61 protein-coding genes (2 of these 61 only partly in view) are annotated in these 55,242 nt (G+C 61.8%); 18 read left to right on the top strand and 43 right to left on the bottom strand.

Features of this window, described 5'->3' with window-relative positions; genetic code table 11:
* The 11 genes from flgL to flgB form a co-directional block, all read right to left on the bottom strand.
* Window positions 1–109, bottom strand: the 5' end (the start) of a protein-coding gene (gene flgL, locus HWE17_RS10595; protein WP_035817988.1) for a flagellar hook-associated protein FlgL. Its footprint begins 803 nt before the window's first position; the window shows 109 of its 912 coding nt (coding positions 1–109); its start codon is at window positions 107–109; its stop codon lies beyond the left edge, outside the window.
* A 10-nt stretch (window positions 110–119) separates the two neighbouring features.
* Complete coding sequence (flgK, locus tag HWE17_RS10600) at window positions 120–1,481, bottom strand: flagellar hook-associated protein FlgK (protein ID WP_176388752.1); 1,362 nt, start codon at window positions 1,479–1,481, stop codon at window positions 120–122.
* 81 nt (window positions 1,482–1,562) lie between these two features.
* On the bottom strand, window positions 1,563–1,952 hold the full coding sequence (locus HWE17_RS10605) for a flagellar biosynthesis protein FlgJ (RefSeq protein WP_369681719.1): 390 nt from the start codon (window positions 1,950–1,952) through the stop codon (window positions 1,563–1,565).
* Between the two features lie 2 nt (window positions 1,953–1,954).
* Window positions 1,955–3,067, bottom strand: coding sequence for a flagellar basal body P-ring protein FlgI (locus HWE17_RS10610; RefSeq protein WP_035817993.1), 1,113 nt, complete (start codon window positions 3,065–3,067; stop codon window positions 1,955–1,957).
* Window positions 3,068–3,076: 9 nt separating this feature from the next.
* Window positions 3,077–3,751 carry a flagellar basal body L-ring protein FlgH gene (flgH, locus tag HWE17_RS10615; protein ID WP_176388754.1) on the bottom strand — a complete coding sequence of 225 codons (675 nt, stop codon included), beginning with the start codon at window positions 3,749–3,751 and terminating at the stop codon, window positions 3,077–3,079.
* Window positions 3,751–4,539, bottom strand: coding sequence for a flagellar basal-body rod protein FlgG (gene flgG / locus HWE17_RS10620; protein ID WP_167468652.1), 789 nt, complete (start codon window positions 4,537–4,539; stop codon window positions 3,751–3,753). The genes flgH and flgG overlap by 1 nt, the downstream gene beginning before the upstream one ends.
* 32 nt (window positions 4,540–4,571) lie before the next feature.
* Window positions 4,572–5,300, bottom strand: a complete 729-nt coding sequence (locus tag HWE17_RS10625; protein WP_035817998.1) for a flagellar basal body rod protein FlgF — start codon at window positions 5,298–5,300, stop codon at window positions 4,572–4,574.
* A 26-nt stretch (window positions 5,301–5,326) separates the two neighbouring features.
* Window positions 5,327–6,505, bottom strand: a complete 1,179-nt coding sequence (locus HWE17_RS10630) for a flagellar hook protein FlgE (protein WP_176388755.1) — start codon at window positions 6,503–6,505, stop codon at window positions 5,327–5,329.
* 58 nt (window positions 6,506–6,563) lie between these two features.
* The gene (locus HWE17_RS10635) at window positions 6,564–7,220 is read right to left on the bottom strand and encodes a flagellar hook capping FlgD N-terminal domain-containing protein (protein ID WP_176388756.1); all 657 of its coding nucleotides are present in this window, start codon (window positions 7,218–7,220) and stop codon (window positions 6,564–6,566) included.
* 3 nt (window positions 7,221–7,223) lie between these two features.
* Window positions 7,224–7,640 (bottom strand): flagellar basal body rod protein FlgC, encoded by a 417-nt coding sequence (flgC, locus tag HWE17_RS10640; RefSeq protein WP_034757795.1) that lies wholly within the window; start codon window positions 7,638–7,640, stop codon window positions 7,224–7,226.
* Between the two features lie 8 nt (window positions 7,641–7,648).
* Window positions 7,649–8,011, bottom strand: coding sequence for a flagellar basal body rod protein FlgB (gene flgB / locus HWE17_RS10645; RefSeq protein WP_034758109.1), 363 nt, complete (start codon window positions 8,009–8,011; stop codon window positions 7,649–7,651).
* A gap of 353 nt (window positions 8,012–8,364) precedes the next feature.
* Between flgB and flgA the strand changes: the two genes are divergently transcribed.
* Entirely contained in the window at window positions 8,365–8,913 is a 549-nt protein-coding gene (gene flgA, locus HWE17_RS10650) for a flagellar basal body P-ring formation chaperone FlgA (RefSeq protein ID WP_235211642.1), read from the top strand.
* Window positions 8,914–8,919: 6 nt separating this feature from the next.
* Here flgA and HWE17_RS10655 read toward each other — a convergent pair whose 3' ends face one another.
* The 17 genes from HWE17_RS10655 to HWE17_RS10735 form a co-directional block, all read right to left on the bottom strand.
* On the bottom strand, window positions 8,920–9,672 hold the full coding sequence (locus tag HWE17_RS10655) for a glycoside hydrolase family 73 protein (protein WP_035818004.1): 753 nt from the start codon (window positions 9,670–9,672) through the stop codon (window positions 8,920–8,922).
* On the bottom strand, window positions 9,659–10,099 hold the full coding sequence (gene flgN, locus HWE17_RS10660; RefSeq protein ID WP_176388758.1) for a flagellar export chaperone FlgN: 441 nt from the start codon (window positions 10,097–10,099) through the stop codon (window positions 9,659–9,661). The genes HWE17_RS10655 and flgN overlap by 14 nt, the downstream gene beginning before the upstream one ends.
* Window positions 10,096–10,386 carry a flagellar biosynthesis anti-sigma factor FlgM gene (gene flgM / locus HWE17_RS10665; RefSeq protein WP_034757812.1) on the bottom strand — a complete coding sequence of 97 codons (291 nt, stop codon included), beginning with the start codon at window positions 10,384–10,386 and terminating at the stop codon, window positions 10,096–10,098. The genes flgN and flgM overlap by 4 nt, the downstream gene beginning before the upstream one ends.
* Window positions 10,387–10,402: 16 nt before the next feature.
* A complete protein-coding gene (locus HWE17_RS10670) occupies window positions 10,403–11,464 on the bottom strand; it encodes a flagellar motor protein MotB (RefSeq protein ID WP_051958386.1) in 1,062 nt (353 codons plus the stop codon).
* Window positions 11,391–12,305: a flagellar motor stator protein MotA gene (gene motA / locus HWE17_RS10675; RefSeq protein ID WP_034757817.1), complete on the bottom strand. Its 915-nt coding sequence runs from the start codon at window positions 12,303–12,305 to the stop codon at window positions 11,391–11,393. Before motA ends, HWE17_RS10670 begins: the two co-directional genes overlap by 74 nt.
* Window positions 12,306–12,373: 68 nt before the next feature.
* The gene (locus HWE17_RS10680) at window positions 12,374–13,117 is read right to left on the bottom strand and encodes a FliA/WhiG family RNA polymerase sigma factor (protein WP_176388759.1); all 744 of its coding nucleotides are present in this window, start codon (window positions 13,115–13,117) and stop codon (window positions 12,374–12,376) included.
* A 33-nt stretch (window positions 13,118–13,150) separates the two neighbouring features.
* Window positions 13,151–13,612 carry a flagellar basal body-associated FliL family protein gene (locus HWE17_RS10685; RefSeq protein WP_307789141.1) on the bottom strand — a complete coding sequence of 154 codons (462 nt, stop codon included), beginning with the start codon at window positions 13,610–13,612 and terminating at the stop codon, window positions 13,151–13,153.
* Window positions 13,613–13,623: 11 nt separating this feature from the next.
* The gene (locus HWE17_RS10690) at window positions 13,624–14,763 is read right to left on the bottom strand and encodes a flagellar hook-length control protein FliK (RefSeq protein ID WP_176388760.1); all 1,140 of its coding nucleotides are present in this window, start codon (window positions 14,761–14,763) and stop codon (window positions 13,624–13,626) included.
* Window positions 14,760–15,038, bottom strand: coding sequence for a hypothetical protein (locus HWE17_RS10695; RefSeq protein WP_255206192.1), 279 nt, complete (start codon window positions 15,036–15,038; stop codon window positions 14,760–14,762). The genes HWE17_RS10690 and HWE17_RS10695 overlap by 4 nt, the downstream gene beginning before the upstream one ends.
* A gap of 31 nt (window positions 15,039–15,069) precedes the next feature.
* A complete protein-coding gene (gene fliS / locus HWE17_RS10700; RefSeq protein ID WP_035818009.1) occupies window positions 15,070–15,459 on the bottom strand; it encodes a flagellar export chaperone FliS in 390 nt (129 codons plus the stop codon).
* Between the two features lie 50 nt (window positions 15,460–15,509).
* Window positions 15,510–16,919 (bottom strand): flagellar filament capping protein FliD, encoded by a 1,410-nt coding sequence (gene fliD / locus HWE17_RS10705; protein WP_035818011.1) that lies wholly within the window; start codon window positions 16,917–16,919, stop codon window positions 15,510–15,512.
* Window positions 16,920–17,008: 89 nt separating this feature from the next.
* Window positions 17,009–17,446, bottom strand: a complete 438-nt coding sequence (locus tag HWE17_RS10710) for a flagellar export protein FliJ (RefSeq protein ID WP_046684908.1) — start codon at window positions 17,444–17,446, stop codon at window positions 17,009–17,011.
* Between the two features lie 8 nt (window positions 17,447–17,454).
* Entirely contained in the window at window positions 17,455–18,765 is a 1,311-nt protein-coding gene (fliI, locus tag HWE17_RS10715; protein WP_176388761.1) for a flagellar protein export ATPase FliI, read from the bottom strand.
* Window positions 18,762–19,451 (bottom strand): flagellar assembly protein FliH, encoded by a 690-nt coding sequence (fliH, locus tag HWE17_RS10720; RefSeq protein WP_034787861.1) that lies wholly within the window; start codon window positions 19,449–19,451, stop codon window positions 18,762–18,764. The genes fliI and fliH overlap by 4 nt, the downstream gene beginning before the upstream one ends.
* A complete protein-coding gene (locus HWE17_RS10725; protein ID WP_176388762.1) occupies window positions 19,448–20,488 on the bottom strand; it encodes a flagellar motor switch protein FliG in 1,041 nt (346 codons plus the stop codon). The genes fliH and HWE17_RS10725 overlap by 4 nt, the downstream gene beginning before the upstream one ends.
* A complete protein-coding gene (fliF, locus tag HWE17_RS10730) occupies window positions 20,466–22,196 on the bottom strand; it encodes a flagellar basal-body MS-ring/collar protein FliF (RefSeq protein WP_035818016.1) in 1,731 nt (576 codons plus the stop codon). Before fliF ends, HWE17_RS10725 begins: the two co-directional genes overlap by 23 nt.
* 60 nt (window positions 22,197–22,256) lie before the next feature.
* Window positions 22,257–22,595, bottom strand: coding sequence for a flagellar hook-basal body complex protein FliE (locus tag HWE17_RS10735; protein WP_034787870.1), 339 nt, complete (start codon window positions 22,593–22,595; stop codon window positions 22,257–22,259).
* Between the two features lie 629 nt (window positions 22,596–23,224).
* On the opposite strand from HWE17_RS10735, the gene HWE17_RS10740 reads away from it, so the two are divergent.
* The 9 genes from HWE17_RS10740 to HWE17_RS10780 all read left to right on the top strand — a co-directional run bounded on the left by HWE17_RS10740 (window position 23,225) and on the right by HWE17_RS10780 (window position 30,319).
* Window positions 23,225–24,025: a FliM/FliN family flagellar motor switch protein gene (locus HWE17_RS10740; protein ID WP_099402303.1), complete on the top strand. Its 801-nt coding sequence runs from the start codon at window positions 23,225–23,227 to the stop codon at window positions 24,023–24,025.
* Between the two features lies 1 nt (window position 24,026).
* Window positions 24,027–24,392 carry a FliM/FliN family flagellar motor switch protein gene (locus HWE17_RS10745; RefSeq protein ID WP_035818022.1) on the top strand — a complete coding sequence of 122 codons (366 nt, stop codon included), beginning with the start codon at window positions 24,027–24,029 and terminating at the stop codon, window positions 24,390–24,392.
* Window positions 24,389–25,159 (top strand): flagellar type III secretion system pore protein FliP, encoded by a 771-nt coding sequence (gene fliP, locus HWE17_RS10750; RefSeq protein ID WP_035818023.1) that lies wholly within the window; start codon window positions 24,389–24,391, stop codon window positions 25,157–25,159. The genes HWE17_RS10745 and fliP overlap by 4 nt, the downstream gene beginning before the upstream one ends.
* A 3-nt stretch (window positions 25,160–25,162) precedes the next feature.
* Window positions 25,163–25,435: a flagellar biosynthetic protein FliQ gene (locus HWE17_RS10755; protein ID WP_034757874.1), complete on the top strand. Its 273-nt coding sequence runs from the start codon at window positions 25,163–25,165 to the stop codon at window positions 25,433–25,435.
* 11 nt (window positions 25,436–25,446) lie between these two features.
* Window positions 25,447–26,244: a flagellar biosynthetic protein FliR gene (locus HWE17_RS10760; protein ID WP_099402301.1), complete on the top strand. Its 798-nt coding sequence runs from the start codon at window positions 25,447–25,449 to the stop codon at window positions 26,242–26,244.
* A gap of 137 nt (window positions 26,245–26,381) precedes the next feature.
* Window positions 26,382–27,521: a flagellar biosynthesis protein FlhB gene (locus tag HWE17_RS10765; protein ID WP_035818028.1), complete on the top strand. Its 1,140-nt coding sequence runs from the start codon at window positions 26,382–26,384 to the stop codon at window positions 27,519–27,521.
* The gene (locus HWE17_RS10770; RefSeq protein WP_035818030.1) at window positions 27,518–29,605 is read left to right on the top strand and encodes a flagellar biosynthesis protein FlhA; all 2,088 of its coding nucleotides are present in this window, start codon (window positions 27,518–27,520) and stop codon (window positions 29,603–29,605) included. The genes HWE17_RS10765 and HWE17_RS10770 overlap by 4 nt, the downstream gene beginning before the upstream one ends.
* A 197-nt stretch (window positions 29,606–29,802) precedes the next feature.
* Window positions 29,803–30,048, top strand: coding sequence for a CopG family ribbon-helix-helix protein (locus HWE17_RS10775; protein WP_176388763.1), 246 nt, complete (start codon window positions 29,803–29,805; stop codon window positions 30,046–30,048).
* The gene (locus HWE17_RS10780; protein WP_176388764.1) at window positions 30,038–30,319 is read left to right on the top strand and encodes a type II toxin-antitoxin system RelE/ParE family toxin; all 282 of its coding nucleotides are present in this window, start codon (window positions 30,038–30,040) and stop codon (window positions 30,317–30,319) included. The genes HWE17_RS10775 and HWE17_RS10780 overlap by 11 nt, the downstream gene beginning before the upstream one ends.
* Window positions 30,320–30,338: 19 nt before the next feature.
* On the opposite strand, the gene HWE17_RS10785 is transcribed toward HWE17_RS10780, so the two are convergent.
* The 11 genes from HWE17_RS10785 to HWE17_RS10835 form a co-directional block, all read right to left on the bottom strand.
* A complete protein-coding gene (locus tag HWE17_RS10785; protein WP_176388765.1) occupies window positions 30,339–31,427 on the bottom strand; it encodes a hypothetical protein in 1,089 nt (362 codons plus the stop codon).
* 56 nt (window positions 31,428–31,483) lie between these two features.
* Window positions 31,484–32,362: a flagellin gene (locus tag HWE17_RS10790; RefSeq protein ID WP_176388766.1), complete on the bottom strand. Its 879-nt coding sequence runs from the start codon at window positions 32,360–32,362 to the stop codon at window positions 31,484–31,486.
* A gap of 173 nt (window positions 32,363–32,535) precedes the next feature.
* A complete protein-coding gene (locus HWE17_RS10795) occupies window positions 32,536–33,417 on the bottom strand; it encodes a flagellin (protein ID WP_035818037.1) in 882 nt (293 codons plus the stop codon).
* Between the two features lie 192 nt (window positions 33,418–33,609).
* A complete protein-coding gene (locus tag HWE17_RS10800; RefSeq protein ID WP_035818039.1) occupies window positions 33,610–34,482 on the bottom strand; it encodes a flagellin in 873 nt (290 codons plus the stop codon).
* Window positions 34,483–34,658: 176 nt separating this feature from the next.
* Entirely contained in the window at window positions 34,659–35,528 is an 870-nt protein-coding gene (locus tag HWE17_RS10805) for a flagellin (RefSeq protein WP_035818042.1), read from the bottom strand.
* A gap of 180 nt (window positions 35,529–35,708) precedes the next feature.
* Window positions 35,709–36,596 carry a flagellin gene (locus tag HWE17_RS10810; protein WP_035818044.1) on the bottom strand — a complete coding sequence of 296 codons (888 nt, stop codon included), beginning with the start codon at window positions 36,594–36,596 and terminating at the stop codon, window positions 35,709–35,711.
* A 125-nt stretch (window positions 36,597–36,721) separates the two neighbouring features.
* Complete coding sequence (locus HWE17_RS10815) at window positions 36,722–39,934, bottom strand: tetratricopeptide repeat protein (RefSeq protein WP_176388767.1); 3,213 nt, start codon at window positions 39,932–39,934, stop codon at window positions 36,722–36,724.
* Window positions 39,935–40,069: 135 nt separating this feature from the next.
* Window positions 40,070–40,525, bottom strand: coding sequence for an N-acetyltransferase (locus tag HWE17_RS10820; protein ID WP_176388768.1), 456 nt, complete (start codon window positions 40,523–40,525; stop codon window positions 40,070–40,072).
* A complete protein-coding gene (locus HWE17_RS10825) occupies window positions 40,522–41,493 on the bottom strand; it encodes a hypothetical protein (RefSeq protein ID WP_035818046.1) in 972 nt (323 codons plus the stop codon). Before HWE17_RS10825 ends, HWE17_RS10820 begins: the two co-directional genes overlap by 4 nt.
* A 129-nt stretch (window positions 41,494–41,622) precedes the next feature.
* Entirely contained in the window at window positions 41,623–42,333 is a 711-nt protein-coding gene (locus tag HWE17_RS10830; RefSeq protein WP_099402294.1) for a WbqC family protein, read from the bottom strand.
* Window positions 42,330–43,481 (bottom strand): DegT/DnrJ/EryC1/StrS aminotransferase family protein, encoded by a 1,152-nt coding sequence (locus HWE17_RS10835; protein ID WP_303624615.1) that lies wholly within the window; start codon window positions 43,479–43,481, stop codon window positions 42,330–42,332. Before HWE17_RS10835 ends, HWE17_RS10830 begins: the two co-directional genes overlap by 4 nt.
* Window positions 43,482–43,991: 510 nt before the next feature.
* On the opposite strand from HWE17_RS10835, the gene HWE17_RS10840 reads away from it, so the two are divergent.
* The 3 genes from HWE17_RS10840 to HWE17_RS10850 are packed head-to-tail and all read left to right on the top strand — an operon-like array spanning window position 43,992 to window position 46,843.
* Window positions 43,992–44,948 carry a glycosylase gene (locus tag HWE17_RS10840; RefSeq protein WP_176388769.1) on the top strand — a complete coding sequence of 319 codons (957 nt, stop codon included), beginning with the start codon at window positions 43,992–43,994 and terminating at the stop codon, window positions 44,946–44,948.
* On the top strand, window positions 44,945–45,724 hold the full coding sequence (locus tag HWE17_RS10845; protein ID WP_255206193.1) for a class I SAM-dependent methyltransferase: 780 nt from the start codon (window positions 44,945–44,947) through the stop codon (window positions 45,722–45,724). Before HWE17_RS10840 ends, HWE17_RS10845 begins: the two co-directional genes overlap by 4 nt.
* Before the next feature lie 60 nt (window positions 45,725–45,784).
* On the top strand, window positions 45,785–46,843 hold the full coding sequence (locus HWE17_RS10850) for a class I SAM-dependent methyltransferase (protein ID WP_158300154.1): 1,059 nt from the start codon (window positions 45,785–45,787) through the stop codon (window positions 46,841–46,843).
* 139 nt (window positions 46,844–46,982) lie between these two features.
* On the opposite strand, the gene HWE17_RS10855 is transcribed toward HWE17_RS10850, so the two are convergent.
* On the bottom strand, window positions 46,983–48,659 hold the full coding sequence (locus tag HWE17_RS10855; RefSeq protein ID WP_174718100.1) for an electron transfer flavoprotein-ubiquinone oxidoreductase: 1,677 nt from the start codon (window positions 48,657–48,659) through the stop codon (window positions 46,983–46,985).
* Window positions 48,660–48,922: 263 nt separating this feature from the next.
* Here HWE17_RS10855 and HWE17_RS10860 point away from each other — a divergent pair, with 263 nt between their 5' ends.
* On the top strand, window positions 48,923–49,699 hold the full coding sequence (locus HWE17_RS10860) for an SDR family oxidoreductase (RefSeq protein WP_034752351.1): 777 nt from the start codon (window positions 48,923–48,925) through the stop codon (window positions 49,697–49,699).
* Here the strand turns inward: HWE17_RS10860 and HWE17_RS10865 are convergent.
* Complete coding sequence (locus HWE17_RS10865; RefSeq protein WP_035818062.1) at window positions 49,696–50,262, bottom strand: LuxR C-terminal-related transcriptional regulator; 567 nt, start codon at window positions 50,260–50,262, stop codon at window positions 49,696–49,698. The genes HWE17_RS10860 and HWE17_RS10865 overlap by 4 nt on opposite strands.
* 147 nt (window positions 50,263–50,409) lie before the next feature.
* On the opposite strand from HWE17_RS10865, the gene HWE17_RS10870 reads away from it, so the two are divergent.
* Together HWE17_RS10870 and HWE17_RS10875 are read left to right on the top strand one after the other, a co-directional pair.
* A complete protein-coding gene (locus HWE17_RS10870; protein ID WP_034784215.1) occupies window positions 50,410–51,111 on the top strand; it encodes a CoA transferase subunit A in 702 nt (233 codons plus the stop codon).
* A 20-nt stretch (window positions 51,112–51,131) separates the two neighbouring features.
* Entirely contained in the window at window positions 51,132–51,782 is a 651-nt protein-coding gene (locus tag HWE17_RS10875) for a CoA transferase subunit B (RefSeq protein WP_035818065.1), read from the top strand.
* A 50-nt stretch (window positions 51,783–51,832) separates the two neighbouring features.
* On the opposite strand, the gene HWE17_RS10880 is transcribed toward HWE17_RS10875, so the two are convergent.
* A complete protein-coding gene (locus tag HWE17_RS10880; protein WP_176388770.1) occupies window positions 51,833–52,243 on the bottom strand; it encodes a DoxX family protein in 411 nt (136 codons plus the stop codon).
* Between the two features lie 235 nt (window positions 52,244–52,478).
* Window positions 52,479–53,816: a dicarboxylate/amino acid:cation symporter gene (locus HWE17_RS10885; protein WP_217916743.1), complete on the bottom strand. Its 1,338-nt coding sequence runs from the start codon at window positions 53,814–53,816 to the stop codon at window positions 52,479–52,481.
* A gap of 226 nt (window positions 53,817–54,042) precedes the next feature.
* Between HWE17_RS10885 and HWE17_RS10890 the strand changes: the two genes are divergently transcribed.
* Both HWE17_RS10890 and HWE17_RS10895 read left to right on the top strand, forming a co-directional pair.
* Window positions 54,043–54,924, top strand: coding sequence for an alpha/beta fold hydrolase (locus tag HWE17_RS10890; protein WP_035818069.1), 882 nt, complete (start codon window positions 54,043–54,045; stop codon window positions 54,922–54,924).
* 56 nt (window positions 54,925–54,980) lie between these two features.
* Window positions 54,981–55,242, top strand: partial view of a RidA family protein gene (locus HWE17_RS10895; protein ID WP_034784210.1) — the 5' portion only. The gene runs 89 nt beyond the window's last position; 262 of the gene's 351 nt are visible here — the first part of the coding sequence; it begins with the start codon at window positions 54,981–54,983; its stop codon lies off the right edge, out of view.

A 55,242-nucleotide genomic window follows, 5' to 3' on the forward strand; every position in this document is an offset into this window, starting at 1 on the left:
GGATGCGCAAGCCCGAGGACATTTGCTGGGTCAGGTAATTGATGCGTTCCTGATTTTGCTGAAGAGAAATATTAATCAGCGATTGGTACTGGCTGCTGGCGACACGCATGCTCTTCTCCTTAACCCATCATTTGCAAAGTGGCATCAAACAAGGTATTCGCCACGGAAATGACTTTCATGTTTGCCTGGTACATATTCTGGAATTCGACCAGGTTCATCGCTTCCTCGTCCTTGTTCACGCCGCTGGTGGACTTCCAGTCGTCGATGGCTTGCGCGCGCACCGTGTTGGACGTCTTCAGCAGGGCCTGGTTCTGCTGGCTGTAGATAGCCAGCTTGCCGACCAGCTGCGTATCCGCATCGCTCATCAGGACGGAACCCACCCAGCTCACATTGATCGATTGATTCTTGATATCGATCAATTTCTGCAAGTTGCCGCTGTCGCCGGCCGCGCCCGTCAGCGACAGGGCCAGGTCCTTGGCGTTGAAGCCTGGAGTAATGCTCAGCTTGCCATTCGCGTAGGCCAGCAGGGGACCGCCGGGGTTGCCGGTCATGGTCTTGCCCAGTGCCAGCTGTGCGTTGACCTTGCTGGTCAACTGGGTGGCCATGTCTTGCAGCGACTGTTGCAGCGGTTTCAGGGTATTTCTCTCGAATTCGCCCAGGCCGCCCATCTGGCCGCCGATGGCGACCAGATCGAGGGTGTACGAGGACTTGGCGAAATCAAGGCTCAGGGTTTGCTCGCCCGTGTTCGTCATGTTGCTGGTCAAGGTGCCGGCCAGGCTGCCGATGACCAGCGGCTGGCCCGATTTCAGCGAGATATTGCGCGAGCCGTCCGGCTGGTCGAGGACGTCGATGCCCATTTGCGCGGCCAGGCCATCGATCAGCTGGTCGCGCGCATCCATCAGCGATGACACGTTCGTGCCCGAGGCCGCGGAGGTGCTGATGCGCTGGTTCAGTGCGGCGATATTGGCCAGGGTGGTATTGGCTTGCGGCACGATCGCTGCGCGTTGTTGCTGCAGCGACAGCAATTGGTTGCCCATCACGGTGCTGATGCTGTTGAAGCGCTGCGACATGGCGTCGGCCGAGGTGATGATCTGCTGGCGCAGCGGTGTCGAGGTCGGGTCGACGGCCGAGGCATTGAGCGCGGCGAAAAAGCCGTCGATGCCGTTGCTGATGCTGGAGGCATCGTCGCCCATCACGCGCTCGAGCTGCGTCAGGTAAGGCTGGGTCTGCGAACGGGCGCCCTGGTCGGACGCGGCACGCCACATTTGCTGGCTTTTATAAGCATCGGCAAAGCGCAGCAGGGCGGACACTTCCACGCCATTGCCGGCCGAGCGTACGCCGGCGGTGGCGCCAAGCGAAGACAACAGCACGCCTTGACGGGTGTAGCCCGCCGTTTGCAGGTTGGCGATGTTCTGGCTGGCCGCATTCAGTGCGGCCTGGGCGGCGATGCTGCCTGACAATGCATTGCTGATGATGCTCATTGGGCAAGTTTCTTTCGTGAAGAGTGTGGCGCGTGCGGGTGGGCAGGCCTTGAATCGTTGTTACCTTGTACAGGCGACGCTTCAGACGGTTTTATTAAGCGGCGCTGCAATATTGTCGGTCTTGACAGTGCTTTTGGCTGCCACGGGCGCGCTGGCCGCCGGAAGCAGCTGGCGCAGAATGGCGTCGGCGATGCCGAAGGCGCGCTGGCCGGCCATCTTGTCGGCTACCAGGTTGTCGGCCATTTCCAGCATGTCGCTGTTGACGGGGTCCTTGAAGACGCTGTCTTCGCCGGCCATCTCGCGCGTGCCCGAGCGCATCTGGCGCAGCATGTGCGAGATGAAGAAGGCTTCGAACTTGACGGCCGCCTCGGTGGCCTTGGCCGCATAGCGGGGATCGGCCGGCGTGGCCGCCGCAGGAGACTTGTCCTCGAGCGCCGAGGGCAGGGCGCTGCTGCTGTCATTGAAATTAATCATCAAATTACCACCAGTTCGCCTTCGATGGCCCCGGCTTGATCCAGGGCTTGCAAAATTGCCATGATGTCATCGGGCGAGGCGCCCAGGCTGTTGACCACGTCGATGATCGATTGCAGCTTGGCGCCGGCCGGCCATTTGAACATATTGCCGTTGCCCTGGTCGACCGACACTTTCGATTGCGGCGTGACGGTGGTCTGGCCGCGGCCGAACGGCGCCGGCTGGCTCACTGCCGAGCTTTCGGAAATGACGACCTTGAGCGAGCCGTGCGTGACGGCGGCCGCCTTCACGCGCAAGCCTTCGGCGATGACCACGGTGCCGGTGCGGGAATTGAAGACCACTTTCGGCGTATCGACGCCGACATCGACGGTCAGCGCTTCGAGTTTGGCCATGAAGGCCACGCGCTGAGTCGGGTTTTCCGGCGCCAGCACTTCCACGCTGGTGGCGTCGCTGGTGGTGGCGACGGCGCCAAAGCGGCGGTTGACGGCTTCGACGATATTGATCGCCGTTTCGAAATGCGGATGGCGCAGATTCAGGGTGACGGTCGGCTTGGTCGAGAAATCGCTGAGGATTTCGCGCTCGATGTTGGCGCCGTTGGGGATGCGGCCCGAGGTGGGCGTGTTGACGGTAACGGACGAGCCGCTCTTGCCGGTGGCGTTCAGGCCGCCGACGACGACGTTGCCTTGCGCCAGCGCATACGTTTCATTGTCGGCCGCGCGCAATTGCGTCAGCAGCAAGGTGCCGCCGCGCAAGCTTTTCGCATCGCCCAGGGACGACACGGTGACGTCGATGGCCTGGCCACGGCGGTATCCTGGTGGAAACACGGCGCTGACCATGACGGTGGCGACGTTCTTGCTTTTCGATTCGGCGCCGTCCGGCATTTTGACGCCGAACTGCTTGAGCATGTTGACCACGGACTGGCTGGAAAACTTCACCTGGGTGGTGTCGCCGCTGCCGTTCAGGCCCACGACGAGGCCATAGCCGACCAGCGGGTTGTCGCGCACGCCCTCGATGCTGACCAGGTTGCGCAGCACTTGCGCGGCGCTGGCGGGCAGGGCAAAGCCGGACAGCGCAGCGAGCATGGCTGCCAGGGGCAGGGCGGAACGAAATTTCATGAGCTCACCTTAAAACGGCATCCATGGGCCGACGAAGAAGCGCGTCAGCCAGCCTGGTTTGTTGGCTTCGGCCAGGGTGCCCTGGCCGGAATAGGCGATCTGCGCATTGGCGATGCGCAACGATGACACCTGGTTGTTGGAATCGATATCGGCCGCGCGCAGGTAGCCGCGCAGGCGCACGAATTCCTCGCCCTGGTTCAGGGTCAGGGTTTTTTCGCCCTGCACGCGCAGCAAGCCGTTCGGCAGCACTTCCTGCACGATCACGGTGATGGCGCCGGACAGTGCGTTTTGCTGCGTGCTGGTCGAGTCGCCGGCGAAGTTGCGGTCGGCCGACAGGTCGATGCCCGTCTTGGGGAAAGTCTTGCCGAGGATGTTGGCCGCCTGCACGCCGACGGACGAGCCCTTGTTGAACGAGGTGCCTGCCTTCTTGCTCGCTTGCGTGGTTTCTTGCAGCGCCACCGTGACGACGTCGCCGACGCGGAAGGCGCGGCTGTCGGAAGTCAGGGCCAGGCCCGCGTCAGGATTGAAGACGCCGCCCGCGATGCCGCCGCGCGCAGCGCTGCGCGGCGCCACGGGCAGCGGCGTATCGGAAAAGCTGGGCGCCAGAGGGGCCACCGGCTGGCTGGCGCAACCGGCCGCCAGGACCAGCAGCAGCGCCGCTCCGGCTTTCAGTGCGGCCTTCATCAACGTGCCGCTTGCGCCAGGTATTGCAGCATATTGTCGGCGGCCGACAGCACCTTGGTGTTCATTTCATAGGTGCGCTGGGCTGCGATCATGTCGACCATCTCTTCGACCACTTGTACGTTCGAGCCTTCCAGCGCGAACTGCTTCAATTTGCCCAGAGCGCCTTCGCCGGGACGGCCTTCCGTCGGCGTGCCGCTCGATGCCGTTTCCTGGAACAGGTTTTCACCGAGTGCCAGCAGACCGGTCGGGTTGACGAAGCTGGAGAGGTTCAACTGGCCCAGTTCGGTACCGGCGACATTGCCCGGTACGGTGGCCGTGACCATGCCGTTTTCACCGATGGTGATGGCTGTGGCGTTGTTCGGCACGGTGATCTGCGGCACCAGGGGCAAGCCCTGGGCGTTGACCATCACGCCGTTTTCATTGATGCCCAGCTGGCCGGCGCGCGTGTATGCTGCCTCGCCGTTGGGGCGCAGCACTTGCAGGAAACCGTTGCCGGTGATGGCGACGTCGAATTCGCGGCTCGTCGTTTGCAGGCTACCGGTGGTAAACACCTTTTGCGTGCCGACCATGTGCGTACCGTTACCCAGCTGTACGCCCGAGGGCGAGAGGGTATTGTCGGCGCGCTGTGTGCCCGGTTGCTGCTCGACCTGGTAAAAAAGGTCTTCGAAGACGACGCGGTCGCGCTTGAAGCCGACGGTGTTGACGTTGGCCAGGTTATTCGCGATGGCTTGCAGTTTGGCATCTTGTGCCTGCACGCCGGTCTTGCTGATCCACATTGCTGGATTCATGGTTTACTCCTGATAATTGGTTGGCGTTGGGCTTAAGCGCCCAGCAGGCGGTTACCGGACTCCGTCATGGAATCGCTGGCCTTGAAAATTTTCATCTGCATCTCGAAACTGCGGTTCAGGCTCATGGTGGCGACCATTTCCTCGACGGCAGAGACGTTGCTGCCTTCCAGGTGGCGGTCGCGGATGCGTACCGCCGGATCGGCTTGCAAGTCTTCGCCTCCGCGCGCCACGATCAGGCCCGCTTCGTTCTTGGTCAGCTCGCCCGCTTCCGCGTTGACCAGCTTGAGCTTGTCGACCGTCTGCATCTGCGCGGTGCCCGGCACCTGGATGGAAATCGTGCCATCGCCGCCGATCGACAGGCTGGTGTGTTCGGGTATCGTGATCGGGCCGCCTTCGCCCAGCACGGGCCGGCCATTGATGGTCAGCGCGCCCGTTTCATCGAGATCCATGGCGCCGGCGCGCGTGTAGGCTTCGCCGTTTTGCCACTGCACCGCGAGAAAGCCGGGGCCCGTGACGGCCACGTCGAGTTCGCGTCCCGTTTCCTTGATGGCGCCCGTGCGCGTGCCGATGGCGCTCGACTGCGTCTGCGTCATGTGGCGGTCGTCGTAGCCATAGCCGTTTTGCAACGGCTGGGCAGTGGACACCTCGAGGTTGGCGCGAAAGCCACCCGTCTCGATGTTGGCCAGGTTGTTGGCGTGTACCTGCTGTGCCCGCAGGGCACGGTCGGCCCCGCTCATGGCGGTATAAATCAGCGCATCCATTGCTCTTTACCTTTGCGTGGTGGCGATTACAACGCTTGCATCAGCGATTGCAGCATGGCGTTCTCGGTCGAGATGACCTTCGAGTTCGCCTGGTAGTTACGCTGCGACGTCATCAGGCCCACCAGTTCGGAGGTGATGTCGACGTTCGACTGTTCCAGCGAGCTCGTCACCAGTTTGCCGGCCATGCCGACGCCCGGGCGGTCATAGATGGCGGTGCCGGAGGTGGTCGAGGCGACCCAGCTGGTATCGTTGACGGCCGTCAGCGCGCCTTCGTCGGGGAAGGTGGCCAGGGCGATCACGCCGATGCTTTGCTTCTGGCCGTTCGTGTATTTCGCCACGACGGAGCCGTCATCGGCCAGTTCCACGCCCGTGTAGGTGCCCGAGGCATAGCCGTCGGCGCGGTCGGTCGAGGTAGTCGATTCGCCCGCGAACTGGGTCGTGCCCGTGTAGTCGATGGCGATCGACAGCTGCGCGGCGCCGGTCGGCGTGCCCAGCGCCAGCGTGACCGGCGCGGTCATCGTCAGCTTGCCGGAGGTGTTGAAGGCCATGTTCGTCACCGGCCCTACACCGACGTTGTCCAGGGTGTAGTGCACGTCGACGCCCGCTGCCGTCTTGACGAAGTACTGGCCCAGCGAGTGCTTGGCGCCCAGCGAATCGTAGATGATCGAGGACTTGGCGCTGTTGTAGCTCAGTTCGTTGGTCTTGTCGAAGGGGACGGCCTTGATGGGCCATTCGGACGACATGTTGGCGGCATACGCCAGCTTGGTCGACGCCTCGGCGGGAATCTGGCCCGTCGGAATGAGCATGTCGCCCATGGTGCCCAGCGTGGTGCTGCCCTTGACGGCGGCATAGCCTTGCACCAGGCGGCCGTTCGAGTCGATCAGCTTGCCGTCATTGCTGGCTGAAAAGATGCCGACCCGGCTGTAGCTCATGGTGTTTTGCGCATCGCGCGCGACGAAATAGCCGCGGCCATCGATGGCCGCGTCGAGCGCGCGGCCCGTGTTCAGCACGCCGCCATTGAGCGACATGCTTTGCGTGATCGAGCCGATTTCCGTGCCCGTGGCGCGCGAACCGGCGTACATGGCCGAAAAGTTGGCGCGGCTGCTCTTGAAACCGTAGGTGCCGGCGTTGGCGATATTGTTACTGGTGCTGTTCAACTGCTGGTTGATGGACTGGATACCGGACAGGGCGATGTCGAAACTCATGTTGACTTCCTTTAGTGAAGGACGAGATTAGTGTGCAGGGAGCGAAGGGGCGGGCGGATCAGGCCGTCTTGCCGTTAAAGCCGGTGATCGCGCCAGGGTTGACTTCGCCCAGGTTCGACACGCTCAGTATCATGCTGCCGCCGGACGACAGGCGCACGCTGTTGAGTTTGCCTGCGATGTCGACCGATGGCTTTTCGGTGCCGCTGGTGCTGACCTTCATGCTGTAGGTGCCAGCAGGCAAGCCCAAGGCCACGGGATCGATGGTGAACGGCACCGTGCTCGGCGCTTTGGCGCCCAGTTCGATCTTGTATTCCTTGTCGTCCAGCCCTTTCAGGGTGACGGTGGTCTTGGTGGTGCTGGCGGCCAGCGCGATGGTGCCGCTGACCTTGCTCTTGTCGAGCTGCACCGTCTCGCTGTTGACCATGACTTCCGAGCCCACTTGCGCGCCCAGGGCCAGCACTTGCATCGATTGCAGCACGCTGGCATTGGCGCTGGTCAGCGCCGACAGGTTTTGCATCGCTTCCGTTTGCGCCTGCTGCGTCAATTGATTGACGAACTGGCTCGGATCGGTCGGTGCCAGGGGATCCTGGTTCTTGATCTGCGCGACCAGCAATTTGGTGAACATATCCTGGGTGGCATTGCTTTGCGACTTGACGGCATTGCTGCCGCTGTTGCTGCCGCTGGTGTTGTTGTTTGTAAAGAGATTGGTTTCCATGGATTATGCTTCACCTAATTTGAGGAGCGATTGCTGCATCGACTTGATGCGGCCCAGAACTTCGACATTGGTTTCAAAGGCGCGCGACGCCGACATCATGTCGGTCATCTCGGCCACCTGATTGACGTTGGGGTAGAACACCATGCCGTCGGCATTGGCCATCGGGTGGCCTGGCTCATACACTTTGCGCAGCGGCTCGTCGCTTTGCACCACGTCGAGGACCTGTACCCGTCCACCGGCGCCGCTGGCGCCTGGGCCGTCCATCACGGCCGCAAACACGGGTTTGCGCGCGCGGTAGGTTTCGCCTTCGGAACCGGCAACGGAATCGGCATTGGCCAGGTTGCTGGCGATGGTATTGAGGCGCACGGTTTGCGCCGCCATCGCCGAACCGGCGATCTTGGAAATATCCTGGAAGCTCATGCTGATCCTTATTGTCCGGAAATGGCCTTGGACAGACCCTTCAGTTTCATGTTGACGAAAGTCAGGCTGGTCTGGAAGTCGGTGGCATTCTGCGAGAACGCCGCCTGCTCGACGCCGATTTCGACGGTGTTGCCGTCGCGGCTAGGGTGGTAGGGGACACGGTACAGGGCGCTGGCATCGTCATCGGTCGACAGCAGGCCGGCCTCGTTGTCCTGCAACTGCTGCAGGGCGCTGCCGAAATCCATGTCCATGGCCTGGAAGCCGGGCGTGTTTTCATTGGCGATGTTGGCGGCCAGTACGCGTGTACGGTCGGCACGCAGCGCGAGTGCATCGGCGTGCACGCCCAGCGCATCCTTGAAATTAATCCCCATGGTCATCCTTTGTGTTGAATTCGTTCGTGCTTTTTGCGGTTCGGGCTAGAAAACAGGTAGTGCAGAGGTAAAATCCCAGCCAGGTCATGTTGACGCATGGTAAGGTCATGCCGCTTCAGTATCTTTGATTAAGGTTAGCAATGATTTACTTTGAGAACTATTCCGTGATGTGGAACAAGGCGCAATGTCGTCACCTACTGTTGCCAAGCCTATTTTTACTGACCAGCCTATATAGTAGTGCAGGACGCGCAGAATTGCCAGCCGACAATATATTTTCGCGTGTGGAACAATTGGCGCGGGAGCAATTAACACGGCAAGCAGCCTTGGCGGGGCTGCTGGAACCGCAGTTCCAAGTGACCGTGGTAAAAAGCACGCGCCCCGTGCCGGCGTGCGCGGCGCCCGTCGCGCTGGAAACGGCGGACAGCCGTTCGGCGCAGCGCATGCGCTTTGTGGCGGTGTGTCCTGGAAGCAACGGTTGGCGCTATGAAATGCTGGCGCGCGGCAGCATCACGGCCCAGGTGGCCGTCACCACCGTCCCCGTCACGGCGAATACGCCGTTGCAAGCGGGCGACGTGACCCTGGCGCGGCGCGACGTGACGATGGTGCCCGACAGTATTGCTTCCTTGCCCGGCGCCGTCGGTCTGTCGAGCCGGCGCAGCTTGCGTGCCGGCGAAGTGTTGCGAGAGGGACAACTGGCATCACCCGTGTTGATCAAGCGGGGCAGTGCGGTGAATATCGTGGCGCGCAAGGAGCAGGTGGAAGTGAGCATGGCCGGCGAGGCGATGGATCCGGGCGCGCTGGGCGAGGTGATTCGCGTGCGCAACGCCACCAGCGGCACGGTGATACGTGCCAGGGTGGTCGATGCGGGCGTCGTGGAACCGGCCGATATTCCCGGCCGTTAAGGAGTATCAGTCTGCGGCGGCCGTGCGCTGCAGACGTGTCGCCAGCTGCGTCAGCTTGGCGGCGTAGTTGGGATCGGTGGCGTAGCCGCCGCGCGCCAGGCCTTGCGCGAACGCGCCCGCGTCGGCACCCGTGTTCAGGGCGGCGCGGTAGCGCGGGTTGTCGAGCAATACCTGCGCATAGTCGCGGAAGGCGCTGGCCTGGTCCGGGTAGCTGCGGAAACGCTCGGTTTTCTTCAGGGCCGTGCCGCTGCCGGCCTCGTATTCCGTGGTGACATTGCTGGCCACGTCGCCCTGCCATTTGCCGCCGGCCTTGATGCCGAACAGATTATTCGTGTCCGCACCCGTGCCCTGGCGCAGCGGACGCTGGCCCCAGCCCGATTCCAGCGCCGCGTGGGCGGCGACGATTTCCGGCGCCACGCCCAGGCGGGCGCCCGTTTCTTGCGTCCATGGCTTGATCGAGGCGAGGAATTGCTGCTGCGTTTCGCCGATCTCGCCGCCCTGGCTGATGCTGCCCAGCACATTGACGGGCTGGCTTTGCTCCAGGTAGGCGCGGCCTTGCGGGTTCAGGCTGGTGGCGTTGCCGCCGCCCTGTTCGATGAAGCGGGCCACTTCGCCCTGTACTTGCCGGAACACGCTGCTGAAGTTGCCGCTGGAGCCCGTGGCGTCGGTGGCGCGCATATTGCTCTGCACGGCGGATGTGGCTGCCGTCGATGGCGTTGCCGCCGTGGCGCGGGTGGTCAGGAAATCAGCCTGGCGCATAGGTATCTTCCTCGCCATGCAGCACGCGCTGCATGATGCTGTACTGCTCTGTTAATAAATCGCTGTTGCGGGTATTCAGGCGTTTGCATTCAAGCACCATCTGCTCGAGCGCGGCCCAGTCGCGCTCGGCGGTGGTGCGCGCGCTTTCTTGCAACAACGCAAACAATTGTGGCATATCGCCTTGCGGGCCCAGCAGGGCAGTGACGAGGCTGACGCGTTGGCGGCGGCGCGCATCGAGCGGCTCGACGGCGGCGATGACTTGCTCGGCCAGTAACGTCAGCTGCGCGCTCTGGTGGTGCAGGGTGGCCTGGAATTGCTCTTCCAATAAGGTGTGCAGGGCGGCATAGCCGGCGCGGTCGTCCGCCATGCCTTGCAGTACGCGGTGCATGGCTTCCTGGCGCGTGATGCCCTTGCGTGGCGCGGTCACGATTCGCCGCCGTGGAAACGCTGGATCAGGCCTGCCAGTTTCGACGGATCGAACGGCAATTCGCCCTTGGCCAGCGCATCGCGCAGCATGGCCACACGCTCATGGTCGATTTCGGGCATGGCGCGCAGGGCGGCCATGGCCGGTTGCAGCACGGCCGATTGCAGTTCCGCTCCGGCCGAGGAGCCGCCCATGGCGCCAGCGGCACCCGCGTTCTCGGCGATCGCCTCGGCTGGCGCGACGGCGCTGCTGCGTACGGCAGCGCCGGTATTGCCGGAGGAGATTTTCATACGTTGTCCCTTGCCCTTAATTTGCATGCTCATCCCGCTCCTTCTTGGCGGGCAGGCCCAGTTTCTCGCGCAGGCGCTGCAAGGTGCCCGAGTCCGGTTCGCCCACTTGCAACTCTTCGCCCTGCGCCTTTTGTCCGGCCATGCCGAACATGGCGGCGATGCTGTCAGCCTGGCCACGCGTCAATATTAACAGTTCGATGCGGCGGTTGATGCCGGCGCTGGCATTTTTCACGTCCAGCGGCGCGCGGTCGGCCATGCCGACTACTTGCAGTACGCTGTCAGGACTCATGCTGCCGATCAACAATTGCGCGCGCGCCGACATGGCGCGGTTGGCCGACAGGGTCCAGTTCGAAAAGCCTTCATAGCCGGTATTGGCGTATTGCATCGAATCGGTGTGGCCGACGATCAGCATCTGGTTTTCCATCTGGGCAAACACGGGGCCCATCTGGCGCAGCAGCTTGCGGAAACGGTCGGTTGGCACGGCGCTGCCGCGCACGAACATGCCTTGCTTGTCCGTATCGTGCAGCATGACGCGCAAGCCGTACGGCGTGATCACCGACTGCAGGTTGCTCTTCAATCCCGCTTCGTCGCTGAGCTTGTCGAGCGCACGCGACAGGGACAGCAAGTCTTCCGGCGACTGGTAGCTGACCTTGGTCTGATTCGGCGGGGCGGAGCCAGCCTTGCCGTCCTGCATCTGCTTGCCTTCCGTGCGCGTGTCGCCCGTGCCCTTGCGGGGCATGGGGAAGCGCTCGATCAGGCTGCCGCGCGGGCCGCCTTTCTGTTCCGGCATGACGCCCTGGCCTTCGCCCTGGCGGCTGCCTGCCGAAGCATCCATCATGATTTCCTTCATCGCCTGCTGCTCGCGCGCGGCCATCAGCCACAGCACGAGGAAGAGCGACAGCAGGGCCAGGCAAAAGTCGGCGAACGCTACTTTCCAGGCGCCGCCATGGCCATCGTCGTCGTGCTTGCGTCCCGCACGCTTGATGATGGCCTGTTCATGTTTCTCATGCGGCTTTAGCACGGCGGCCTCCCCGGCCTTGGCCTTGCTCTTGTTCGGCGCCGCCATCTTCCAGCGCATTGATCCAGCTTTCCAGCTGGGCGAAGCTCGGCTTGATGTTCAGCTGCACCAGACGCCGGCCCGCATCGATGGCCAGCAGCGGCGGCTTGCCCGCCACGTGCGTGACCAGCACGACCTTCACACATTCCATGGTCGAGCCTTCCTCGCCCACCAATTGCTTCATCATGTTGCACATCGGATCGAGCACGCCGTAGCAAAAGAAGATGCCGATGAAGGTACCGACCATGGCGGCGCCCACTTTTTCGGAAATTTCCGCCGCATCGGCGCCGTCGGCCACGGAATTCATGGCCATCACGATGCCGAGAACGGCGGCCAGAATACCGAAACCGGGCATGGCTTCGGCGATCTTGTGCAAGGATTTCGACGGTTGCAGCAATTCGTCGTGGATGGCTTCCAGTTCCTGCTCCAGCACGCCTTCGAGTTCGTGCGCGTTGATCTTGCCCATCGCCATCAAGCGGAAGTTGTCGACGATGAAGGCCAGCAGCTTTGGCTCTTCCAGCACCAGCGGATAGCGCTGGAACAGGGCGCTTTCGCGCGGCGCCTCGACGTGGGCGTCGAGCGCCTTCAGGCCGCCGGCGGCCGTTTGCAGCAGTTCATACATCAGCAGCAGCAACTGGCGCTGGAATTCCGAGCCTTGCTTCTTGTGCGTGACGATCTTGCGCATCTGGTGCAGCATTTCACCGAGTACATGCTTGGGGTTGCCCAGCACCAGGGCGCCGACGGCGGCGCCGATGATGATGATCAACTCGACCGGTTGCCAGATCGCGTGGACGGTGCCGCCCATCAGGGCGAAGCCTCCGAATACACACCCCATCACGATTAAGATACCGATAATTACCATGTCAACTGCCTTTCTGCGTCATTGTGCTGCGTCAATTTGATGGGTGTTGCTGAAACTAGTGCTGAAACTTATGCGTCTTGCAGCATGGCTTTCATCTTGCCCAGCGCCGTCTTGTTGAGCTGGCAGACGCGGGCGTCGCTCAGGTCCAGCACGGCGGCAATTTCTTTGTAGCTCAGTTCGAATTCGTAATACATCTGGATTACGCGCTGCTCGCGTTCGTCCAGCGTGCGCAGCGCCTGTTCCAGGCTGCGCCGCACCATCAATTGCTCTTCCGGGCTCGGGGCGCTGTCCGCTTGCCCCAGGCTTTCCTGCAGCACTTCGTCAAAACTGGCGATCAGCTCGGCGTTTTCTGCCAGCTGGTATTCCTGGAAGGCTTCCGGCGTCAGTTTCAGGGCGGCCATGATTTCCGCGTCCAGCGGCTCGCGCCCCAGGCGCCGGGTCAGGGCGCGCACGCTGTCGCGCAGGCGGTGGCTTTCCTGGCGCACGGCGCGCGGACGCCAGTCCTGGCGCCGCAGTTCATCGAGGATGGCGCCGCGGATGCGCAGGCTGGCATAGCTGCCGAACGACTGGTCCGGTACGCCGTAGCGGCGCAAGGCTTCGAGCAAGCCCATCAGGCCAATCTGTTCCATGTCGTCGCGGTCGATGGCGCCCGACACCTGCGAATTGAGCTGGCGCACGATGCGTTTCACCAGCGGGGAGTACGCCACCAGATGTTGTTGCTCTTCAGCAACGCTGAGCACGGCCGCGCAAGCGCTGGCGGCGGCATATTCGCCGGCGCCATACGCTTCCTGGTATTGCTCTACATAGGCCAAGGGATCTCCCACTAGGTCGGCTGGCGTGTCGGCTTATTCAATGATCAGCTTGCCGACCATGACTTCGGTGAACGGCTTTTCCATCTGCTCGCGTTCATAGCTGACATTGAAGGCCTTGTTGATCTGCTCGGCAAATTGCTCCACCGTCATGGTCTGCGCCTTGTCCATCGGAAAGCTCGACAGGGTGCTGACGGCGATCGAGCGCATCAGCGGCAAGTGGTCCTTGGTCAGCTTTTCCTTTTCCTCGGTGGTGGCGATCACCAGGTCGGCCGACAGGTAATGCGTTTCACCTTCGCCGGGGCCGCGGCGCAGCATCACGATGACCTTGTCCAGCGTGATGAACTTGCGCGCCTTCTTGCCTGTGGCGGGCGGCGGGGCTTTCGCTTCGGCCACCTCGGCATGGCCGGCAACCGGCTTGGCCAGATACCACATGGCGCCGCCAGCCGCGCCGGCGGCCAGGACGGCCACGGCGACAAAGCCGCCTATCAGTTTCATTTTCATATTCATCAGGCAGTTTCTCGCTCATGCATGGCGTAAGTGGTACCGGCTGTGCTGCCGTCGGACAGGGCGCGGCCCGGCTCGGCATCATCGTTCTGGCGGCCCGGTTGACGCTGGCCGCGCGCATCGCCTTCGGCAAACGCCTGGGCGGCCGGGCTGCGCGGGGTGGCGCTGATATTCACGGCCACGTCGGTGTACTGGCGCTGCGCCAGGTCGCTGCGCATGGTTTCGCCGATGCCTTGCAGCTGGCGCAACACTTCCGAGTTCGACGCCGTGACGTTCACCTGCAGCGCGCCGGCTGTGTGGCGGATGGAAATTTCAATGCGGCCCAGCATCGGCGGGTCGAGGCGGATCGTCGCGTGTTCGCTGTTGCGGCCGAGTTGCGTCTGCAGGCGTTCGCCCAGCGCTTCGCGCAGCGGTTCCTGCCATTGCTGGGCAGGGCCGCTGAGCTTGATGGTGTCGCCGGCCGGGGCTGGCGTAGCCGTATTGCCGACCGCGCCCGTCAGGCCCAGGTTGGGCGTGGCTGGCGCAGGCGTCGCGGCGCCACGTTCGCCCTCGCGCGCGGCAGGGGCCGCTGCGGCGGTCACCGGAGCGGCTTGCTGCAGCAGCGATTCGAACGGCTGTGCCGGTGCATTGCCTTTGGCGGCGGTCGCCGGGATGGCCGCTGCCAGCGGCTCGCGCGTATCGCGGCCTGCCGGCTGCGCCGCTCCCTGTGCGGTGAGGGTGATTGCCGCCGGGTGCAGGCTGATGTTGAGTGCAGGGTTGGCTTGCGCCACATTCGCCTGCGCTTGTGTCTGCGCTTGCGCGGCGGCGCGTGCCTCGGCTGCGGCCGCGTCCGTTGGCGGCAGCAGCGTCACCGGCAAGCCGATGACGGGCGCGGCCATGGCTGGCAGGCTGTTGTCGACCTGGCTGTCGCTGTCGCTATCCTTGGAGGGCGCGGGCGCGGGCGTGCCCGCATCGGCCGTTTCCACGGCGGTCACGTCGAGCACCTGCGCAAACAGGGGCAGGGCGGAGGGCGCGGCGCCAGTGCTGCCGTAGCCTGGCGTGCCGGGCAAGGCAGCGGCCTGTGCCGACGCTGGCGCCGGTGCGGATGCCGCAGTGGCGGCCGGTGCCGGAGCGGCCGGCGCCTTGTTGAAGTTCATGATCATGCTTGATTCCCGTCCGAGTCGTATTCGCCGAGCGCGGCGTAGGCGACCCAACCTTCCTTATTTGCCTGTAATGCACCCAGGTGTTGACCCAGGCGTTCTTTTTCCTCAGAGCAAATTTTAACCGCTTGCGCGTGAATTTTGCGCAATTGCAACAATTCTGTTTGTTCCAGCGCATTCCATGCGCCCCGTTCAGCCAGCAGCGGGATGTTTTTCGCCAGGCTGGCCGAGAGTTTTCCCATCGCTTCCCAGTCCGGCTGCGCGATCGCCGCGCTCAATTGCCGGCTCAGCTGCTGCAGCGCAGCGCGCCTAGGCATTGTTGGCCTGGACGCCCACCCAGCCGCGCTTGATGGTGGTCATCAAGGTCGTCACCTCATCGATCAGGGTCGGGTCGAGCTTGATGCCGGCCGTGTACAGGCGCGCCACGCAATAGTCGTACAGGCGCGCCAGGTTGACGACCACTTCGCCGCCATTGTCGAAATCGAGCGAGCTCGACAGACCGTTGATGATCTGCGTGCATTTATCCAGGCTGACGGCCTTTTGTTCGTAGCGTTTGCCCACGATATGCCCGCGCGCGCGCGCCAGTTCTTCCAGCAGGCCGTCCGTCAGCACCAGTACCAGCTCGACCGGTGTGGCGCGGGCGGTCTGGGCATCCAGGTTGACGGCGTGGTAGTTGCCGTAAGCTTCATTGTTTAACATTATTGTATTCTCGCTATGTTAACTGTGGCGGCGCGGCAGGCACGCTCGCCTTAGGATTTATTGTTGCTGAACATGGCATCGAACATATCGGACGTCTTGCTCATTTGTTCCTGCATGACTTGCAGGCGCGTAAATTGATCGAGGAAACGTTTGTATGCCGTGTCATATTGGGCCGTGAGGCGCTCGCCGCTCTTGACCAGGCTTTTCTGCAGCTTCTCCGTGGCGGCCTGGCGCAGGGTGATCTGGCCCTTGGTGATATTGCTCCACTGGCCCAGTACCTTGTCCAGGCTACCGAGCACGCCGGCAGGGGCGGACAGGCTGTTGTTGCCAAAAAGCTTGTCGAGGCCCGTCGGGTTGTCGGCCAGTTTGGCCGTCAGCTTGGCGGTGTTGAGGCTGATTGTGCCGTCGCGCTGGGCCGTAATGCCGTAGGACACCAGCGATACGCCATTGACGTTCAGGCGCAGTGCATCGCCCATGCTGCTGCGCAGGGCATTCAGGCCGGAATCATGGGCGAAGATGCCCGCGCTAATCCCCTTTTCCGGGTTGCCGGGACTGGCCAGGCCATCCATCAGGCTTTTCAGCTTGTTGTAGGCATCGACGAATGCCTGCACGTTGGCGGCGGTGCCGCTGCTGTCCGTGGCCACAGTCAAGGTCACGGGCGCTTCGGCGGCACTCATGGCGCGGGTGAAGGTGATTTTCACATCCTGCACGTTGGTGAAGGTATTCGATGCTTGCGTGATGGCCGTGCCGCCGGGTTTGCCGCCCAGCCAGACGGTGGCGTCGTCAGCCTTGACGACTTCCTTGATGTTGGCCGGAGCGATCAGCGCGCCTTTCAGCGCGATATTGTCGACGCCGCTGGCGTCGAGCGTGGCGGCGTTTGCGATGCCCGTCGCATTCGACGTCAGTACCAGTTGCGCCTGGTTGTTGATGGTCACGATGGACGCGGTGACGCGCGAATTGTTCTTGCTGTTGCCATTGATGGCGGCAGCGATTTCCTGCGGTGTCAGTGTGCCGTTGCCATCCTTGTCGGCGGCGGCCAGGTCGATGTCGAGCGTGTTGTCGCCCACGCCATCGCCAATTTTGACTTTCAGCGTACCCGTGCCATCGGCCGTGTTGACGCTGCTCAGGCCGCCATACGACATCTGGCTGGCCGTGGCCAGTTTCTCAACGAAAAAGGAATAGGTGCCCGGCGTCGCATTGATGCCGGCCGTGGCAGAGCCGTAGCCAGCGGCCGGGAAGGTGGCGGACTGGCTCAGCACCGATTTGCTGCTGGTCATGCTCGACATGGCGCTCTGGAAGGCCGAGATGGCCGACTTCAGATTGCCCAGCGCCGTGCTGGTGTTGCTGGCCAGCGTGTTCTGTGCCTGCAGGGCTGCCTTTTGCGCAGCGACAGCCTTGGTCGCCAGTTTTTCAGACGTTGGGATCGGATCGTATTGCGGTGCGGTAATTACGTTTGCCATGCCAGACTCCTGAATAAAGGGATATACCGGTACAAGGCGACCCCCATTCCCGTTTTGTGAAGTTTTCCTGAAAGAAACTTACACAAACCTCATTTTACCTGCCCGCGGAACCAGAATTGCGTCGCCAGCTCGTCTTGCCGCTTGGCATCAACTCGGTGTTGCTCATTTGCAACATGCTTTTGTTTTTGCGTCAGCACCTGGTCCAGCACTTCGCGCTTGGCCCAGGCCGTATTCAGGGCGCGTTGCGACACGGCCATGTTGGCTTCGTGCAGGTGCAAATCGGTACGGTGCTGGTCGGCCATCTGCATGACTGCCTGCTTGAAGTTGCCGCAGTTGACGGACAGGGCCAGGGGCAGGGCGCCGCTGGGGCCGCTATCCGTGTACAGGCCCGTCAGGCGCTCCAGGTTTTTCTGGTAGCGCTCGCGCACGGCCGTCTGCGCCGCCATTTCACCTTGCAGGCGTTCCACTTCGGTGCTGCGCAGGCCGACCAGGGTGGTCAGGTTGCGGATGGTATGCGCGTCGCTCACGTATGCTCCTAGGCCATGATCTGTTCAAGTTGTTCGATGCACGGCCCCATCGGCGCCTCTTCCTTGGTGCCCTGGCACAGGAAGGCTTCGATGGGCGCGTGCAACTGCACGGCGCGGTCGGTGATCGGGTCGGCGCCGGGCACGTAGGCGCCCAGCGGGATCAGGTCGCGCACGCGCGCATGGCGCGCCATCGACGCTTTCAGCGCGCGCGCCGCCTGCATGTGGGGCAGCGTGATCACCTGCGCCATGCAGCGGCTGATCGAGGCGGCGATGTCGATGGCGGGGTAGTGGCCCCGCTCGGCCAGTTCGCGCGTGAGCACGATGTGGCCGTCGAGAATCGCGCGCGCCGTGTCGACCACGGGGTCCTGCTGGTCGTCGCCTTCGGCCAGCACCGTGTAGATGGCGCTCATGCTGCCTTCCGGGTGGGCGCCATTGCCGGCGCTTTCCACCAGTTGCGGCAAGTTTGAAAAGACGGACGGCGGATAGCCGCGCGTGGCCGGCGGCTCGCCCAGGGCCAGCGCCACTTCGCGCAAGGCCATCGCATAGCGCGTCAGCGAATCGACCAGCAGCAGCACGTGCTTGCCCTGGTCGCGGTAATGCGCGGCGATCGAATGGCACAGTTCGGTGGCCATGATGCGCATCAAGGGCGATTCATCGGCCGGCGCGATCACCAGCACGGCCTTCTTGAGACCTTCGGCGCCGAGCGACTTTTCCACGAATTCGCGCACTTCGCGGCCGCGTTCGCCGATCAGGCCGACGACGACGACATCGGCCACCGTCTGGCGCGTGATCAGGCCCAGCAGCACGCTCTTGCCGACGCCGGAACCGGCCATCAGGCCCACGCGCTGGCCCTTGCCCAGGGTCAGCATGCTGTTGATGGCGCGCACGCCCACGTCCAGCGGCTCGATCACCGGTTGTTTCTTCAGGGGATTGATTTTTGGCGGCGTGACTTCCAGCGTGTGTTCGCCACCGAGGCGGCCCAGGTCGTCGATCGGCTCGCCCAGGCCATTGACCATGCGGCCCAGCCATGACGGGCCGATCTGCAGGCTGGCCTTGTCGGGCAGGGGCAATACGCGCGCGCCGGTGGTCAGACCGGTGGCTTTCTTGAACGGCATCAGGTAGGACAGTTTTTCGCGAAAGCCGACGACTTGCGCATCGAGCCACTCGCCGCTCACAGTTTCAATTTGACAACGCTGGCCCGTGTGCAGGCGGCAGCCGGCGCTTTCCAGCAGCAGGCCGGACGCGCCGACCAGGCGGCCGGTCGGCGTCGCGACCGGGATATCGCCGATCTCGAAACTGCGCAGCGTGTCGGCGATCATGCAGGCGCGCCCTGGTCCGCGTGTTCGGCGGCCAGCGCCAGGTGGCTGCTGACTTGCTCCATGCAGGCCGACAGGCGCTGATGGCAGCCCGCGTCGACTTCATTGTCGCCCGCCTTGATGCGGCATTCGCCCGCGTCGAGGCGCGCGTCGGCGATCAGGTTCCAGCGCTTGGCGCGCTTCGGATCGAGTTCGCTGATGCGTTTCAATTCTTCCGGATTGAGGAAGACGTCGATTTCCTCGCGCGTGGGCGGCATCGAGGCCAGGGTCTCGTCGACCAGGGCCAGCAATTGCACCGGCTGCAACGCCAGTTCCGCGCGGATCACCTGGCGCGCCACCTTGGCCACCAGGTCGACCACTTCCTTGCGCTGCGCTTCGCGGTAATCGGCGCGCACTTTTTTCAGGTCGCGCAGGATGGCGTCGACGGGGCGCGCCAGGCGGTCCAGCGCCACCAGGGTTTCATTGCGGCCTTCTTCGCGGCCCTGCGCCATGCCGTCGTTGCGTCCGGTGTCGTAGCCGTCCTGCTGGCCTTGCACCAGGCCCACTTCGTAGCCGTCGCGCTGGCCCTGCTCGAAGCCTTCCGAGACGGACGCCTGCCACTGGCCATCCGTGTCCTCGTTGGAGGCACGCTGGCCGGCGGCGATGAATTGCGACAGGGGAGGGAAGCGATACGAGCGGAAGTGTTTCATTCGATCACCGCTTCGGCAAACAGTTGTACTTCGATCTCGCCTGCATCGGCGAGGCCCTTGACGGTGGCCATGATTTCCTGGCGCGTCTGTTCGATGCGCGACAGCGGCACGGGGCCGGAACGGCGCATCATGTCTTCGAAGCTCTGTGCCTGGCGGCGCGGCATGGTTTTCAGCACGGCGTCGCGGATCGACGGTTCCGCGCCCTTCAGTGCAATCGCCCACTGTTCCATCGGCACGTCTTCCAGGATGCGCGTGAGCGTGACATCGCTCTGCGTGGCCAGGATCAGGAAGTCGTACATGCTCAGTTCGATTTCGGAAACGACGTCCGGGTCGTGCGCGCGCAGCAGTTCGACCAGCGCGGCGCGGTTGCCCGGCATGCGGTTGAGAATCTCTGCCGCCTGGCGGATGCCTTCCACGCTGGTGCTTTGCGTGTCGAGCGTGCCCAGGCAGCGGCCCACCAGTTCGTCGAGCTCGACCAGCAGGTCGCGGTCGATCTCGTCCAGGCGCGCCAGGTTCAGCAAGACCAGGTCGCGGCCTTCGACGGGCAGGGCATCGAGGATCTGGCCGGCCAGCGCGGGTGGCAAAAAGGCCAGGAACACGGCCTGCATCTGCACGTGTTCGTTGACGATGTATTCGGCCAGCCATTTTGGCGAGGCCCACTGCAGGCGCGCCATTTTGGGGCGGATGGCGTCGCCGTAAATGTTGTTCAGCACGCTATTTGCGATATCGCTGCCCAGCGCCATGTCCAGCGAACGCTTCAGGTAGCTGCGCGAGGCGCCATGCACGCCGCTTTGCTGGCGGTAGTCGTCGAAGAAGGTCTGCATCGCCGTTTTCACGGATTCGACCTTGATGCCGCTCATGCGCGACATCACTTGCGTGACTTCCAGCAATTCTTCGCGCGACAGGCAGCGCAGCACGTTGGCGGCCTGTTCTTCGCCGATGCTCAGCAGCACGATGGCCGCCTGTTCCACGGGATTCAGGCTGGCACTTTCGTACTCGGCGCCGTCGGAGGGATTATTGTTGTTGAGTTCGGCCATTTTTCTGCATCCATTGTTTGACGACTTCGGCGACACGCTCGGGTTCTTTTTCAGCCAGCACTTTCAGGTGGTCGACCATCACGTCGACCGCCGAGCCTGGTGGCGGCAAGTCATAGTTTTCCAGCAGCGGCACGACCGGCATGTTGCCGCCGGCGGACTCGCCTTCGAGCGCCAGCGGGCTGCCATTCACGCCCAGGGCTGGCGCGCCGGCAACGGCCGCGCCATTCGCGCCAGCGGCGCTGCTGCCGGCCAGGGCCATGGCCGGATCGATCTGCTTGAGCGCTGGCGGCGCCAGGCGCGTGGTCAGCAGACGCAGCAGCGGACGCAGGATCAGGAAGTAGCCGAGGATGGCGCCCAGCGCGTACAGCAGCCAGCTGCTGAAATCGACGACGGTGTCGCGCTCCTCCCACCACTGCGCCACGGGCGGCTTGGCCGGGAAGGCCAGCGCCGTCAGGCTCAGGCTGTCGCCGCGCTGGGCATTGATGCCCAGGCCGCTGCTCAGCATTTTTTCGATATTGCCCAGTTCGGCAGGGGTCCAGCCGGTTTTCGGATTCGGTGCGGCGGCGCTGTTGAGGACCACGGCGACGCTGAGTTTTTCCAGGCGGCCGCGGCTGCGCTTGATCTGCGTGATGCTGCGGTCGTAGGCGTACTGGCGCGTGGTGGCGTTCTTGCGGGCCGTGCCGTCGTCGGACGGCTTCGGTGCGCCATCGGCAGGCGCGGCGCCGGCGGCGTCTGCCGGTGCCGGCACGGCGGCCGCTGGCGGACGGTTCGACAGGCTGCCGGGAATGCCGGCCACGGTGCGGTTGCGTTCCTGCTCTTCGCGCATGGCTTCGCTCGTCACTTTCGGGGCTTCGCCGTATTTTTCCAGGGTTTCGTCCACGCGGTCGTTGTTCACGGCGGCCGTCACGCTGAGCTTGAAGTTGTCTTCGCCGATGACGGGACCGAGCAAGCCCGTGACGTTGCGGCGGATTTCATCCTGAAAACGTTTCGCGCCTTCATTGCCGGCGGCCGAGGCGTCGAATCCGTCCGTCAGGTCGACGTGCGCGGACAGCAGGTTGCCGCCCTGGTCGACCAGGCTCACGCGCGTGGGCGCCAGGCTGGCGACGCTGCCGGCCACCATGTTGATGACGGCGGCGATCTGTTCCGGCGCCAGGGTGCGGCCCGGTTTCAGCGCCACGACGATGGAGGCGGACGATTTGTCGCCGTCGCTGGCGACAAACGACGTCGATTTCGCAATCGACAGATGGACGCGCGCCGAAGCGATCGCGTCCATCGTCATGATGCTTTGCGCCAGCTCGCCTTCCAGGCCGCGGCGGAAGCGCACGTCCTGCACGAATTGCGACACGCCCAGCGGGTCGTTCTTGTCCATCAGCTCCAGGCCGGCCGGCAGCTGCGCCGTCACGCCTTTCGAGGCGAGCAGCATGCGCACCTTGCCCAGCATGGCGTCGGGCACCAGCACCTGGCCGCTGTCCGGATGCAGGCGGTAGGGGATGTGCTCGGCGTCCAGGGTGGCCATCATGTCCGTCACGGCCACTTTTTCGCGCGCGCCAAACACCGGCTTGTAGTTGGCCTGGTCGCGCCAGGCATACATGGTCACCATGGCGGTGATGCCGATGGCCAGCACGACGATGGGAACCAGGTTTTTCAGCAGGGCGGGCGGGATGGCGGGCTGGGCGCCAAGGCGCCAGCGCGCAAATGCGGACTTCATGGGGGTAATCACTTGGGATAACTTTCGCTGGGAGGCTGGGCGTGGTTCAGGACGTGAAGATTACAGAGGCAGTTTGATGAGTTCGTCGACGGCGCCCATGACCTTGTTGCGCACTTGCATCAACATGGAGAAGGACAGGCTCGCTTCCTGGCTGGCCAGCATGGCGCCGACCATGTCGTCGCTCTTGCCGCTGTCGACGTCGCTCATTTTCTGCGCCGCCATGCGGTCGTCGCCGTTGACCTTGCCAATGGCGTCTTTCATGCTTTGCGCAAAGGAGAAGCCCGATTGTTCCGGGGCGCCGAATTGGGCGGCAGGCGCGATGCTGGCGCCCAGGGCGCGTGCGTCGTTGCTCAGTGCTGCCAGATCGGCCTTGATCAGACCTGCGAGTTCGTTGCTCATCGTGCCCTCTACTTTCAATATGCGGTGACGTATCAATCAGAAATTACTGGTGTTGCCATTCCGGCAGGCATTTCATTGAATACCATCGCGCCCGGCCCGAATGACAGGGCCCATCAGTTTTATCAGTTGCCACACCATCCGCTCAAGCAGATTCAAACAAACCCGGCAGCCCCGCGCCGATATGATTTACATGGCCATGACAACTAATAATTATCTGATAAAAGTTTCTTCTGGTGGCAATAAGGAAACTGAAAACTGCCATAAAAACCGGAATCAGGTAAGCGGAATGGCGCACTGCAAATCACTATTTTCTCGCTATAAGCTTACCTCGCGGCAACTATAAAGTAAAGAGAGGATTGCCTCAAGGAATATTGATACATGGCAATATTTAGCTTTTTCATGTATTGTTCAGCACCGTAGTCATCTAGCATGCGATACGATGCGCAATCGTTTGCTTGCGGACCAGTACCCTGGGTCAAGATGATGCTGTATTTAATTTCGGGCGATCCGTATAATTTGTTCTGCCACCGCAATACCGACATGACCACTACATGACAATCCTTACCAAGACAGATCAAACTGTGCGCCATCAAGTCCTCGATTCCTGTCTGCTTGGACGTCCTGTCCATTTGCTGCATGTATTCGGCGCCCAGCTGCGCGACGACCTGGCCGTGGCCCTGCGCCAGCCGATGAGCCGTCGCTACTGGGGCAATTTCCAGATCGACGCCGTCACCTTGTCGCGCGTGGAAAACGAGGACAGCGTGAACCGCTGGCTGAGTTTTTCCACGCCGGCCAGCCAGACGGGCTTTGCCCTCGAGCGGCAGATACTCTTGAGCGTGCTGAACTATCGCTATGGTAGTGCCGGCGCCAAGGGCGCGTTGCCCGATCCGGCGCAGGTGCGCGTGACGGCCACGGAAGAGCGCCTCGCTGTGGTGCTGGGACAACAGTTGGTCAACAGTTTGATTTCCCGCGTCCACAAGAATCTGCAAACTCTGGGCAAAAGCAGCGACATCGACACCAGTGCCGAGGTCGCCGTGCAGTCGGGCGTGCATCCGGTGCGCGGCAGCTGGATCGTCACCGTGGCGCTCAGCGACGTCGAGGCGGGGCAGAGCGGCCAGTTCTGGTTCTCGCTGGACAAGCGCCTGATGGCCGACGTGCTGCGCGGCTTGCTGCCCGAGCGCGCGCAAGCGAAGAAAGCCCTGCGCGGCAGCGTGCGTCCGCTCGCGTCGCGCCTGCAAGTGACCCTGGAAGGCCGCCTCGTCAGCAAACAGGTGCAACTGGGCGCCTTGTTCGACCTGCGCGTGGGCGACGTGATTCCCGTCAGCCTCAGCCGTACCGACGTCATGCTCGACGACTCCCGTTTATTTACAGCTGCTGTTTCCGAACACAAGGGCAAGCTCTGTTTAACCTCCTTTGAAGATGTCGAATAATATGAATATGACCGATACCAACCAGAGCGAAACCCTGCTGGAAGACCTGGGCGATGACATGATCATCGAGCAGGGCGATGTGTCCGACGTGGCCAGCGGCCGCGCGCGGCGCGACATTCCGCAGATGATGCGCAAGATTCCCGTCACCCTGACCCTGGAAGTGGGCTCGGCCCGCATCTCGCTGGAAGAGTTGATGGCCATCGGCCCGGAAAGCGTGATCGAACTCGACATGCTGGCCGGCGAACCGCTGGTGATCAAGGTCAACGGCACGCCGATCGGCCGTGCCGAAGTGGTGGTGGCCGGCGAGAACTATGGCCTGAAAGTCATCGACCTCGACGGCCTCAATCTCGACCTGATGACAGCATGAAGCTGGCGGTACCCGGTTTGAGCCGGCGCCGCGGCGCGCTGGCTGCCGCGCTGGCTGTTCCCGTCCTGATGCTGTGCTGCGCCACCGCTGGCGCGCAGGATTTATTGGCCGGCGTGGTGCCGGGCGCGAAGACCGACCTGTCGGTCAAGATGCAGATCCTCGTCGTCATGACCCTGCTCGGGCTGCTGCCCGTGATGGTCATGATGATGACCAGCTTTACCCGCTTCGTCATCGTGCTGTCCCTGCTGCGCCAGGCCCTGGGCCTGCAGCAGGGCTTGCCCAACCGCATCGTCACCGGCATCGCCCTGATCCTCACCTTGCTGGTCATGCGCCCCATCGGCGACCAGGTGTGGAAGGAAGCGTTCGTGCCTTACGACCGCGACCAGATCGGCATGCAGGAAGCCCTGAAGATCGCCGAAGTGCCGATTTCGCGCTTCATGCTGGCCCAGACGAGCAAGGCGGCGCTGGCGCAGATCGCCCACCTGGCAGGCGAACCGGCAAGCATGCGCCCGCAAGACCACAGTTTCACGGTCAAGCTGGCCGCGTTCGTGCTGTCCGAACTCAAGACGGCGTTCCAGATCGGCTGCATGCTGTTCATCCCGTTCCTCATCATCGATCTGGTGGTGGCGTCCGTGCTGATGGCCATGGGCATGATGATGCTCTCGCCGCTTGTCATTTCGCTGCCGTTCAAGCTGCTGCTGTTCGTGCTCGTCGACGGCTGGACCCTGACCGTCAACACCCTAGTTACCAGCATACAGGGCTATTGACCGATGTTTACCCCTGAAGTCGCCGTCGACCTGATCATCGAAGCATTGCATGTCGTCATGCTGCTGGTGGTGATCCTGGTCGTGCCGGGTTTGCTCATGGGCCTGCTGGTCGCGCTGGTGCAGGCGGCCACCTCGATCAATGAACAGACCATGAGTTTCCTGCCGCGCCTGCTGGTCACCCTGCTGGCCCTGATCCTGGCCGGACGCTGGATGGCCGGTTATCTGATGGATTATTGCGTGTCCATCTTTCAGCGCGCCGCCACCCTGGTCGGATAGCGCCGCGCGCCATGGATCAGATTTTCAATCAGGTGCTGCCGTTTCTGCTGGCCGTGTGGTGGCCGTTCTGCCGCATCCTGGCCATGCTCAGCGCCTCGCCCGTGATCGGCGACGCCATGGTGCCCGTGCCCGTGCGGGTGCTGCTGTCGCTGGTGCTGGCGATCCTGATGCTGCCCGTGATGCAGGCCTCGGGCGTGTCGCAGGACTTGCTGAAGATTGATCCGTTTTCGCTGCACGCCCTCGTCGCCACTCTGGAGCAGGCCATCATCGGCTTCGTCCTGGGCCTGGCCTTCCACTTCGCCATGTCCGTCATGTCGGTGCTCGGCTACCTGGTGTCGAGCCAGGTCGGCTTTTCCATGGCCGTCATGAACGACCCGCTCAACGGCACCTCGTCGGACGTGATCACGGGGATGCTCACCATCATGTGCATGATCGTGTTTTTCGCCATCGACGGCCACCTCGTGCTGACGGGCGTGATCGGCGCCAGCTTCACGGCCTGGCCAGTGGGGCAGGGCTACGGGCCGCTGCTGCTGCAGACGGTGGCGTACAACGTGGCGTGGATTTTCGCCGCCGCCATGCTGCTGGCCTTGCCCATCGTCTTTTCCACCATGGTGGTGCAACTGGGTTTCGGCTTCCTGAACCGCGTGGCGCCGTCGCTGAACCTGTTTTCGCTGGGCTTTTCCATGATCACCGTGTTCGGCCTGCTGATGGTGGGGCAGATCGTGCGCTTTATCCCGGAGCACTACATCGCCATGACGAACCGGGTGCTCGACATGATCGCCGAACAGATGCGGGTGGCCCATGGATAGCGCACGTACCAACAAGCTACTGCGCAGTCCACTTCCGGGCATCCGTTGCTCGCTGTACCTCCGTACAGCTGCGCTACTCAACCCGGCATTGAACTTGCTCGCTACGCTTGTAGGGCACGTGCGGAAAGGGGTGGCGCATGGCGGATAGCAGCACGGGCGACAAAACCGAAAAGGCGTCACAGCAAAAGCTGAAGAAGTCGCGCCAGGAAGGGCAGGTGGTGCGTTCGCGCGACCTGTCGACGGCGCTGGGCATCCTGATCAGCATGAAGGTTTTCATTTACCTGTTGCCGGGCTATCTGCTGAGCTTTCGCGAGCTGTTCGCCATGGCTTTCATGCCGCTCGACAGCAAGGGTGCGCTGGAAAATGCCATGTCGATGGCGTTTACGACGTCGGTGGGCCTGCTGATCAAGATGATCGTGCCGCTGTTCTGCGTGCCCCTGTTCGTCGTGCTCGGCTCCCTGATTCCCGGCGGCTGGGTCATCAGCTCGAAGAACTGGATGCCGAAGATGGAGCGCCTGAGCCCGGCCAAGAATCTGGGCCGTCTGTTTGCGCCCAAGCATGCTTTTGAATTCGGCTTGTCGATCGCCAAGGCCGCCGTGCTGGGCATGGTGCTGGTGCATGTGAGCCGCTCCAGCCTGGTGCAATACGTGGACTTGCAACACCGGCCCCTGCAGCAGGCCATGCTCGATGGCTCGGCGCTGATGCTCGACGGCCTGATGGCGCTCATTTCCGTCTTCGTCCTGTTTGCCATCATCGACGTGCCGGCGCAGGCGTTTTTCTTTGCCCGCAACCAGCGCATGAGCAAGCAGGATGTCAAGGAAGAGCATAAAAGCAGCGAAGGGCGGCCCGAAGTGCGCCAGCGCATCCGTCAGTTGCAGCAGCAGATCGGCCGGCGCAGCGTGCGCAAGACCGTGCCCGACGCCGACGTGGTGATCGTCAACCCCGAGCATTACGCCGTCGCACTGAAGTATGACCAGGACCGCGCCGAGGCGCCGTTCGTCGTTGCCAAGGGCGTCGACGAGATGGCGCTGTATATCCGGCAAGTGGCGAAGGAACACAATATCGAAACGCTGGAGTTGCCGCCGCTGGCGCGCGCCATCTACAACACCAGCCAGGTGCAGCAGCAGATTCCCGTGCAGCTGTACCAGGCCGTGTCGCAGGTGCTTAACTACATCCTGCAATTGAAAGCATTCCGGTCCGGGCAGCGTGCCGCCCAGCCCGTATTACCCACCGAGATGGCCGTGCCATCTCATCTGAGCGAGGTAGTCCCTTCATGAATTTCCTGAACCGCGTGGTTGCTGAAATGCGCCGCCACAAGTTCGCCACGCCGCTGTTCCTGCTGGTGATCCTGGCAATGATCATCCTGCCGCTGCCGCCGGTGCTGCTCGATATCTTGTTCACTTTCAATATCGTGCTGGCACTGATCGTCATCCTCGTCAGCGTGTCGGCCAAGCGGCCGCTCGATTTCTCCGTCTTCCCGACGGTGATCCTGGCCACCACCATGCTCAGGCTGACCCTGAACGTGGCGTCGACGCGCGTGGTGCTGTTGCACGGCCATACGGGCGCGGATGCGGCCGGTAAGGTGATCGAGGCGTTTGGTAACGTGGTGATCGGCGGCAACTTCGTCGTCGGTATCGTGGTCTTCGTGATCTTGATGATCATCAACTTCGCCGTCGTCACCAAGGGCGCCGAGCGTATATCCGAGGTGTCGGCGCGCTTTACCCTCGACGCCTTGCCGGGCAAGCAGATGGCGATTGACGCCGACCTGAACGCCGGCCTGATCAATCAGGAAAAAGCCCAGATCCGCCGCAAGGACGTGGCTGCCGAAGCGGATTTCTATGGCGCCATGGACGGCGCGTCGAAGTTCGTGCGCGGCGACGCCGTCGCCAGTATCCTGATTTTGATCATCAATATGGTCGGCGGCGTGGCCATCGGCTCGCTGATGCACGACCTGTCGTTCGGCGATGCCTTCCGTCAATACGCACTGCTGACCATCGGTGATGGCCTGGTGGCGCAGATTCCGGCGCTGCTGCTGTCGGCCGCGGCCGCCATCCTGGTCACCCGCATCAGCGATTCGGGCGATTTCGAACAGCAAGTGGCAGGCCAGGTGCTGACCTCGCCAACGGTGATCTACAGCGCGGCCGGCATGATGGTGGCGCTGGCCCTGATTCCAGGCATGCCATGGTTTATGTTCATGACCTTTGCCGGCGTGCTGGCGTTTGTCGCCTGGCGATTGACCAAGCGCGTGAAGGGGCCCGATGCGGCCGGCATGGCGGCCATCGAGGCGGCCTTGCGCGACGAGCGTCCGGCCGAACTGGAGTGGCAGCAACTGCCTGCCGTGCAGCCGCTGATGGTGATGCTCGGCTATAAACTGGTCGGCATGGTGGACAAAACGCAAGGCGAGCCATTGAACAAGCGCGTCAAGGGCGTGCGCCAGAGCCTGTCCGAGGCGATGGGCTTGCTGCTGCCGAATATCGGCGTGCGCGACGACCTGGCCCTGAAGCCGTCGCAATATGCGATCGTGCTGTCGGGCACCGTCGTGGCGCAGGCGGAAGTGCAGGCCGACCGCCTGATGGCGATCCCGTCGCCGAACGTGTATGGCCAGCTGGACGGCATTCCCGGCATCGAGCCGGCCTACGGCATGCCCGTGACGTGGATTGAGCCGAGCGAGAAGGCGCATGCGCTGGGCCTCGGTTACCAGGTCATCGAGGCGCCCAGCGTGATCGCCACGCACTTGTCGAAGATGGTGCGCGAATACTTGCCGGAACTGTTCCGCCACGAAGATGTCTCGAACATGATGGAGCGCCTGACGGCCCTGTCGCCCAAGCTGGCCGGCGCGCTGGACAAGGCGCTGACGCACACGCAGCTGCTGCGCGTGTTCCGCGTCTTGCTGGCGGAAAATGTGTCGCTGAAGGATATCGTGCCCATCGCCACCACCTTGCTCGACAGTTCGGAAACGACCAAGGATCCGATCCTGCTGGCGGCCGAAGTGCGCTGTGCGCTGCGGCGCCAGATCGTCAGCGGCCTGTTCGGCCAGAAGATGGAAATGCAGGCGTTTAACCTGGGCGGCGAGCTGGAAAACATGCTGCTCGGTTCGTTGAACCAGGCGCGCCAGTCCGGCAAGGTGACCCTCGATAATTATCCGATCGATCCGCATCTGCTGTCGCAGCTGCAAGTGAACATGCCGGTGGCGCGCGAGCAGATGAAGCAGCAGGCCACGCCGCCATTGTTGCTGGTGCTGCCGCAGATCCGTCCGCTACTGGCCCGCTACGCGCGCCTGTTCGCGCCGGGCCTGCACGTGCTGTCGTATAACGAAATTCCGGAAAACCGCGAAGTGAGCATCATCGGCACGGTGGGGTAATCGATGGAGTAACAAAAACGGCGCTACGGGCGCCGTTTTTATATTGTATCAATGCTGCTGCATCAATCCTGCTCGTCGATGGGCGGCAGCAATTGCTTCTCTTGCTCTACACCAACAGAGTGTGAACTCGCTTGACTTTACGAATGTAAGACGTACACTGAGTTCGTCTTACATTGCACTTCACTCCAATGGAAATCATGAAATCAAGCACCGAAAAGTCAATGACTGTCCGCCTCCCGGCAGACTTGGCCGGTCAGCTCGAAAAGCTCATGCAGGCCACCGGACGGAACAAGAGCGCTATCACTGTGGCCGCGTTGAGGGATTATGTCGAGGCCGAGGCCTGGCAAATTCAGGACATCGAACAAGGTATTGGGGAAGCGGATCGCGGCGAGTTCGCCAGTGACGGCGAAGTAAATTATTTCTTCGCAAAATATGGCGGTTAAGTGGACCAAAACCGCGCTGGCCAACCTCGTCTCCATCGTGGAGTACATCGAGAAAGATAACGCCGAACGGGCAAAGTCGTTTGCGCTGGAAATCCGGGCAAAGACCAACAGCCTGGCCGAATTTCCAGGCATGGGCCGACCCGGCCGCGTGATTGGCACTCGCGAACTGGTCATCCACCCCAGCTACATCATCCCGTACCGGGTGCGCGGAGACGTGGTGGAGGTCTTGCGGGTTCAACATGTCGCCCGGCGCTGGCCCCGGCGCTTCTAGCCATGGCATATCCCGCGTTTCAATCCTGCTCGTCGATGGCCGGCAGCAGGTCTTGCCCGGCCGGCTCCATCTGGAGCAGCAACACTTCTTCAGCCATGTCGCCGTAATCATAGCCCAGCGGCGCCGCCACTTCCTTCGAGACGATGATTTCGTCCTCCGGCTCGGCGGCGGGCGCCTCTGCCGGCGCCTCGGGATCGGCTGCCGCTTCCGCTTCCGGCCGCGTCAGCAGCAGGGCCACTTCGGCCATGGCGCGGAACAGGGCCAGCGACAGCGACGCGGCGCCCGCCTGCATCGGGTAATTGCCGTGCACGCGCTGCGCATGCAGCTGGCGGTTCAGGCGGCAGCGCACCACGCGCAGGCCGGTGCGCCGCACGGCGTCGGCGATCTCGGGCAGGGCCAGGCGCAAATGGCGCAATGCCGCTTCCTCGTCGGCAGCCAGTTCCAGCAGCACGCCGTCGCCTGACGGCTCCATCTGGATCACGACCCGGCCGATGCCGATGATGATCAGTTCGACGCGCAGCGCCACCTTGCCGCGCCGCCTCGGTGTTGCTTCTTCGTCTTCGTCGCTGGCCAGCACGCGCAGCAGCAGGCGCTGGCCGCCCCAGCCATACACGGCAAAGCGCCACGCTTCGCTGTCGACCGTCAACGGCGGACGGGCGCCTTCGCGCAGCAGGGCCGGTTGCTGCTCGGCCATGAACAGATTGCCCGGCACGTGCTGGCCGCGCGCCTGCTCCTGCAGCGCCGCATATTGCTCGCCATAGGTCTTGACCATCACGCGCCACGAGGCGGCCAGTTGCGCCGCGTCGGGCGGTTGCCAGACCAGCTGGCGCGTGAAGAACAGCTGATTGACCTGCATGGCGCTACTGTCGCGCGGCATGGCGCCGCCCGTGCCGTCGGCATTCGGCTTGATGAGGGACGCCAGGCTGTCTTGCCCCTTCTGTTGCAGCTGGGCGGGCAGGGTGCCGGCATCGGGGGCGGGCGCCATGTAGGGACCGATGGGCACCAGCGGCTGGACCACGCCCGGCACCATCGGCGTAGCCGGGCTGACGTCGAAGCGCTGGGTAATCAGGGGAACCGGGTTGCCCGATGAAATGCGGTCTATCGCCATGCCACTGTGTCCAGATGAAAGTCTATAAAAGCCGGTGAATCAGGCGGTATCAGCCATCATGGCTGCAACAGCGACAGTATCATTTTCTGCATGCTCTGGCTTTGCTTGAGCATCGCCGTGCTGGCCTGCATCAGCATTTGCGCCGACACCATGTTGGCGCTTTCCGCCGCGTAATCGACATCCATGATGCGGCCGATGGCGGCCTTGGTGTTGGTGACCATGTTGGCCAGGTTGTTGTGCACGTGGTCGAGGCGGTTGGCCGCCGCGCCCAAAGCAGAGCGCACGCCGCCGACCTGGTCGAGCGCCGCCGCCAGCTGGTCGATCATGCTGTTGGCGCTCGCATTCGTGCCGATCTCGCTGCCGGTCGTGCCGGTGGCGGCAAAGTTAGCGGAAATGGCTTTCAGTATCGTGTCCAGGCTGCCCATCTTGCCCGACACGTCGAAGCCCATGGTTTCGCTGCTGCTGGCGCCGATCTGGAAGGTCATCGCCTCCGACAGCGTACCCTTGCCGGCAGCACCGTTGCCCAGCAGCAGGCTGCCGCCGTAGGAAGTGTTGGTCAGGATGTTGTACAGCTCGAGCCCCAGCGCATCGTACTCGGACTGCATGGCGTCGCGGTCGGTCTGGTTGGACGAGGCGTCGGCCGCCTGCGTGGCCAGGTCTTTCATGCGTACCAGCATGTCGGTGACTTCGCCAAACGCGCCTTCGGCCGTCTGCAGCATCGAGGTGCTGTTCTGCGTATTGCGCATGGCCACTGTCATGCCGCTGACCTGGGCGCTGAGCCGCGTGGCGATTTGCAGGCCCGCAGCGTCGTCCATGGCCGAGTTGATGCGAAAGCCGGTGGAGAGGCGCATCATCGACGTCGACAGCCGGCTTTGCGCACTGGCTGCGGCGCTTTGGGCGTACATTGCGGCGATATTGGTGTGAATGCTCAGCACGTGGCGGCTCCGGTGGGCGGTGAGGGTGAGTCGGGTCTACCTTGTATAGGCGACTGCGGCGCCAGCATTGTTAAATCGAAAGGCAATATAGTCAAATAAATACGTTTTGCGCATAAAAAAAGCCAGACCGCGGTCTGGCTTGGCGTTGCTGGCCGCAGGCGGCCAGGCAAAGATTATTGCAGCAAGGACATGACCATCGAGGACATGCTGTTGCTTTGTTTCAGCATCGCGGTGCCGGCTTGCAGCAGCATTTGCGACGATGTCATGTTCGAGCTTTCGGTGGCGAAATCGACGTCCATGATGCGGCCGGTAGCGGCCTTGGTGTTGGTCGAGATGTTCGACAAGTTGCTGTTGATGTGGTCGAGGCGGTTGGCGGCGGCGCCCAGTGCCGAACGCACGATGCCGACGTTGTCGATGGCCGCGGCCAGCTTGTCGATGGTGGTGTTGGCCGTGCCGGCTGCGGTCAGCTCGGTGCCGACGCCAGCGGAAGTCGCCTTGAAGTTGTTGGCCGACAGCGCCACCAGCTTGGTGTTCAGAGCGCCCATGTCAGTCGAGACGTTGATGCTCATTTTTTCCGTCGAGCTGGCGCCGATCTGGAACGTCATGGCATCCGACAGCGTGCCGTTGCCGGCGGTGCCGTTGCCCAGCAGGGTCTGACCACCATAGGTGGTGTTGGTCATGACGTTGTACAGTTCCAGGCCCAGCGCGTCAAATTCGGCTTGCATGGCGGTCTTGTCCTGGCCGTTCGACGAAGCATCGGCCGCTTGCGTAGCCAGATCCTTCATGCGTACCAGCATGTTGGTCACTTCGCCAAACGCGCCTTCGGCTGTTTGCAGCATCGAGGTGCTGTTTTGGGTGTTGCTCATGGCGACGGTCATGCCGCTGGTCTGCGCTTTCAGACGCGTGGCGATCTGCAGGCCGGCGGCGTCGTCCATGGCCGAGTTGATGCGGTAGCCGGTGGACAAGCGTGTCATCGAGGTCGACAGTTGCGATTGGGTCTTGGCGATCGAGTTCTGTGCAGACAGCGATGCGTTGTTGGTGTGAAGGCTCAGCATATGGTAACTCCTGTGGTGAATGCATTGCAGGACGGTGGTATTTTTCGTCCTCAAGCAAGACAGGCGACCGCGTTCCAGTAAATGTTAAATGCTGCGTGGAAATTATTTAATAGGATGCGATGGGCGTAAAAAAGCCAGACGCGCGGTCTGGCTTTCTTGCTGGCCGGTACCAGCGAGTAATGCGGATAAAAATTATTGCAGCAAGGACATTACCATCGAGGACATGCTGTTGCTTTGTTTCAGCATCGCGGTGCCGGCTTGCAGCAACATTTGCGACGACGTCATGTTCGAGCTTTCGGTAGCGAAGTCAACGTCCATGATGCGGCCGGTCGCGGCTTTGGTGTTGGTGGCGATGTTCGACAGATTGCTGTTGATGTGGTCGAGGCGGTTGGCGGCGGCGCCCAGTGCTGAACGCACGACACCGACGTCGTTGATGGCCGTAGCCAGCAAATCGATGGTGGTGTTGGCGGTGGTGGTCAGTTCCGACGCGCCGGTCGATCCCGCTGCGGCGAAGTTCTTCGTCGCGGCCAGCAGCGATGCCGACAGGTCAACCATGTTTTGCTTGACGTCGATCGACATTTTTTCCGTCGAGCTCGCGCCGATCTGGAAGGTCATGGCAGCCGACAGCGTGCCGGTGGTGCCCGTGCCGTTACCCATCAGCAAGCTGCCGCCGAAGGTGGTGTTGGTCATGACGTTGTACAGTTCCTGGCCCAGGGCGTTGTACTCTGCCTGCATGGCGGTCTTGTCTTGTGCGTTCGACGAAGCATCGGCGGCTTGCGTGGCCAGATCCTTCATGCGCACCAGCATGTTGGTGACTTCGCCAAACGCGCCTTCGGCCGTTTGCAGCATCGAGGTGCTGTTTTGTGTGTTGCTCATGGCAACGGTCATGCCGCTGGTCTGGGCTTTCAGGCGCGTGGCGATCTGCAGGCCGGCTGCGTCATCCATGGCCGAGTTGATGCGGTAGCCGGTGCTCAGGCGTGTCATCGAGGTCGACAGTTGCGATTGGGTTTTGGCAATCGAGTTCTGTGCGGACAGCGACGCGTTATTGGTGTGAAGGCTCAGCATGGTGTTGCTCCTGTAAGGTGAATTCGTCGAGGGGCAACGTTTCTTGCCCTCAATAGTACAAGACGACCAGATCTGCCAGCTTATTAAATGCTGTATGGAAATTTTTCATAATCGCGTATGGCCATGAAAAAAGCCCCGGCAATCGCTTGCCGGGGCTCGTCGTGAGGTGCAGTCGATTATTGCAGCAGGGACATGACCATCGAGGACATGCTGTTGCTTTGTTTTAGCATCGCGGTGCCGGCTTGCAGCAGCATTTGCGACGACGTCATGTTCGAGCTTTCGGTGGCGAAGTCAACGTCCATGATGCGGCCGGTAGCGGCCTTGGTGTTGGTGGCGATGTTCGACAGGTTGCTGTTGATGTGGTCCAGGCGGTTGGCGGCGGCGCCCAGAGCCGAGCGCACGGTGCCAACTTTGTCGATGGCGGTGGTCAGGTTGCCGATGGCGGCGTTGGCCGCTGCCGTCAATTCCGTACCAGCGGCGCCGGCGGTGGAGAAGCTGGCCGAAACGGCTTTCAGGGCAGCTGCCAGGCCGGTCATGCCGGCGGTGACGTCGATCGACATTTTTTCCGTCGAGCTCGCGCCGATCTGGAAGGTCATGGCCGACGACAGCGTGCCGGTGGTGCCCGTGCCATTGCCCAGCAGCAAGCTGCCGCCGAAGGTGGTGTTGGTCATGACGTTGGCCAGTTCCGAACCCAGGGCATCGAATTCAGCCTGCATGGCCTTTTTGTCGTCCGTGTTCGACGAGGCATCGGCAGCTTGCGTGGCCAGGTCTTTCATGCGGATCAGCATGTTGGTCACTTCGCCAAACGCGCCTTCGGCCGTTTGCAGCATCGAGGTGCTGTTCTGCGTGTTGCTCATGGCAACGGTCATGCCGCTGGTCTGGGCTTTCAGGCGCGTGGCGATCTGCAGACCGGCTGCGTCATCCATGGCCGAATTGATGCGGTAGCCGGTGCTCAGGCGGGTCATCGAGGTGGACAGTTGCGATTGTGTTTTAGCAATCGAATTTTGCGCGGACAGCGACGCATTGTTGGTATGCAGGCTCAGCATTGGAAAAACTCCTAATAAGTATGTTCGGTCGGGAGCCGCGAACCATCGCGCTCTCCCTAGTACAAGACGACCATGCCGCGACGTTTATTAAATGCCATGTGGAAATTTTTTATATGGATGTTGCTGGATGAAAAAAGCCCCGGCAATCGCTTGCCGGGGCTGGTCGTGAAGCGCAGTCGATTATTGCAGCAGGGACATGACCATCGAGGACATGCTGTTGCTTTGTTTCAGCATTGCGGTGCCGGCTTGCAGCAGCATTTGCGACGACGTCATGTTCGAGCTTTCGGTAGCGAAATCGACGTCCATGATGCGGCCGGTTGCAGCCTTGGTGTTGGTCGAGATGTTCGACAGGTTGCTGTTGATGTGGTCCAGACGGTTGGCGGCGGCGCCCAGTGCCGAGCGCACGGTGCCGACGTTGTCGATGGCATCGGCCAGCGTCTTGATCATGGCGTTGGCGGTGGTGCCCGAGGAGATCTCGGCGCCGGCGGTCGTCGTGGCAACCGACGAGAACTTGGCCGACACGGCTTTCAGCGCCGTGTTCAGGGTCGACATGCCGCCCGAGACGTCGATCGACATTTTTTCCGTCGAGCTTGCGCCGATCTGGAACGTCATCGTCGTCGACAGGGTCGGCGAACCGGCGGTGCCGGCGCCGTCGCCCAGCAGCTTGCTGCCGCCGAACGTGGTGTTGCTCATGATGTTGTACAGTTCTTGGCCCAGGGCGTCGAACTCTGCCTGCATTGCTTTCTGGTCATCCGTGTTCGACGAAGCATCGGCAGCTTGCGTGGCCAGATCCTTCATGCGCACCAGCATGTTGGTCACTTCGCCAAACGCGCCTTCGGCCGTTTGCAGCATCGAGGTGCTGTTTTGCGTGTTGCTCATGGCAACGGTCATGCCGCTGGTCTGGGCTTTCAGGCGTGTGGCGATCTGCAGGCCTGCGGCGTCGTCCATAGCCGAATTGATGCGGTAGCCGGTGCTCAGGCGGGTCATCGAGGTCGACAATTGCGATTGCGTTTTTGCAATCGAGTTTTGTGCGGACAGCGACGCGTTGTTGGTATGCAAACTCAGCATGGGAAAACTCCTAATAGGGTAAATTCGGCCGGGAGCTGCAAAGTTGCGCTCTCCATCACTACAGGACGACCATTAGCGCTTCTTTATTAAATGCTTTCTGGAAATATTTATGTGGCAGGGCACAATCATGCCGCGTCCGCTTGCGTGTCCAGTTCAATCTCGAAGCTGGCCGCTGCCTTGCCCTCGCACCAGCGGTGCCACATGGCACGCATGGCGCCTTCGAAGCCGGCGGCGATGACTTCCGAGCGGCCCATGGCCGAATTTTCAATCAGTTGGCGCAAATTGCTGCGGATGTTGGCCAGCAGCGACGGATCGTTGGCGATATACGTGCCCTTGGCCACGAAATCATCGGTGTCGCGCGCGATGAAGGCGTTCAGGCCCATGTGGCTGAGGGCGCACGCCGTGACCCTGCCCGGCAAGGTGTTGCCCGGAATGGTCAGCGTGGGCACGCCCATCCACAGGGCATGCATGGTGGTGGTGCCGCCCGTATACGGGAAGGTGTCGAGACACAGGTCGACTTTGTGATGCAAATGCAAATATTCCTCGGTCGAGGTGCGCGGATGGAATTCGAGGCGCTCGCGCGCGATGCCCTCGCTGGCGAACCAGTCGATATAAGTGTCGAAGGTGCCGCTTTTCGGCATGGCACCCATCAGCATGCGTGCGGTGGGTACGGCGCGCAGCAGTTGCGCCCAGGCGGCGATCACTTCGCGGCTGAGTTTGTTCGGCCGGTTGAAGCTGCCGAAGGTCATGTAGCCGTTCTGCAACGCGGGCAGGGCATTCACGGGTGGCGACATCGCGGACGGCAGGAACGGCGCGGCAGCCGGCAGATAGGCGATGGCTTCGCTGAACTGCTTTTCCATCTCGCCAGGCGGCAAGTAAAAGCGGTCGCACAGGAAGTAATCGATGGCTTGCAGGCCCGTGGTGCCAGGGTAGCCCATCCAGCTTGCCTGCACAGGTGCCGGTTTGTGGGCAAAGGCCAGCAAGCGGTTAATGCCGGTATGGCCCGACAGGTCGATCAGGATATCTATTTCGTCGTTTTCAATCTGCGCCGCCAGCTCGGTATTGCTGAGGTGATTCACTGGGCGCCAATGGTGCAGCAGTTCGCGGATGCGCGCGGTGCAGTCATCCTCGAGCACATTGGTGTAATAACCATACATCACGACACGCGGTGAGGAGCTCAGGTGATGGAAGATGGGCAGGACAAAATTGGCCACCGCGTGGTTATTGAAGTCACCCGAGACAAAGCCCACCTTGAGCACCCGCTCCGGATCACGGTCATTGCGATGTTGCGGCCAGCTGGCGCGCAGCGGCGTTTCGAATAGGTCGGCAAATTTCTGGTGTTCCGCAAACAGCATGGCCGGATCGGGGTAATCCAGGTGCGTCAGGCAAAACAGCAGGTTGCTGTACACGGGGGCGCATTGCGGATCGATGGCCAGGGCGGCCCGGCAACTGGCGATGGCTTCCTGCAGCATGCCTTTTTCGCACAAGGTGGCGCCCAGGCTGGCATGCGCCTCCAGATAGGCAGGCTTGAGCGCGATCGCCTGGTTGAACGCGGCGATGGCCTCGTCATACTGGCTCAGCATGCGATGCGCGATGCCCATGTTCAGGTGGGCGGCGGCAAAGCCGGGGTCGAGCGCGATCGCCTTGCGGTATTCTTCCAGCGCCTCTTCGTGGTGCTTCTGGTCATGCAGGACGGCACCGATATTGCTATGCACGATAGCATGCCCGGTGTCAAATTCGAGTGCCTTGGCGTACACGAGCAGTGCTTCGTCATAGCATTTGGCTTTTTGCAGGGCGATGCCGAGCCGGTTGTGCAAGTCGGCCGACTGCGGATCCAGCGCCAGCGCCTGGCGTTGGCAATCGACCGCGCCGTCGAAGTCGCGCGCGGCAGTCAGGGCGTCGGCCAGGTGCAGCAGGGTCTTGCCATAAGCGGGGTCCAGCTGCAGCGCCTTGCGATGCATGGCAATGGCTTCGTCCAGGCGTGCCAGCTCCAGCAGAATCAGGCCCAGATTGTTATAGTTGAGGGCATTTTCCGCATCCAGTTCCACCAGGGCCTGGTAGATTTCCAGTGCCTGCGTCTTGCGGTCCAGCGCCAGCAGCGTGCCGCCCAGATTGGTGCAGATGCCGATGTCCGTGGGGTTGCTGTCATGTGCGCGCTGGAAGGCGTCGAGCGCCTCTTCCTGCCGTTCCAGTGCCCTCAGGCACAGTCCCAGGCTATTCTGAAAAGCGGCATTGCCGGCATCGAGGCGGACCGCTGTGGCATGACTGGCCAGGGCGTCATCGAGTTGTTCCAGGTCTTGCAAGGTGGCGCCGAGGTTGCTGTGCGCCATGGCATAGTCCGGCGCCAGCGCGACGGCGTGCCGGTAACTGGCCGCTGCGTCGTCGAGCTGCGCGAGGGCTTGCAGCGCATTGCCCAGGTTGCCATGCATTTCCGCGTCGCCGGGCACGATCTCCAGCGCCTGGCGATAGCTGGCGACGGCGCCTTCCAGGTCGCCCAGCGACTTGAGGGTGTTGCCCAGATTGAAATGCGCCATGGCATACGCCGGATTGATGGCCAGGGCCTGGCGGTATGCGTGCGCCGCCTCGTCCAGTCGTCCCAGCGCCACCAGTGCGCTGCCCAGGTTGCCATGTGCTTCGGCAAAGTCAGGCTGGATTTCCAGTGCCCGCAGATAACAGTCGATGGCTTGGTCGTATTGCCCTGTAGCTTGCCAGGCATTACCCAGATTGCCATGCGCTTCCGCATCGTGCGGTGTGAGCGCCACGGTTTTCTGCAAGGTCGCCAGCGCATCCTTGCCCTGCAGCTGCAAGGCCGTACCCAGAACGCTCCACGCGAACCCCGATTCAGGATAGCTGGCGATCAGGGCGCGCGTGGCGCTCTCCAGTTGCGCGTACTGGCCGGCGTTATACAAGGCAATTACATGCTGCATTTCCTCTGTCGTCGGGGTCTGTGGCAGCTGCGCGACCGCGGCTTTGGCCCTTGCCAGCAATGCCTGTGACTCCGCGTTGTCGAGTCCGCGCTGGATCGCGCTTTCAATGATCTCCAGTCCTTGTACGACTTGCTCCGCCGCCAGCAGGCCATTCGCGTAGGAAATCCAGAACTGGCCCTCGTCCGGATTGACCGATAGTGCCGTGCGCAAATAGGGCAGGGCCGCATCGTGGAAGCCCAGTTGCCCGGCCAGCAGGCCGACATTGTGGTTGGCGATGGCATGGTAGGGCTGCGCCTGGACGATCGACAGATACAACTCCTCGGCCTGCGCATGGCGCCCCGCCTGGTGATGTTCGATAGCGCGCTGCAGCTCAGCGTCGAGGTTCACTGCTTCAGGGGTATGGGTGCTCATGGATGTCGGAGGAAGGTGTGCCAGCGGGAATTGTAACTGCTAGGAATTGAAATGGAGAGTTTCCGTGTGGAATTTTTTTGCCCTATCCGTTTTGCAACAAAACATGAGCAGGGCGCGGCGCTGCCTGGCCTGCTGCTAGCGATGTTGGAATTGCCACTGCATGCGCAAGCGCGGGCCATCCGTTGCCGGCAGGGCAGTAAAGTCATGCCGGCGGTAGAGCGCGATGGCGGCCTGGTTCTCGCTTGCCACTTCCAGCGTGATGCCCCGCAGGTCCAGCTGGCGCGCGTGCGCAAGGCAGGCGGTGAGCATCTGGCTGGCGATGCCCTGGCGGCAAAAATCGCTCAGCACGCTGACGTTGCTGATGTAAGCCGTCCCTGCGGCGGCGTCGTGGTAGACGGCCAGCAAGCCGGCCAGCCGCGTGCCGGACCAGGTTTCGAAGCGCAGCGCGCGCGTCTGCAGCTTGCTGGCGTAATCGGGCAAATTGACGCGTGCACGCAAGTGTGCGAGGAACGCCGCATCGCAGCCGAGAAAATGCGCGACGATCTCTTCTGCCGAGGCGTGCTCGCGGCGCAAGTCGAGTAGCGTGTTCATTGTTCCAGCTTTGCCAGGCCGAAACCATGGCGCCCGAACTGGTTGCCGTTATACAGCAGGTAGACGTTGCCGTCGCACTCGAACACGTGCGGATAGCACTGCATGTCGCTATCCCACTCGCCCTCCGTGCCTTCCAGGCCCGGCTGCTCATCGTTGCGTGTCCAGTTGGCCAGGTCGTCGGACCAGGCGTGGCCGATGCGATAGCCGCGCCCGCTGTTCACGCGGAAATCCGATGATTGCCGGTAGCAGAAGAACATGTGGTGGCGACCGTCAATGGTGATCACTGTGGGCAGTGCCTGGCTTTCATCGGCGCCGAGGCGGTCCGCGATGATCTGGCGCGCTTCTTCCTTGGTCCAGTTGATGCCGTCGCTGGACGTGGCATGGCCGATCTTGTAGGTGCGGTCGGGCGCGCTGTCCTCGCTGTAGCGGCGCCAGCCTGTGCCAAAGATGTACCACATGTGAAAGACGCCGTCGATGTGCTTGACGAAGCCATCGCCGACCAGGCAGGGCTCGTGCAGCGATGGGCCGAGCACGGGGCCGGGACCGATGCGCTCGAACGTCAAGCCATTGTCGTGGCTGATGGCCAGGCCGATGGCTGTATCGACGGAAACAGAAACGCGCCGGTTCCAGCCGCACGTGTAGCCATACACGGCGTCGCCGTGGCGCATGACGCTCATCGGGAAAATGCCATGCTCATCGAAACAGCCCAGGCCGCCAAGGGCGATGACGGGATGCTCGGCAACGCCGATGACCGTGCGCAGGTCCTTGCGCATGTCGACGAAGGAAATGTGGCTCAGGTATTTGCCATTCGCGGGATCGACCGCGCGGGTCGAAAAATAGATGCGCACGAAGTCGTCGAAGACCAGTGCCTGCGGCGACTGCGCAAACTGCTTGCAGTCGTTTGCCAGCACATGCTCGGCGGGATCGAATATGTGGCCAAGTTTTTTCCATTGCATGGCTTTGTTCATGCGTCATGTCCTTTTGATACTGGCTGGCCAAGGTTGGCGCGCCATGGCGATGCCAGCCTTGCCGGCGTCGCGGCGTGAATGTCCCGCGCCTGATGTAGTGAATTGCTTGTCATGCTGATTCCTCTGGCTTCACGCCGTGGGCCGCGTCATGTCGAACTGCTGGCGAATGGCCGCCTGCAAGAACGCCGGCGACGTAAACATCATCACGTCGACAATGGATAACCACGGCACGAATTCGCCCCCGCCCTGCGGGTAGGGGTGCAGGCGCGACTGCAGGAACTCCAGCGCAATGCCCTTGGCGAGGAAATCCGCCTCGCGATACAGTTGCAGGCCGCCAATGGGGTTGATGTAGTGGTCGGCGCCAGTGGCCTGGCACAGGGCCAGCACCTTGTCCTGCCCCTTGAGCGCATGGTCGATGCCGATGTCGGACGAACGCCGCAGGGGCGTGGTGATGCCAAGGTGCGCGCAGGTCTGTACCAGGCTGTGCAGCAGGAAATCAAACAGGTTGACGGCAGGGTGGCGTACGATGGTTTCCAGCAGGGCCATGGTTTCGCGCAGATATGGTGCGCGACGGTACGCCCCCCTGAACTGGTTGAGCAGTTTTTCCGCGTCGAACTGCGGTGAAATCTCGCGCTCGCAGACATCCAGCTGGTCCGAAGCGTTTTTCAGAGGCACACTGAAGAGTGCATCCCCGTCGTTGAGCAGCATGCGATTGCGGTTGATCCAGCCTTTCTTGGTGTATTTGATATTGTCATAGACAATAAACAGGTCCGCCGCCGCGATCAGCTGGAAATAGCCGATGTAGGGCAGGAAATACGGCTGCATGATGGCCACTCTCATATGGCGTGCAGCAGCGCCGTCGGCGCCCCATATTGCGCGATCAGCTCGCTGATGGCGTCGATGTGTGCTGTTTCCAAGGTCGGATACAGCGGCAGGCAAATCACTTGCTCTGCGGCAACGCGAGCTGCTGGCAGGTTCGCCGGCGCTGCCGAAGGCATGCCGCGGTACATGGGGAAGTCACTGATGAGCGGATAGAAATAGCGTCGCGCGTAGATATTGCTCTCGCGCAATTTCTCGAAAAGGGCATCGCGGCTCAGCGGGTAGTCGGGCCTGACGAGTATCGGGAAATACGCGTGGTTGGGGGTGACGTTGGGCGGCGGGCTGATGCAGTCGATGCCGCGCACGTGCGCCAGATTTCTGCGGTAGCGCGCGTCGACTTCCTTGCGCTGTGCAAGCGTCGTATCGATATTCTTGAGCTGCAGCAGGCCGAAGGCGGCATTGATTTCACTCATTTTGCCGTTAATGCCCGGCGCCACGACGGTTGTCTCATCGACAAAGCCAAAATTTTTTAAATGGTCAATACGCTGCTTGGTCTTGGCATCCGGCGAAATGATGGCGCCGCCCTCGAAGGTATTGAAGACCTTAGTGGCGTGAAAGCTCAGTACGGACAGGTCACCATCATTGAGGACGCTGCCTTGCGCGTGCCGGACGCCAAATGCATGGGCCGCGTCGTAGATGACCTTCAGGCCGTAATTGTCCGCGATTTTCTGTATGCGCTGGACGTCGCAAGGGTGGCCGTAGCAGTGCACCGGCATGATGGCGGTGGTCTGCGGCGTAATGGCCGCCTCGATTTTGGCCGGATCCAGATTGAAGGTGTGCGGATCGATATCGACAAATACCGGCTTGATGCCATTCCACAGCAACGAGTGGGCCGTCGCCACGAACGAGTAGGGCGTGGTGATGACTTCGCCGGTGATGCGCAGCGACTGCAAGGCGGTAATCAGGGCCAGCGTGCCGTTGGTAAACAGGCTGATATGTTTGACGCCGAGGTAGTCGCACAGGGCCTGCTCCAGCTGCTGATGGAACGGCCCGCCATTCGTCAGGATCTTGTTTCCCCAGATTTCCTGCAGGTAGGGCAGGAAATCCTCGAGTGGCGGCAGCGCGGGTTGCGTGACATATAGCGGTTTGCTCAGTGCGTCATGCCGCATGGTGGCCTCCGGATGGTGCGGGTAAGTGCCTGGCCAGGCCAGGCATGTTCATATTGGATGCCGCCCGTGCCCATGGGCGTGCAAGCTGTTCAGTTTTGAGGTGCAATGCCGCAGCAGGGGACGCGTTCATGGACGGAAGTGATCGAAAAGAATTAGCAACAGGAATTGTAACTGTTGGAAGTGCTTATGAGAAACTTTCCGGGCAGAATTAATTCGTACATGGTGTTGCGGCGCAAACTGGCTGTTGCAGGAAGGTCAAAGCGCGGCAAATCATGGCATTTCCATATTGCCTGGCGCTCGCGGGCTGGCCGGAAGCCGCGCCTCGATGTCTCCTGAGTAACTGTGCTGTTGCCGCCACGCGCGGTGCCGCAGGGCTGCATATTGCGCCTGATTTCACCTCCGTGCCCAAGGGAATATGCGATAATCTTGTCCGCTGGCAAGATTTTTCTTGCGCGGCTCAACGGTGGCGCAGAGTGGATCTGGCCCTACTTGCGATGGGAGAAGCGAGCGATGTTCAAGTGGGAAAAGCTGGGGAAAATGTTCGATCCCTCGACAGTGAGAGATCGTCCCTGGATGAAAGAGTTTTCCCAGGCGCCATCCGTGGTGGTCATGGACCAGGTGGTGCGCGTGTATTTCGCCTGCCGTCCGCCCCCCGATGCGCAGGGGAATTATGTCAGCCTTTCCGCCTACGCCGATTTTCGGCGCGACAACCTGCTTGAACTGGTCGGCGTCAGCGAGCAGCCTTTGCTGGAATTGGGCGGCCTCGGCACGTTTGACGAATTCGGCGCCTATTTCACGTCGGTGGTGGCGCGCGACGATGACGTGATGGCCTACTACGTAGGTTATACCCGTTGCGAATCGGTACCGTTCACTATCAATATCGGCGCCGCAGTCAGCCGCGATGGCGGCAACACTTTCAGTCGCCTGGGAGCCGGCCCGCTTTTGCCCTGTACCCCGAATGAACCGTTCTTCCTGACGACCCCGCGGGTCCGCAAGTTCGGCGCGCGCTGGCATATGTGGTACAGCGCCGGCAAGCGGTGGGTGGAGACGGGCCGCAGGGCGGAGCCTGTGTATCACATCCGCATGGCTACGTCGGACGACGGGGTGCACTGGGTGAAGGAAGATCGCGACCTGGTCGAGTGCGTGATCGGCGACAACGAATGCCAGGCCTGTCCCGACGTCTTCGAGTTTGGCGGCAAATACCACATGCTGTTCTGTTATCGGGCGCATGAGAATTATCACGGGAAAGACGGCGGCTACAAGCTCGGCTACGCGGTGTCGGACGATCTGCTGCACTGGGAACGCGATGACAGCAAGGCCGGACTGAGCGTGTCCGAAGAGGGCTGGGACTCGGAAATGGTGTGCTTCCCGCACGTGTTTGCCCTGGATGGCGAAATCTACCTGCTTTACTTGGGCAATCAGATGGGACGGCACGGCTTTGGTCTGGCGAGGATGAACATACAATGAATAATTGCGCAGAGGGAGTAGTGAAAATGCAAACAGGTTTGAATGAGGAAAAAACGCTGCTGGAAAATTATGCGGCCAACTACATTACCTCGGATGATTCGAGCCAGCAAAGACTGATGCGCCATCTGGAAATGCGGGTATTCACGCCGTATGTCAACAGGGGACGCGCGCTGGAACTGGGCTGCGAAATCGGCTACATGTCCGAACTGATCGCGCCGCTGGTCGACCAGCTCGACATCGTCGATGCCTCCGAGTTGTTCCTGCAAAGAACGCGGGCGCGCAACATCCCCAACGCGCGCTTTTTCTGTTCCCTGTTCGAGGAATATGTTGCCGAGCAGCCTTACGAGGCCGTGTTCGCCTCGCACGTGCTGGAACATCTGCTGGATGTGCAGCAGGTCTTGAAGCAGGTCAAGGCGCAGATGTCGCCTACCGGACACCTGCTCGTGGCGGTGCCGAATGCACGCGCCATGTCGCGCCAGCTCGCGCGTCACATGGGGCTGATCAACGACCTGTATGAGCTGACGCCGAACGATCTGCGTGGCGGTCATCGCCGGGTCTACGACCGCGTGACATTGAACCGTGAGCTTGAGACTGCCGGTTTCGAGGTGGTGGCGCTGGGCGGGATCTTCTTCAAGCCGCTGGCAGATTTCCAGATGGACAAGATGATTGATTCCGGCATCCTCGGCGAGCCGCAGCTGGAAGGCCTGTATCGCATGGGCAACGAGTATCCCGATATGTGCGCGGATGTGTACGCGATCGCGCGTCCCAAGGCCTAGCCCTGTCTGGATTGGCTATCGATGAATATTGGAAAGGCGGACACTATAAATAAGCGCGTATTGATTTTTCCCGCAGGCATGCCACGCTCGCTGGCCTACCTCGACCAGGCCCTGGCGAACGGCATGGAGGTGGTGGGTTCGTCTTCGCTCGGGCACGACCCTGCGCGCGAGCGTTACTCGCGCTGGGTGCAGCTGCCCTACGTGACCGCGCCGGAATTCGACCAGGCCTTGCGGCAGGCCGTTGCTGCCCATGATATCGGCAGCATCTACACGCCCAATCCCGTCGTCTGGGATTACCTGCAGCGGCGTCTGGAGCGCGACTTCCCGGGTCTGGTGCTGGTCAACAGCGCACCGCTCGCCAGTGAAATGGCGCCGTATGCGCGTGCCCTTGCATTCGGCAAGGCGGTGCTGGCGCAGCCATTCGGGCTGGCGGCCAGCGGCGAGCAGGCGCCGGCGGCCGCTACTCAGATCGCCGCGCTGTTCCGGCATGCCGAAACCATCCCTGGCATGTGCGACCAGGAAAAGATACGTGCCTTGTGCGAAGTTTTCCGCTATTGCCCGGCAGGCGATGTCGTGGAAGTGGGCAGCTGGTGGGGGAAATCCGCCTTCGTGCTCGCTTCGCTGGCGCGTTGCCATGGTACGGGCAAGCTGCTGTGCGTCGATCCGTGGACGAGCGAGCACCTGGTGCAGGCAAACAAGAGCGACCTGATCGATAACGTTGCGTGGGATGCCAGTGAAGCGCTGACCGTCTTCCAGCTCAACCTGTTGCCCTATGCGAATGGCATGGTGAACTATCTGCGCTTGCCCTCGGTGGAGGCGGCGCTCGAATACCGCCAGGATCACGTGGTCGAGACGGAGGCCTTTGGCCGGACCGAGTACAGCGGCAACATCGCCTTGCTGCATATCGATGGCAACCACGGCTACGCCGAAGTGCGGGCCGATATTGCCTCCTGGTGCGATCTGGTCAGACCGGGTGGCTGGATCGTGATGGATGACTATGCATGGGCTTACGGTGACGGACCGCGCCGCGCCACGGATGAATTCCTGTTCCAGCATGCGGCACGCATTTCCTGCGCCTTTTTCTCGGGTGGGGCACTCTTTATCCAGGTAGCAAGCTAGCCTGCGTCTTGCGCCAGCGGTGCCGGCAACGGGGGAGCGGCGGGGCAGGCTCGTCTGGCCAGCCCCGTTGTTGGAACGAATGTCATATTGCCGCTAAAGCAAGCGGCAACAGCCGCCACCCCGGCGGCTGATTGCCAACTTACATATTCGGATAATTCGGCCCGCCGCCGCCTTCCGGTGTCACCCACACGATGTTCTGCGTCGGGTCCTTGATGTCGCAGGTTTTACAGTGCACGCAGTTCTGCGCATTGATCTGCAGGCGTTCGGCGCCGTCGTCGTTCTTCACGAACTCGTACACGCCAGCGGGACAGTAACGCGCTTCCGGACCCGCATACGTGGCCAGGTTGACGTCGACGGGCACGCTGGCGTTCTTCAACGTCAGGTGGATGGGCTGGTCTTCCGCGTGGTTGGTGTTCGAGATGAACACGGACGACATCTTGTCGAAGGTCAGCTTGCCATCGGGTTTCGGATACACGATCTTTTTCGACTGGGCGGCCGGTTTCAGGCATTCGTGGTCGCCGTGCGAGTGGTGCAGCGTCCATGGCGCCTTGCCGCGGAAGATCAGCTGGTCGATGCCCGTCATCAGACTGCCCAGGTACAGGCCCTTCGACAGCCATGGCTTGACGTTGCGCGCCACGTGCAGCTCTTCATGCAGCCACGATTGTTCAAAGGCAACAGGGTAGCTCGTCAGTTCGTCGTGCTGGCGCTGTTCGCCCAGCGCACCGAAGGCCGCGTCCGCCGCCAGCATGCCGCTCTTGATGGCCGCGTGGCTGCCCTTGATGCGGCTCATGTTCAGGAAGCCCGCATCGCAGCCGATCAGCGCGCCGCCGGCAAACACCAGTTTCGGCAACGATTGCAGGCCGCCGGCCGCGATCGCGCGCGCGCCGTAGGAAATACGCTTGCCGCCTTCGAAGAACTTGCGGATTTCCGGATGCGTTTTATAGCGCTGGAATTCCTCGTACGGCGACAAATACGGGTTTTCGTAGTTCAGTCCCACCACGTAGCCGACCATCACCTGGTTGTTTTCCAGGTGGTACAGGAAGGAGCCGCCATAGGTTTTCGTGTCCAGCGGCCAGCCGCTCGAGTGGATCACCAGGCCCGGCTTGTGCTGGGCCGGGTCGATTTCCCACAATTCCTTGATGCCGATACCGTATGACTGGGGATCTTTGCCGGCGTTCAAGTCATACTTGGCCATCAATTGCTTGCCCAGGTGGCCGCGCGCGCCTTCGGCGAACAGGGTGTACTTGGCGTGCAATTCCATGCCCAGCTGGAAGTCGGGACCCGGTTCGCCGTCGCGCTTGACGCCCATGTTGCCGGTCGCCACGCCTTTCACGGAGCCGTCGTCGTTGTAGAGGATTTCCGCGGCAGGGAAGCCCGGGAAGATTTCCACGCCCAGGTTTTCCGCCTGCTGGCCCATCCAGCGCACCACATTGCCCAGCGAGACGATGTAATTGCCGTGGTTTTCAAAGCAGGCCGGCACGGCGAAGCCCGGCGTTTTATACGCTTTCGTTTCGGTCAGGAACAGGATGCGGTCTTCCGTCACTTCCGTGTTCAGGGGCGCGCCCAGTTCTTTCCAGTTCGGAATCAGTTCGGTCAACGCTTTCGGGTCCATGATGGCGCCCGACAGGATATGCGCGCCCAGTTCGCCGCCTTTTTCCAGCACGCAGACGGACACTTCCTGGCTCTTTTCAGCGGCCAGCTGCTTCAGGCGGATCGCCGCGGCCAAGCCTGCGGGGCCACCGCCGACGATCACCACGTCATACTCCATGGTTTCGCGCGGTCCGTACTGTTCAACTAAGTTATTAGGCTGTGTCATGGTCTCGATTGTTAGTAACTAAATAGGTAGCAAGGATAGGGAATAAAGCATCATCGGGGAAATTTAAGCACGAGTGTGCTTGTTTTTGACGAGGATTGCAACTTTGGCGCCATTTTGCGTGACATTGCCCCTCGCCGCAATCTAAATCCGGCCATTTTGTGTAATGATGGCGTTTACTTTTGCTCGAGTGCGCTGCGGGGGAATGTGCCCGATTGCCATAGGCACGGCGTAAAGTGTTGTCTAAAATAAAACAGGAGTAGCTCGTGGGCATAGAAGTCAATTTCGAGGGCAAGATTGCCCTGATTACCGGCGCATCGAGCGGCCTCGGCGCGCGCTTTGCGAAAGTGCTGGCCCAGGCCGGCGCACAGGTCGTGCTGGCGTCGCGCCGCACCGAACGCCTGAAGGAGTTGCGCGCCGAAATCGAAGCGGACGGCGGCGCCGCGCACGTGGTGTCGCTCGACGTGACCGACTTCGCCAGCATCAAGTCGGCCATCGCGCATGCGGAAACGGAAGCGGGTCCCATCGATATCCTCGTCAACAATTCCGGTGTCTCCACCACGCAACGCCTGGTCGACGTCACGCCCGAAGATTACTCGTTCGTGATGGACACCAATCTGCGCGGATCGTTCTTCGTGGCCCAGCAAACGGCCAAGCGCATGATCGCGCGCGCCAAGGGCGACCCGAAGAAACAGCACCGCATCATCAATATCGCCTCGATGGCGGGCTTGCAGGTGCTGCCGCAGATCGGCGTGTACTGCATGAGCAAGGCGGGCATGGTGCACATGACGCGCGCCATGGCCGTAGAGTGGGGAAAATATGGCATCAACACGAACGCCATCTGCCCCGGCTATATTTCCACGGAAATCAATGAAGATTACTTCGCCACCGAGCAGGGCAAGAAGCTGATCGAAATGCTGCCGAATAAACGTCCGGGCAAGCCGGAAGACCTGGACGGCCTGTTGCTGCTGCTGGCGGGCGAGGATTCGCATTTCATCAACGGCGCCATCATTTCCGCAGACGGTGGCATGAGTACCTTCTAACGCTGCAGCTGCAGTCCCACCAGCTTGTGCACGAGTTCGGACGATGTCGAGGCGGCGAACTTGCGCATCAGCTTGGCGCGGTGCATTTCCACCGTGCGGGGGCTGAGGTCGATCTGGCGGGCGATGACCTTGCTGGTCTTGCCTTCCACCAGCAGGGCGGCGATTTCGCGCTCGCGCGGGGTCAGTTCCGCCGTCACGGGACGTTTCTCGCTGACATCCTCGAACGTCCAGATGCCCGCTCCCAGCGGTTTGTTCGGCAGCATGGCGTGGCCCGTGACGTGGCACCAGAACAATTCCCCATTACTGCGGCGCATGATGCGCTCGTCCGAATAGCGGCCTTTGGCGTTCATGATGGGGATGATGCGGTCACCGGTGCGCAGGAATTCGTCGTGCGTGGGGTAGAGTACTTCGAAGGACTGGTCGTCGAGCTGGGCGCGCGCATAGCCGAACATGGCTGCCAGCGCTTCGTTGCAGCTGCGCATGATACGGTTTTCCGACATGCACATGCCCACGGGCGCGTGCAGGAAGATGCTTTCATAATCGATGGCTGACGCGGCGTTCATCTGATACGTATCACTCTCACAGGGGGATTGCTGGCACGGCGCCGGTAGTTCTACGGTATTGTACTTTCCACTCGCGTATTTTATGCTGAGTCGCTGCCTGAGTCATGGACTCAAGACCAAAGCTTAACAAAAGATAGAGGGACACCCATGAATAAAGTTTATCCTGACGCCGCCTCGGCGCTGGCCGGTATCGTCCAAGATGGCCAGACCATCGCCGTCGGCGGCTTCGGCCTGTGCGGCATTCCCGAAGCCCTGATCGGCGCCTTGCGCGATTCGGGCGTGACGGGCCTGACGGCCATTTCGAATAACGCCGGCGTGGACGGCTTCGGCCTGGGCCAGCTCTTGACCACGCGCCAGATCAAGAAAATGATCGCCTCCTACGTGGGTGAAAACAAGGAATTCGCGCGCCAGTACCTGGCCGGCGAACTGGAACTGGAATTTACGCCGCAAGGCACCCTGGCTGAAAAACTGCGCGCCGGCGGCGCCGGCATTCCTGCCTTCTTCACCAAGACGGGCGTGGGCACCATCGTTGCCGACGGCAAGGAACTGCGCGAATTCGACGGCGAGCAATACGTGATGGAGCGCAGCCTCGTGGCCGACGTGTCGCTGGTCAAAGCCTACATGGCCGACCGCGCCGGCAATTTGGTCTACCGCAAGACGGCGCGCAATTTCAACCCGAACGTGGCCATGGCCGGCAAGATCACCATCGTCGAAGTGGAAAAACTGGTGGAAGTGGGCGAAATCGACCCGGACCAAGTCCACACGCCGAGCATCTTCGTGCACCGCATCGTGGTCAACGCGAACCCGGAAAAACGCATCGAGCAGCGCACCGTGCGCACCGAAGCATAAAACAGAATACGGAGATTATTATGGCTTGGACGAGAGATGAGATGGCCGCGCGCGCGGCAAAGGAATTGCAGGATGGCTTTTATGTGAACCTGGGCATCGGCTTGCCGACCCTGGTGGCCAACTATGTGCCGGAGAACATCGAAGTATTCCTGCAGTCGGAAAACGGTTTATTGGGCATCGGCCCGTTCCCCACCGATGCGGAAGTCGATGCCGATCTGATCAACGCGGGCAAACAGACGGTGACGGCCTTGCCCGGCGCAGCCTACTTCAGCTCGGCCGACTCGTTTGGCATGATCCGCGGCGGCAAGATCAACCTGGCCATCCTGGGCGCCATGCAAGTGTCGGAAAAGGGCGACCTGGCGAACTGGATGATTCCAGGAAAAATGGTCAAGGGCATGGGCGGCGCGATGGACCTGGTTGCCGGCGTCAAGCGCGTGGTCGTGCTGATGGAACACGTGGCCACGGCCAAGGATGGTACGACGTCGCACAAGCTGCTCAAGCAGTGCGACTTGCCGCTGACGGGTGTGGGCGTGGTCGACGTCATCATCAGCGACCTGGGCGTGATCGACGTGACGGAAAACGGCTTGAAGCTGGTGGAGCTGGCGCCGGGCGTGACCAAGGAACAAGTGCAGGCGGCCACGGGCGCTGAGCTGGACGTGTCGGCCGTATAAAAGGCTTGTTGTATGGGATGAAAGGGCGGACAGCGATGTCCGCCCTTTTTTTATACGCCCGCCTTGCCGCGCAAGCCGTCGAGGCTGTAGGCGCCGCCGCCCGCTGCGGCGAAATACAGGAAGGTGAAGCAATACATCACAGCCATTTCGCCGCCGTTCAGGATCGGCAGGAAACCTGCTGGCGCATGAGCCATGAAATAGGCGGCCGCCATCTGGCCCGACAGGATGAAGGCGACGGGGCGCGTGAACAGGCCCACCAGCAGCAAGGTGCCGCCGACCAACTCGATGACGCCGGCCGCGCCCATCACGGAAAACAGTTGCAAGCCATCGAACATGGCCACGTGCGGCGCGCCGAACAGCTTGGCGGTGCCGTGTTGCAGGAAGAGGAAACCGAGGATGATGCGCAGCAGGCCCAGCAAACGTGGGTTCCAGGTGGCGTAAAAGGCGGGCGAGAGGGACATGACGTACTCCATTCAAAGGTGGATGGTTCGGTGTCAGGCTTGCATTAACGCAATGTCATTATGCGCGAGCCTGGCAGCGAACAGTAAGTCAGTACTGTAATGGTTTTTTATTCATTGATCATCATGGTAAATATTGATGCATGATTTACTATTGGTTGATGATGCGATATAGCCCACGCGCAATGAAAAAAGCCCCGCGGATCGCTCCGCGGGGCTTTTCAAGTGCTTGAGGCGCTTACTTGACGATATTCACGGCCGGTGCGACATACGCGTCGTCGGTCGGGTGGGTTGGATTCGCCAGCTCGCTGTGCAGCTTGTCCATGTCCAGCTCCTTTTCCCATTTCGACACGACGATGGTGGCCACGCCGTTGCCGACGAAATTGGTCAGCGCGCGGCATTCGCTCATGAAGCGGTCGATGCCCAGAATCAGCGCCATGCCGGCCACGGGGATCGTCGGCACGACGGCCAGGGTCGCGGCCAGGGTGATGAAGCCGGCGCCGGTGATGCCGGAGGCGCCTTTCGACGTCAGCATCGCCACGCCGAGGATGGTCAGTTCCTGCCAGATGGTCAGTTCCGTGTTGGTTGCCTGTGCTACAAACAGGGCGGCCATGGTCATGTAGATATTGGTGCCGTCCAGGTTGAACGAGTAGCCGGTCGGCACGACCAGGCCGACGACTGGCTTGGAGCAGCCCAGGCGTTCGAGTTTTTTCATCAGGGCCGGCAGGGCCGATTCCGATGAGCTGGTACCGAGCACGATCAGCAGCTCTTCCTTGATGTACAGCAGGAAGCGGCCGATGGAGAAGCCCGTGTACTTGGCGATCAGGCCCAGCACGACGAAGACGAACAGGAAGCAGGTCAGGTAGAACGAGCCCATCAGTTTGGCCAGCGGGATCAGCGAAGCCAGGCCGTATTTACCGATGGTAAAGGCCATCGCGCCGAATGCGCCGATCGGAGCGACTTTCATGATGATGTTGACCATGCCGAAGATGGCATGCGACAGCTCGTCGATCAGCTTGGTGACCGGACGGCCGCGCTCGCCCAGCAGGGACAGCGAGAAACCGAACAGGATGGCGATCAACAGCACTTGCAGGATGTCGCCCTTGGCGAAGGCGTCAACGAAGGTCTTCGGGATGATGTTCATCACGAAGTCGATGGTCGACATGCCTTCGGCGTGCGTGTATTGCGCGATCGACTTGGCGTCCAGGTGGGCCGGATCGGCGTTGAAGCCGGCGCCCGGTTTGAGGATGTTGGCGACCAGCAAGCCGATGGCCAGCGCGAAGGTGGAGACCACTTCAAAGTACAGCAGCGCCTTGCCGCCCACTCGGCCGATCTTCTTGACGTCCTGCATGCCGGCGATACCGGAGACCACGGTACAGAAGATCACCGGGGCGATGATCATCTTGATCAGTTTGATAAAGCCGTCGCCCAGCGGTTTCATGTCGACGGCGTTCGAAGGGTAGAACACCCCCAGCAGCACGCCGGCCACGATGGCGAACAGCACCTGTACGTACAGGATTTTATAGAATGGTTTTTTCACGAGTGGTCTCCTCTTGCGGGTTGATGCTGCGATCATCCGCCCATTGCCAGGCCGCCTCAATTGTGGATAACCGCAGATATGCATTTTCGCTATATCGGGTATTGCGCCATGGCGACCGTGCCAGTGCTGTGCTGCGGCGCAGCATTTCAGGCGCGCGCTTGGAGCATTGCCCGCGCTGCGCTACACTGCCGTAGCGTCGCGCGCGGGACACCTCTTGGCGGGCATAAAGCGGTGCTCTTTTTACATCGAATAAGGAATTGGCATGATCGAAGCGAGCATCAAATCCGTCCAGTGCATCTCCCCCGCAGGCTTGCATACCATGTCGTACAAGGAGTGGGGCGCGGCCGATAATCCGAACGTGCTCGTCTGCGCCCATGGCGTGACGCGCGTGGCGGACGACTTCGACAACCTGGCGCGCGCCATGGCCAGCGATTACCGCGTGATCTGCCCCGACGTGGTGGGCCGCGGGCGCTCTGGCTGGCTGGCCAATCCCCAGTTTTACCGCGTGCCGCAATATGTGAGCGACATGGTGACCCTGCTGGCGCGCGTGCTGGCCAATGGCGAGCGCCAGACGGTGGACTGGTTCGGCACCTCGATGGGCGGCTTGATCGGCCTGGGCCTGGCCTCGTTGCCCAACAGCCCGATCAGCAAACTGGTGCTGAACGATATCGGCCCGACCCTGGCGCCGGAAGCCTTGCAGCGCATCGGCGACTACATCGGCCAGGACCTGCGTTTCGAGACGTTTGAACAGGGCGCCAGGTTCGTGCGCGACGTGTCCGCCAGCTTCGGCCCGCACACGGACGCGGAATGGCATAAACTGGCGGTGGATGTGTTGCGCCAGGATAAGGATGGCCACTGGCGCCGCCACTATGATATGGGACTGGCCATGCCGTTCCGCTCGGCCACGCCGGAATCGGCGGCCAGCGACGAAGCCATGCTGTGGGCCGCGTATGATGCCGTGCGCTGCCCCACCTTGCTGGTGCGCGGGTCGGAATCGGACCTGCTGTCGCGCGAGACGGCGCAGATCATGCTCGGTCGCGGCCCGAAGGCGGAGCTGGTGGAAATCGCCGGCGTGGGCCATGCGCCCACTTTCGTCCACGACGACCAGATCGCCATCGCCCGCAAGTTTTTGCTGGGCAAGTAATAGTCAGTAACAATCAGTAACGCTGTACAGATTTTGAAACAACCGAAAGAAGAAGCATGGAAATTACACGACTGCACGTAGGCAAACGCCTCTCCGAAGTAGCCATACACAACAACACCATCTACCTGGCGGGCCAGATCGCCGAAGACACCACGCAAGGCATCGTCGGCCAGACGCGCGAAGTGCTCGGCCACGTCGACCGTTTGCTGATGGAAGCGGGCAGCGACAAGACTTGCATCCTGTCGTGCCAGATATACATCGCCGACATGAAGGATTTCCCCGGCATGAATGAAGTGTGGGACGACTGGGTCGCCTCAG

Source organism: Janthinobacterium sp. BJB401, from assembly GCF_013372745.1.
Classification (GTDB): Bacteria; Pseudomonadota; Gammaproteobacteria; order Burkholderiales; family Burkholderiaceae_D; genus Janthinobacterium; species Janthinobacterium rivuli.

Coding starts and splice junctions, on each gene's coding strand:
- HWE17_RS10610 (WP_035817993.1), bottom strand. CDS start 3,067: ATGAAATTTCGTTCCGCCCTGCCCCTGGCAGCCATGCTCGCTGCGCTG.
- HWE17_RS10890 (WP_035818069.1), top strand. CDS start 54,043: ATGATCGAAGCGAGCATCAAATCCGTCCAGTGCATCTCCCCCGCAGGC.
- HWE17_RS10690 (WP_176388760.1), bottom strand. CDS start 14,763: ATGATCATGAACTTCAACAAGGCGCCGGCCGCTCCGGCACCGGCCGCC.
- HWE17_RS10670 (WP_051958386.1), bottom strand. CDS start 11,464: ATGCGCTGGAAGATGGCGGCGCCGAACAAGAGCAAGGCCAAGGCCGGG.
- HWE17_RS10835 (WP_303624615.1), bottom strand. CDS start 43,481: ATGCGGCATGACGCACTGAGCAAACCGCTATATGTCACGCAACCCGCG.
- HWE17_RS10875 (WP_035818065.1), top strand. CDS start 51,132: ATGGCTTGGACGAGAGATGAGATGGCCGCGCGCGCGGCAAAGGAATTG.
- HWE17_RS10635 (WP_176388756.1), bottom strand. CDS start 7,220: ATGGAAACCAATCTCTTTACAAACAACAACACCAGCGGCAGCAACAGC.
- HWE17_RS10795 (WP_035818037.1), bottom strand. CDS start 33,417: ATGCTGAGCCTTCACACCAACAACGCATCGCTGTCTGCACAGAACTCG.
- HWE17_RS10880 (WP_176388770.1), bottom strand. CDS start 52,243: ATGTCCCTCTCGCCCGCCTTTTACGCCACCTGGAACCCACGTTTGCTG.
- HWE17_RS10655 (WP_035818004.1), bottom strand. CDS start 9,672: ATGCGCCAGGCTGATTTCCTGACCACCCGCGCCACGGCGGCAACGCCA.
- HWE17_RS10735 (WP_034787870.1), bottom strand. CDS start 22,595: ATGAGCAACGAACTCGCAGGTCTGATCAAGGCCGATCTGGCAGCACTG.
- flgH (WP_176388754.1), bottom strand. CDS start 3,751: ATGAAGGCCGCACTGAAAGCCGGAGCGGCGCTGCTGCTGGTCCTGGCG.
- fliS (WP_035818009.1), bottom strand. CDS start 15,459: ATGTTAAACAATGAAGCTTACGGCAACTACCACGCCGTCAACCTGGAT.
- flgB (WP_034758109.1), bottom strand. CDS start 8,011: ATGGGGATTAATTTCAAGGATGCGCTGGGCGTGCACGCCGATGCACTC.
- HWE17_RS10830 (WP_099402294.1), bottom strand. CDS start 42,333: ATGAGAGTGGCCATCATGCAGCCGTATTTCCTGCCCTACATCGGCTAT.
- motA (WP_034757817.1), bottom strand. CDS start 12,305: ATGGTAATTATCGGTATCTTAATCGTGATGGGGTGTGTATTCGGAGGC.
- fliP (WP_035818023.1), top strand. CDS start 24,389: ATGAAGCTGGCGGTACCCGGTTTGAGCCGGCGCCGCGGCGCGCTGGCT.
- HWE17_RS10810 (WP_035818044.1), bottom strand. CDS start 36,596: ATGCTGAGTTTGCATACCAACAACGCGTCGCTGTCCGCACAAAACTCG.
- HWE17_RS10785 (WP_176388765.1), bottom strand. CDS start 31,427: ATGGCGATAGACCGCATTTCATCGGGCAACCCGGTTCCCCTGATTACC.
- HWE17_RS10840 (WP_176388769.1), top strand. CDS start 43,992: ATGTTCAAGTGGGAAAAGCTGGGGAAAATGTTCGATCCCTCGACAGTG.
- HWE17_RS10845 (WP_255206193.1), top strand. CDS start 44,945: ATGAATAATTGCGCAGAGGGAGTAGTGAAAATGCAAACAGGTTTGAAT.
- HWE17_RS10625 (WP_035817998.1), bottom strand. CDS start 5,300: ATGGATGCGCTGATTTATACCGCCATGAGCGGGGCCGACCGTGCCCTG.
- flgC (WP_034757795.1), bottom strand. CDS start 7,640: ATGAGCTTCCAGGATATTTCCAAGATCGCCGGTTCGGCGATGGCGGCG.
- HWE17_RS10820 (WP_176388768.1), bottom strand. CDS start 40,525: ATGAACACGCTACTCGACTTGCGCCGCGAGCACGCCTCGGCAGAAGAG.
- HWE17_RS10775 (WP_176388763.1), top strand. CDS start 29,803: ATGAAATCAAGCACCGAAAAGTCAATGACTGTCCGCCTCCCGGCAGAC.
- HWE17_RS10765 (WP_035818028.1), top strand. CDS start 26,382: ATGGCGGATAGCAGCACGGGCGACAAAACCGAAAAGGCGTCACAGCAA.
- flgM (WP_034757812.1), bottom strand. CDS start 10,386: ATGAAAATCTCCTCCGGCAATACCGGCGCTGCCGTACGCAGCAGCGCC.
- fliH (WP_034787861.1), bottom strand. CDS start 19,451: ATGAAACACTTCCGCTCGTATCGCTTCCCTCCCCTGTCGCAATTCATC.
- HWE17_RS10870 (WP_034784215.1), top strand. CDS start 50,410: ATGAATAAAGTTTATCCTGACGCCGCCTCGGCGCTGGCCGGTATCGTC.
- fliI (WP_176388761.1), bottom strand. CDS start 18,765: ATGATCGCCGACACGCTGCGCAGTTTCGAGATCGGCGATATCCCGGTC.
- HWE17_RS10755 (WP_034757874.1), top strand. CDS start 25,163: ATGTTTACCCCTGAAGTCGCCGTCGACCTGATCATCGAAGCATTGCAT.
- HWE17_RS10780 (WP_176388764.1), top strand. CDS start 30,038: ATGGCGGTTAAGTGGACCAAAACCGCGCTGGCCAACCTCGTCTCCATC.
- flgK (WP_176388752.1), bottom strand. CDS start 1,481: ATGAGCATCATCAGCAATGCATTGTCAGGCAGCATCGCCGCCCAGGCC.
- HWE17_RS10800 (WP_035818039.1), bottom strand. CDS start 34,482: ATGCTGAGCCTTCACACCAATAACGCGTCGCTGTCCGCACAGAACTCG.
- HWE17_RS10725 (WP_176388762.1), bottom strand. CDS start 20,488: ATGGCCGAACTCAACAACAATAATCCCTCCGACGGCGCCGAGTACGAA.
- HWE17_RS10885 (WP_217916743.1), bottom strand. CDS start 53,816: ATGATCGCAGCATCAACCCGCAAGAGGAGACCACTCGTGAAAAAACCA.
- HWE17_RS10805 (WP_035818042.1), bottom strand. CDS start 35,528: ATGCTGAGCCTGCATACCAACAATGCGTCGCTGTCCGCGCAAAATTCG.
- HWE17_RS10685 (WP_307789141.1), bottom strand. CDS start 13,612: ATGAAACTGATAGGCGGCTTTGTCGCCGTGGCCGTCCTGGCCGCCGGC.
- HWE17_RS10630 (WP_176388755.1), bottom strand. CDS start 6,505: ATGAGTTTCGACATCGCCCTGTCCGGTATCCAGTCCATCAACCAGCAG.
- HWE17_RS10760 (WP_099402301.1), top strand. CDS start 25,447: ATGGATCAGATTTTCAATCAGGTGCTGCCGTTTCTGCTGGCCGTGTGG.
- HWE17_RS10770 (WP_035818030.1), top strand. CDS start 27,518: ATGAATTTCCTGAACCGCGTGGTTGCTGAAATGCGCCGCCACAAGTTC.
- fliD (WP_035818011.1), bottom strand. CDS start 16,919: ATGGCAAACGTAATTACCGCACCGCAATACGATCCGATCCCAACGTCT.
- HWE17_RS10825 (WP_035818046.1), bottom strand. CDS start 41,493: ATGAACAAAGCCATGCAATGGAAAAAACTTGGCCACATATTCGATCCC.
- HWE17_RS10745 (WP_035818022.1), top strand. CDS start 24,027: ATGAATATGACCGATACCAACCAGAGCGAAACCCTGCTGGAAGACCTG.
- fliF (WP_035818016.1), bottom strand. CDS start 22,196: ATGAAGTCCGCATTTGCGCGCTGGCGCCTTGGCGCCCAGCCCGCCATC.
- flgG (WP_167468652.1), bottom strand. CDS start 4,539: ATGAATCCAGCAATGTGGATCAGCAAGACCGGCGTGCAGGCACAAGAT.
- HWE17_RS10865 (WP_035818062.1), bottom strand. CDS start 50,262: ATGAACGCCGCGTCAGCCATCGATTATGAAAGCATCTTCCTGCACGCG.
- HWE17_RS10815 (WP_176388767.1), bottom strand. CDS start 39,934: ATGAGCACCCATACCCCTGAAGCAGTGAACCTCGACGCTGAGCTGCAG.
- HWE17_RS10855 (WP_174718100.1), bottom strand. CDS start 48,659: ATGACACAGCCTAATAACTTAGTTGAACAGTACGGACCGCGCGAAACC.